This is a genomic window from Planococcus sp. S3-L1 (genome assembly GCF_030063085.1).
Classification (GTDB): Bacteria; Bacillota; Bacilli; order Bacillales_A; family Planococcaceae; genus Planococcus; species Planococcus kocurii.
In genome coordinates this window covers 1-57,671 of record NZ_JASISN010000007.1, presented here as the reverse complement: position 1 = coordinate 57,671, position 57,671 = coordinate 1, and the positions used below count along the sequence as shown (strand labels likewise).

The following is a 57,671-nucleotide window of genomic DNA, read 5'->3' as shown; positions in this document are numbered from 1 at the left end:
GCAAGTGGCATCGATGCAAGCTGGAAACAGTGCTCCTACTCGTATTGCCACAGAATATATTTATGGAAACGCGGAAACGGCGTTTTTTGATGTACTGGGTCCAATACTTGTTGGCTTTTTCGTTTTCTTTTTCGTCTTTTTGATTTCTGGGATCGGTTTGTTGAAAGAACGAGTATCGGGAACTTTGGAACGGTTACTGGCGACACCGATTCGCCGCTGGGAAATTGTTCTGGCGTACTTAACAGGCTTTGGTGTTTTTGCTGTAATCCAGACGATCATTGTGGTGTTTTACTCTATACAAGTATTGGATATGGTCATGGTCGGTCAGGTGTGGCACGTGATTGTTGTTAACTTGCTACTCGCTTTAGTGGCGCTGACGCTCGGCATTTTGCTGTCGACTTTCGCGTCGTCGGAATTTCAAATGGTTCAGTTTATTCCGATTGTCGTCATTCCACAAATCTTCTTTGCGGGTATTATTCCACTGGAAGGAATGGCTGATTGGCTGCAAAATCTCAGTCGCATCATGCCTTTGTATTACGCGGCTGATGCGTTAAAAGCCATTATGTACAGAGGTGAAGGATTGGCTGATGTGGCTAGTAACCTGCTGGCGCTCGCTGTCTTTGCGGTAGTTTTCATCTTCCTGAACATTTTTGCTTTAAAGCGTTACCGAAAATTATAAAATCAACAAGAGCTGTCTGTTTTCGTGGACAGAACTTTTGTGTAGAAACAGCTGGCTCATGTAACAAGCACAAAAGTTCATGTAGAAATCGTGATGCGTGTAGAAAGTAGAAAAATACGTCTAGCAGGTTCAAAAGTACGTGTAAAGAATCAGAACGCGCATGTCGCAACTCATGCGCCAGCAAACTCACAGACTGAAAACAAATTTTCCGCGCTCCGACTACCTCTATCGTGTGACATTTGATAAAATCAATGTGTAGGTGAGTGTAAGTCAAACACAGCATCTGAAGGAGAGAACATAATGAAATACTTTTTAATTGGAACAGTCATTGCCTTGGTTGGCGTGCTGGTTGCTTATGCAACGATGGATTGGTCACTAGTTTCGATTATTAGCGGCATCGCTGCCGGCATTGCGTTGATTTGGGGCGTCTTGGCGCTAGGAGCTGGCAAAAATAAATCAACAAGAACAACAAGTTCTGAAAAACGTCGAGAAAAACAACAGCGCGTAACGAAAATGAAAAATGCAGTTATGATTGCTGTGCCGAATATGGTTGCAGTTATCGTGAACTTAATCATGATTTCATAATGCAGATGGGGTGAAGCGGTGTTAGGGTATTACAGCAGTTTGTCAGCGGAAGTTTACGATCTCGATAAGCCAATCGGCAGTTCGTTTGGAGACATTGAGTATTACTTAGAGCGGCTCGCTTCATGTAAAGGCCGCATACTAGAACCGGCAGTTGGTACAGGCCGCATGCTTGTGCCGTTATTGGAAAATGGATTTCAGGTTGATGGTTTTGACGTGTCTGAAGAAATGCTGCAAGTGTGTCGTGCCAATTGCAAAGAACGTGGATTATCGCCGGAGTTGTTCAATGCAAAAATGGAGTCGTTTTCAATTGATGCAAAATATGCGGCAATTGTTATACCGACAGGGACGTTCTTATTGCTCTATGAACGTGAAAAATCGCTGCAAGCTTTGCAGAATTTTTACAGCCATTTAGAAACAGGGGGCAGGTTGATTGTCGATCTACATGTGCCATCGGGCATTGAACTCGAGAAAACTTCCACACGTAAGTGGCAAGCTACTAATGGCGACACGTTGACAGTAGAAAGTAAGAAGGTCGAAGTAGACTGGATTCAACAACATTTCGTCTCGCAAGGACGCTATGAACGCTGGCATGAGGGACGGTTGGTTGAAACGGAGCTCGAACGCTATCCTATGCGTTGGTACGGGGTTGAAGAATTCACAGCGATTCTCGAAGCGATTGGTTTTACTGACGTTACAATTACAACAGACTATCAGTTTGGCAACTACCCAAAAAATGCAGACGCTATCATCACTTTTGAAGCGACGAAATAAGAAAACCGAGGCAGAAGTTCTGTCTCGGTTTTTTAATGGATAAGCCCAATGATTTTTGCGCTTTTGTCATCTCCTATTTAACTCTACTGCATCCCAAATCAGCAGCTTCAACTCATCAGCTCGAATGTCATCGGTTCGGTTTAGTCGTACATGGCGCATTTTATTGCCGTCACCTTGCAATAAATTGGATTCGTCACGAAGCTCGGCACCGCGGTAAAATCCGAAATTAACATGGCCTTTGGCAGTTTGCATATAGCAGACGAGGCCTTCTTTCGCGTAACTGGGATTAGACCATTTAAAGCCTTCGTCCATTTCTGGGTAGGCTTCGAACACCAATGTGCGAAGCTCTGAGACGATTTTTTGTTCTGGATTTTCCAGTCTGTCGATAAATTCATCTACTTGCGGATCTTTGATTGGATGCATAGACGGATTCTCCTTAATTCGTTTTGGATGATACTAGTAAAAATCGCACATCTCGATCTGTTAAGTTGAACCAGTAATGCTTTTTACGCGCATCAAACAAGATCGATTGATGCTCAGTTAACTCGGTGCGTGCGTCGTCCACTTCGACGGTCAGCACGCCTTCCACGACAAACAAAAACTCATAGCCGCTATGGGCAAATGGATTGCCTTCTGATTCAGCTGGCTTCATCGTCACGAGCATCGGTACTAAATTCGTTGCTTGAACACCGTGTGACAAATCTTGGTAATGAAATCCTTCAAGACGCGTCGCCCAACCAGTTTTTTCGGTTTCATTTGCGAAAAAAAGACTGGGATCGACATTTAAAGCGTCTGCTATTTTCCGCAAAGATTCCAGTGTCACACTCGATTTTCCACGCTCGACTTGCGACAAGAAACTAATGGAGACATCGGTTTGCTCCGCTAGCTCTTTCAACGTCATGTTTCGCTCTTTGCGAAGATTTTTTAAGGTAACCCCAATTGTTCCATGTGACATGTAGAAACCTCACTTTACTAAATGTTCTGTTCTCATCATAACGTACATCGAATGAAAATAAAATTTATATAGGGCATTGACAGAATATTGCTAACTGACTAAACTGTTGGAAAGGGTAGTTAAAGTGTCACTTCAATTTATTTCGAGGGGGAAATAAGATGGATAAAAAGCAAACACGCAAAGTATTAACCGCAAGTCTTGTCGGCAGTTCGATTGAATGGTTTGATTATTTTTTATACGGCACGATGGCAGCATTGGTTTTCAATCAAATCTTTTTCGTCAATGAAGACCCAACTGTTGGACTTATGCTCGCATATGCATCGTTCGCATTATCATTTTTTATTCGTCCATTTGGCGGCATCATCTTTAGTCATATTGGTGACCGCATTGGCCGCAAAAAAACATTGGTCATCACATTAAGTATGATGGGCTTTGCGACATTCGCCATGGGCTTATTGCCAACCTATCAAGCAATTGGCGTGGCAGCACCGATTTTGTTAATCACATTACGATTGATTCAAGGACTTGGCATCGGCGGCGAATGGGGCGGAGCATTATTACTGGCAACCGAATATGCACCACCTGAAAAGCGCGGATTTTTTGGCAGTATCCCGCAAATGGGCGTAACCATCGGAATGATGATGGGAACGTTGGCTTTGTATATTATGACGTTATTGCCAGAAGCGGCGTTTATGAGTTGGGGCTGGCGCGTACCGTTCATTTTAAGTGCATTTCTTGTAGTGTTTGGCTTGTGGATTCGTAAAGGAATCGACGAAACGCCAGAATTTAAAGCAGTTCAAGCATCGGGAGAAATTCCGAAATTGCCGATTGTTGAGACGTTGAAATACCACTGGCGCGAAGTATTGATCGCCATTGGAGCAAAAGTTGTGGAAACAGCACCCTTTTACATTTTCGGAACGTTCGTCGTATCTTACGCAACCACAAATCTTGAGTTTTCAAGAACTGCTACACTCGCAGCAGTTATGATTGCAACGGTTATCACAACGATTTTAATCCCGATTATGGGAGCGTTATCTGACCGTGTTGGACGTAAGAAAATGTATGTGACGGGGGCAGTAGCGATGGGCTTGTTCGCTTTTCCCTACTTCTGGATGTTGCAGCAAGGCTCTGTTATTTTATTGATTATCGCAACAATCATCGGGCTCGGTGTTATTTGGGCGCCAATCACAGCGGTTCTTGGCACTATGTTCTCTGAGATTTTCGATGCGAAAGTACGTTATACAGGCGTTACATTAGGTTACCAAATTGGTGCAGCATTAGCAGGAGGAACAGCGCCTTTAGTCGCAACTTTCTTGCTCGCAACATTTGATAACTCATACGTACCGGTTGCACTTTACATCATGTTAACAGCAGTCATTTCATTGTTGTCCATTTGGGCAGTAAAAGATTTAAGCGGTACACAAAATCAAGCAAAAGCAGCAGCGTTAGTAGCAAAGGAAAGTCGCGCTTAGGCGCATATTTTTAGGAGGGACTTCATGCTTATCATCAACGAACAGCAGATTCAGCAACAATACGGAATGTGTGAGGCGATCCGTGACGTAACGGCCATGCTTCAAGCAAAAGAACGAGGCCAGATCAATAACCCACATCGCACCGTTCTTGGATTTCCAGAACGACAAGCGTCCGCGTTGTATATGCCAAGTGCGGACATGGTCAATAAAGTTTCAAGTGTGAAAGTGGTGACGATATTCCCGGAAAACCCAGCGCAAGGAAAGCCGACGACACAAGGTGTTATTTTGTTGTCAGACGGCGATAATGGCGAGCATGTGGCGATGATGACGGCTTCGTATTTAACGCGGTTGCGCACAGGTGCACTCAGTGGCATTGCGACGGATCTGCTGGCGCGACAAGAAAGCCACGTACTGACCGTAATCGGTACAGGCGGCATGGCGTTCGAGCAAGTACTTGGCGTAGTAGCAGTGAGACCCATTGAAAAAATTATTTTAGTAAACCGCACACCAGAAAAAGCACAGCGTTTTGGTGAACGGCTTGCGGCATTCGGTATTGATATTCCGTATACGGTCGAAACGAATGTGTCATCAGCAGTTCAGCAAGCTGATATCATTTGCTGCGCAACGCGTTCAACCGATCCGGTGTTTGACGGCGCTGATTTAAAACCAGGTACGCACATTAACGGCGTCGGTTCGTATTTGCCAAGCATGCGCGAAGTCGATGAAACGACGATTTTGCGCGCTGATAAAATTGTCGCTGACGACTTGCCAGGCGTTAAAGACGAAGCTGGCGAACTAATTCACACCGTTGAAACAGGCGCGTGGTCATTCGACCAACTTCATGCGGAACTAGGGCAAGTGGTTGTCGGAGAAGCGGCAGGACGGGAAGCAGAATCAGAAATCACGTTCTTCAAGTGTGTCGGTGCCGCGTATTTTGATCTAGCTGTTGCCAAAGGTGTTTACAGCAAAATCAAAGAAAACGGAACAGGTATGGAAGTCGAATTGTAAATAAAAAGAGTCCCACAAGTGGCAAGTTGTCGCTTGTGGGGTTTTTTATTGGGTGTGAAGCAATGTGTCGCGTTACCTAAAGTTTTGGAGTTTTGTCAGAGACTATCGAGGTTTATACAAGGACTAGTAGAGTCTATATCGGGAGATTCAAGATAGCCAGCTTCACATGAACTCCCAGCGTCTTGAGAAAATCCTAGAAAAGAATTCTCTCTTCTTAATGTTAATTGTCTAGTGATCGAAAGTGAAAAAGCAACACGCTGAAGCGCATTGCTCTTTATTCCTCAATCTGCTTGATGACTCTAGCAGGGTTACCACCAACGACTGAATTGGCAGGCACATCATGAGTGACGACGGCGCCGGACGCGATGATGGCATTGTCGCCGATTGTGATGCCCGGATTGATGATGGCGCGACCACCGATCCAGACATTATGGCCAATGGTAACCGGTTTGCCGAATTCTTCACCAGAAGTTCGAGAAGCTGCTTCAAGTGGGTGAGTCGCTGTGTAAATATGAACACCCGGTGCAATCATACAGTTATTGCCAATCCGAATTTCGCAAACATCCAGAAACACACAGTCGAAATTAGCATAGAAATTAGTACCAACGTGCATATTGAATCCATAATCACAGCGAATGTTCGGTTCAATATGGATGTTGTCACCCGTTGAACCAAATAGCTTTTTCAATAAGGCGGTCCGGTCTTGACCGTCCATTTCTGTCGTTTCGTTAAACAATCGACTAAGTCTACGAGCATTCATGCGGTTCTGGCGCAGTTCAGCATCTTGCGGATCGTACATTTCGCCAGCTAACATTTTGTCTTTTTCGCTCTTCATTTGTTAACCTCCTCTAAAGAATCTTGGTAAATCGATTGTATCATAGCTAATTTGGAAAATATTTAGTAAACTTATAGAATATTCTTTATAATAGAGAGAGACAGGAGTGGAATTTATGAAAGCAATCAACAACAAAGTCATAGGCTACAAAGGAATCGAGGTTCCTTACACGGTCATGCTAACGGAGGATTACACAAAAAAATTAGCTATTTTTTTACCAGGTGCGGGATATACGACAAAAAGTCCGCTTTTCCATTTCGCAGAAGAAATTTTCTTGAATGAAAACTATGATGTGCTGCGTATCAATTATCAATACACAGACAAAGCATACGATGAATTCACGATGAAAGAATTGAGCGAAGCGATCGTTCATGACGTTCGTTTAGTGATTAGTCAAGTGCTCAAAGGCAGAAACTATCAGGACTTTTACTTGGTCGGAAAATCACTTGGTACGATTGCGATGGCAACTGAAATGCTGCGTCCTGAATTCAGTGAAGCCAAAGCTGTATGGGTTACGCCGTTACTAAACCAAGAACAAGTTTTGAACACGATGGTCAACAGCAAAAATGCTGCGCTATGCTATATCGGCGACAAAGACCGTTATTACTCACCGGGTGCATTTGAGTTGCTAAAAGCAAACGCGAATTTAGAGTCGACGCTCTTACCAGACATCAATCACCGGTTGGATTGTGAAACCGACCCACTTAAATCCATTGATGCCTTAAAACAAATCATCGCTGGAATCAAAAACTTTTAATGTAGAGCTGCCGTTTATGTAGGCAGCTTTTTTTGATGGGGTTTTGGTAGGGGTGCAGCGTGCTCTTTATCACTTATTCAGTAAAAAGAAAAAGCTGCTGAGGATTTCTCAGCAGCTTTTATTAACGTATACGTAATTCTGATTCGCTATCGAAAAAGTGCGCTTTATTCATATCGAAGGCCATGTCGATCGTCGATTCTGCTTCAACATTAAAACGTGAATCGACACGTGCAACAAAATCTTGGTTATCGACTTTCGAGTAAAGGATAATTTCTGCGCCCATCAATTCTGCAACGTCAATGTACGCTGTCAGTTTGGTATGAGGTGAGTGCTCTAAAAAGAGCGGCTCGTCGTGAATATCTTCAGGACGTATGCCAAGAACGAGGTCTTTGTTGTCATAGCCACCGTCTTTCAAGGCAGCCAGTTTGCCGTCAGGGATGAGAATGTGAATGTCGCCCATGACGAAATGGCTGCCCACTAATTTGCCGTGCAAGAAGTTCATAGACGGCGAGCCGATAAATCCACCGACGAACATATTGTCCGGCAAATCATAAACTTCTTTTGGCGTACCCACTTGCTGAATAAAGCCGTCTTTCATAACGACTAAACGTGTCGCCATCGTCATCGCTTCTGTTTGATCGTGCGTTACATAAACAGTCGTCGTCTGCAAGCGACGGTGCAATTTTTGGATTTCTGCGCGCATTTGCACACGTAATTTCGCATCTAAATTTGATAAAGGCTCATCCATCAAGAAAACTTTCGCGTCACGAACGATGGCACGTCCTAGAGCGACACGCTGACGTTGTCCACCCGATAGCGCTTTTGGTTTACGGTTTAAGTAATCATCCAGCCCTAAGATTTTGGAAGCATTGGCAACGCGTGCTTTGATTTCGTCTTTTTTCATTTTGCGCAGTTTCAAACTAAACGCCATGTTTTCATAGACGGTCATATGCGGGTACAATGCGTAGTTTTGGAAAACCATCGCGATGTCACGATCTTTTGGTGACACGTCGTTTACGCGTTTGTCGCCGATAAACAAATCACCATCTGTAATATCCTCAAGCCCTGCGATCATACGAAGTGTTGTGGATTTTCCGCAACCGGAAGGTCCAACTAGTACTAAAAACTCTTTATCGCGAATTTCTAAGTTAAAGTCTTGTACCGAAACTACACCTTTTTCGTATTCTTTTTTGATATTAACTAATGTTAAGCCCGTCATTTGGTTTCCCCCAATAATCTCTTTGTCATTGGTAACAGCTTAACCGAAAGACGATTTTGAATAAATATCAAAATTGCCTAAAAAATCAAATCATTTTTTGTGCACATTTACTTTTGGATCAAAATCGCTAGATATACTGCCATGGCCTCATGGAATTTACGCACGTCAATGCCGGTGTTTTCATAAAAACGATCGAAACGATATTGCAAACTGTTGCGATGCATATGTAAGGCTTTAGCCGTTTCTGAAATATTTAAGTTATTTCGCACAAATACTTCAATCATTTTCATCGTTTCTTCATCACCTTGATAAACTTGCAAAACGGATTGTTTTATTTCATTTCGGAGTGGTTCTGGTGTTTGATCGAGCAATAAATACGGAATCGCATCGGTATAACTGATAACGGTTTTTTTCGAATACAGGCTAACGATTTTAGCACCATCCACCATTGCGCGGTAATGAGTGACAGCTCCGTGCAAACTTGCACGAAGTGGCCCAACAAAAAAATGGATGTTGATATACAAATCACTCATCAACACATCGATAATTTCATCGTAAGAAATCGGTCCGTCTTCTTTTGTTACGTATTCGACTAAAACACCTTGATGGTCGTTTTGCCACAAAATCGGCACGTGCTGCGCATAAAAATCTTGAACCGCTTGTTTAAACGCTGCAGGACTAATTTGTTTTTCTTGAATAGAAAAATGAACAAAGCGATAGGAAGAATTTAATGGAAACATCCTGTCATCGGAAAGCGCAGGATCAACCGCAGCCGACCACTTTTTTTCTTCGTCGGTCAGCATCGGAAATTTTGGATTATAAGGCGTCAAAAATGTCGCGAGTAAAGACAAATCTCTTGGAGCAAGTTCCCTTTCGTGAATGCCGATAGTCACGCCATCGGGACATGAAAACCATGTATAGGCTGAATCTGAAGCGAGCGTGTTTTGGTCGAGTAGTTGAAGCGAAGGGTAGAGTTTTTTTAATTGATTGATCATTGAATACCTCTTTTCGCAATTTTAACATTTTGAAGAGTTAGATAACTTATTCATTATACAATAAAATCATAGGTTAAATTAAGTAGTTGGCAAAACAGCGGATTCATGTATGATGGTTGAATAGTATTCACTTTATCAAGAAAGAGGGGATTTTATGGCCGACTGGTGGAAAAAATCGACTGTGTATCAAATTTATCCGCGAAGTTTTATGGATTCAAACGGCGATGGCATCGGGGATATTCGGGGCATTATCCAAAAACTCGATTACTTGCATGAACTCGGTGTAGATATTCTTTGGCTATCGCCTGTGTATGATTCACCGAACGACGATAACGGCTATGACATTCGTGATTATTATAAAATCATGAACGAGTTCGGCACGATGGCAGATTTTGATGAGCTACTTGAAAAAGTACACGCACGTGACATGAAATTGGTTATGGATCTCGTTGTCAATCATACGTCTGATGAGCATGCGTGGTTTAAAGACCATCCCAATTTTTACATATGGCGCGATCAGCCAACCAATTGGCGCTCGTTTTTTGGTGGATCGACGTGGCAGTATCAAAAAGAACGCAATCAGTACTACTTGCACTTGTTTTCCAAAAAGCAGCCAGACCTGAACTGGGAAAATCCAGAACTGCGAAACGCTGTTTACGAAATGATGCGTTGGTGGTTAGATAAAGGTGTAGATGGTTTCCGAATGGACGTTATTAACATGATTTCAAAAAATCCGGATATGAAAGACGCACCAAATGGCGATGGCAGTAGTCAATTTATGAACGGACCAAACGTCCATACTTACCTAAAAGAAATGAACAAGCACGTGCTGTCTCAATACAATATTGTTACAGTCGGAGAATCGCCAGGCACAACGCCAAAAGAGGCGCGTGACTATACCGCCGCACAAAATCAAGAACTCAATATGATTTTCACATTCGAGCATATGGACCTCGACCAAGCATCGGGGGAGAAATGGGATTTAAAGCCGCTCGATTTGATCGATTTAAAAGAGAATCTGGAAAAATGGCAACACGGTTTACACAACGAAGGTTGGAATAGCCTATACTGGAACAACCACGATCAGCCACGTATTGTATCGCGGTTTGGAGATGATCAGGATTGGCGCGTCGAGTCCGCGAAAATGCTCGCTACGTGTCTGCATTTTATGCAAGGCACGCCTTATATTTACCAAGGCGAGGAACTCGGCATGACCAATGTACGTTTTGATTTGATTGAGGATTATCAAGACATTGAGACGGTGAACATGTATCAAGAAAAACGAGAAGCGGGCGTTTCGCACGACGACATCATGACGAAAATTTATGCGAAAGGTCGTGACAACGCGCGTACGCCGATGCAATGGTCCACCGAACCGAACGGTGGCTTTACAACGGGCACACCGTGGTTAAAAGTCAATCCGAACTACAAGGACATCAATGCCTTGCAGCATAAAGACTCAGATTCGATTTACCAATACTATAAAAAACTAATTGGTTTGCGTAAGAACATGGACATCATTACACATGGCGATTTTGAATTACTCCACCGGGAGGATCCAGATGTATTCGCCTATACACGCACATGGAACGATGAAAAACTAACGGTGTACTGCAATTTTTCCAGCCAACCGAAATCTGTGACACTGCCAGAAGGAAAAATACTGATTGGCAATTACGCACCGAATGACAGTAAAGGATGGCTTCAACCTTACGAAGCAATCGTTTATTATAAACAATAAAAACGAACACTACGAGGAGGCACTATGGAAAATGTATTAGGAGTCGACATTGGCGGCACAAAAATCCACCTAGGTATCATTAATGCTAGCGGTCAGATTTTATACGAAGAGAAAATTCCGACACAGATTCCACTTTATCCATATCTTGAGGAGAACATTTTGCGCATTTTAGCTGATCAACCTGATGTCAGCGCAATTGGAGTCGGCACGCACGGTTTTGTCGATCCAAAGCAAGGAAAAGTCATCTATTCTGCAGAAACTTTGCCAGGCTGGTCGAACACGCCGGTTAAAGAATGGCTGGAAAAAGCGACGGGTAAACGTGTTGAAGTAGAAAATGATGCCAATGTGGTCGCACTTGCGGAAGCAAAGTTTGGTGCGGCGCAAGGACTTAGTCGTGTGGTCGTTTTAACACTTGGTACCGGTCTTGGTGGCGGTGTTTTATGGGACGGCAAGTTGTTGAGCGGTGGTCCTTATGGCGGTGCGGCAGAATTTGGCCATATGATTCTTTATCCAAATGGCATAAAATGTGCTTGCGGTCGGTTAGGCTGTAGCGAAATGTACGTGTCCGGAACAGCGCTGCGCAATCGAATCGAAACGGCAGGCCTCACAATCACGCCCCCTGAGCTTTTTGAACATGCACAGAGCGATCCAAAAGCTAAGAAAGTCGTGGAAGAATTCACCGGCGATTTAGCGCTTGTTATTAGCAGTTTGCAGGCAGCGTTCGATATGGAAATGGTCATTATTGGCGGGGGTGTTTCAGAAGCAGCAGATCTTTGGATGGAGTCGCTGCAGCAGCAACTCCAACCGATGCTACTAAATCCGCTGGACATTGAAGTAGCACGTTTCGAAAACGACGCGGGTATTTTAGGAGCTGCATTATTGGTATTGGAAACTGAATAAATGAGTTTGAATAGGAGTGGCTAAGCGAGCTGCTCTTATTTTTTTATTTACTCCCAATTTGAAACTATATAAGTGGAATGAAGAAACCGACTTTTTTAAACCACTTTAGTTGCCCAGACCGTGGACGTGCCGGCGCTAAGCAACTGGTTGCGTAAGAAGGGAGTGTCTAGTTTGCTGTTATTACCTAGAAAATATGGGGAAAAGGAGACTCCGAGGGGGAAGTGCAGAACAAACTTGTGCGTCTATCTCAAGTTCATTCTGCGCAAGCCCTTGGCAACTGGCGCTGAGAGTTTCTTACGCGTCAGTTGCATGACCACACCCTGTGGACCCGAAAGTACAGCTGTTTTGCCGAAGATCAACAAATAGAATCATTCGTTCGAGCTACCATTAGTTAAAAAAAGAATTTTTTAAAAATTCCATCTTGTGCAAACGTTTTCATGGTGTTATGATACAGATAATTAATTTTCGGGAACACTCTCCAGTCCGTTTCCGCTTTTTATTTGTTCGTTTGTGCAAACGATTTCACAACAACTCAAAGGGGGATTTACTGATGAAGGAAGTAAGGTTTAGCAAAGGACTTGTAGCATCATTGATGTTGTCAGCTGCAGTGTTGGCAGGATGTAGTAGCGACGGGGAAAAGGACGGATCGAGCGCAGAAGGTGAAGAAGTAACGGTAGACATTTTCCAATTCAAAGTGGAATTCAAAGACCAGTTTGAAGACGTAGTGGCACTTTACGAAAAAGAAAACCCGAACGTGAACATTGAAATTACAACGGTTGGTGGCGGAGAAGATTACGGCGCAGCACTTCGTTCACGCTTTGCATCTGGTAACGAACCAGCAATCTTTAACATCGGTGGACCTCAAGACGTAGCGGACTGGAAAGACAATCTATCAGACTTAACGGACACAGCAGCTGCAGGAGCGGCACTTGACGGCACGCTTGACGGTGTAACCGTAGAATCTGAAGTGCTTGGACTTCCTTATAACCAAGAAGGTTACGGCTTTATCTACAATACGCGTCTATTTGAAGAAGCAGGAATCGATCCGGCATCCATCACGGATTTTGCATCACTCGAAGAAGCTGTGAAAACATTGGATTCGAAAAAAGACGAGCTTGGTCTTGAATCAGTCTTCGCTTTCCCAGGAAAAGAAACGTGGGTAACAGGACTTCACTTGTCAAACACCTTTCTTGCTCCAGAGTTCGACAACAACGTATTAACAGCATTTGATGCGAAAACAGTCGATTTTAAATACGCTGACGGTTTTAAGAAAATCGTTGATTTGCAAAATGAATACTCGAAACAACCAACTGTTAGTCTTGATTACTCTCAGCAAGTCGAAGAATTATTTTCACTTGAACGTGTAGCAATTATTCAACAAGGAAACTGGGCGTACGGTTCAATCGCAGGTATCGATCCAGAACTTGCAGACAACGGCATCGGTCTTATGCCAATTCCTGTTGAAGGCGTAGAAAACACAGGCTTACCCGTGGGCGTACCGATGTATTGGGGCGTAAACAAAAAAGCGGACGAAGCAGTTGTTAAAGAATCAAAAGAATTTTTGGATTGGTTGTACACATCTGATGTAGGTAAAACAGCTGTGGTAGAAGACTTCAAATTCATCCCGGCTTACGAAGGTTACGACACATCGAAAATCTCTGATCCCATGTCGAAAGCCATTTACGATGCATCTGAGTCAGGCAATACAATCGGCTGGGTTTTCATGGGCTATCCAACTGGATGGGGTGAAGATGTACTTGGTTCGAACATCCAGAAATACCTAAGCGATGAAGCAAGCTGGGACGAAGTGATCGATTCAGCAAAAGAAGCTTGGGAAGCAGATAGAGCTAAGTAATACAATTTCAAGTAAATTTTCACGATGAGCGTGTTAAACAAAGTAGCCTCTGTGCTACTTTGTTTTGTTGCTGGAGTAAATGACAAGGCTTCACTCGTGTAAACCGCACCGGTCGCTTTGGGCATGGCTCACACAATAAGCCGAGAAGAACACTCGTCTTATTGCTCCGCCTAGCCCGTGGACGCGCCGGCACTAAGAGACTTGCTAGCTACAACGTGAGAGCAGCTGTTTTGTTGCTGGGGTAAATGACAAGGGCTTCACTCTTATAAACCGCACCGGTCGCTTTGGGCATGGCTCACACAATAAGCCGAGAAGAACACTCGTCTTATTGCTCCGCCTAGCCCGTGGACGCGCCGGTGCTAGGAGATTTGCTAGCTACAAAGTGAGAGCAGCTGTTTTGTTGCTGGGGTAAATGACAAGGGCTTCACTCTTATAAACCGCACCGGTCGCTTTGGCCATGGCTCACACAATAAGCCGAGAAGAACACTCGTCTTATTGCTCCGCCTAGCCCGTGGACGCGCCGGTGCTAGGAGATTTGCTAGCTACAAAGTGAGAGTTGTTGGTATTGCTAGTCGAAAAATAAAAGATAGGCAGCAAAATAGCGGAGACGCCCGCGGCAAGCGTAGCTGTTTTGCGGACTATCGCTAACCCAATCTAAACTTAACCGACCAAATCAAGAAAGGAATGATGCCTGTATGCGTACAAAAGATTTATCTTATTGGTTGTTTCTAGCCCCTGTCTTATTGGCACTTACGCTAGTTGTCATTGTTCCAATGCTACTCGGCGTCTATTACTCCTTCACCACCTGGAACGGCATCGACACAGGAGAATTCGTCGGTTTCCAAAACTACATCGATTTGTTCAAAGACCAGCGTTTCCTTGATTCGTTATGGTTTACAACAAAATTCTCAATTGTTTCGGTTATCTTAATTAACGTCATTGGCTTATCACTAGCACTGCTCGTTACGGGACGTGTTCGCTCAAGCAAATTACTGCGTACGACGTTCTTCATGCCAAATTTAATAGGTGGATTGATCTTAGGATTTATCTGGCAGTTTATTTTCATCAAAGTGTTTGCAAGTGTTGGTGAGATTATTGGGATGGAAAGCTTACAAGGCTGGTTGTCTACAACGGATACGGGATTCTGGGGCTTGGTTATTTTGATGAGCTGGCAGATGGCTGGATACATTATGGTTATCTATATCGCTTATTTAGAAGGCATGCCAAAAGAGCTGCTAGAAGCCTCTGAAATTGACGGAGCTTCTTCGTTTCAACGTTTCCGTTATGTGGTTTTTCCACTTGTGGCACCGGCGTTTACTGTTAGTATGTTCCTGACACTTTCAAATACGTTCAAGCTGTATGACCAAAACTTGTCACTAACCGCTGGTGGGCCTTATAACTCTACTGAAATGGTCGCAATGGAAATTTTCAAAACAGCGTTTACGCAAAATGCTTTTGCGTATGCGCAGGCAAAAGCTGTTATTTTCTTCGTTATCGTCGCAATCATTGCCCTTGTCCAAGTGTATTTGAACAAACGCAAGGAGGTTGAAATGTAATGAAGAAAAAATGGAATTTGAAATTAGAAATTCTTGGCTTGGTGTTAGCACTTTTGTGGTTGGCTCCGTTTTACTTAATGTTCGTCAACTCATTCAAATCAAAAAAAGAAATTTTCATGGACACTATCAGTCCTCCCGAAAATTGGAGCTTTGATAATTACATTACGGCTTTTGAAGAACTGGATTTTTTGCAGACATTATTTAATTCGCTATTAATTACAGTTGTCAGCGTTGTGTTGATCATTGTTTTCTCAGCGATGGCGGCATATGCCTTATCGCGCGCGAAAAGTAAGCTCAGCACGGTATTGTTTTTCACTTTCGTTGCAGCCATGCTCATCCCGTTTCAGTCGGTGATGATTCCGCTCGTTACGGTATTCGGTAAGTTTGAACTGTTAAACCGGGGTGGCTTAATTTTTATGTATATTGGCTTTGGTGCGAGTCTTTCTATTTTCTTGTATCACGGTGCGCTAAACAATATCCCACGTTCACTGGATGAAGCGGCGACAATTGATGGAGCCAACCGCTGGCAAGTGTTTTGGCATATTATTTTCCCAATCTTAAAACCAATTACAGTAACGGTAGCCATTTTAAACATCATTTGGATTTGGAACGATTATTTATTGCCATCCCTGGTGATCAATACACCAGGAAGTGAAACGATTCCGTTGAAGATGTTCTTCTTCTTTGGTGAATACACGAAGCAGTGGCATTTGGCACTTGCGGGGTTAACACTCGCGATCGTTCCAGTCATCATCTTTTATTTCTTCGCACAACGCGAAATTATTAAAGGGGTATCGGATGGGGCAGTAAAATAGGAGGACGGTAAAATGGCAGTCACAATCAAAGACGTTGCGAAACAGGCAAATGTGTCGCCGGCCACTGTATCACGAGTGATCGCCGACAATCCACGAATCAGCGTCAAGACAAAAGTGAAAGTGCGGGAAGTCATGAAAGAACTGGGGTACTACCCAAATTTTCAAGCACGTAATTTAGTAGCGAAAAACAGTCGGACACTCGGTGTCATCATGGAAAATTCAGCCGCATTGGCCTTTCAAAATCCCTTTTTCCCTGAAGTGCTACGTGGCATTTCAACTAGGGCACATGAAAGCCAATACGGACTGTATTTGTCGACCGGTGCCACGCAAGAAGAAATTTACGAAGAAGTTATTGAAATGGTGCAAGGTCGACGAGTTGATGGGATTGTTCTTCTTTACTCAAAAATTGGAGATCCTGTTATGGAATACTTGTGCCAAAGCGGTTTGCCGTTTGCTGTAGTCGGCCGGCCGTACAAAAATCCGTGTTCGGTAACCTATGTCGATAACGACAATATCAATACCGCCAAGGAAACGGTGGAATACTTGATTGGACTGGGTCACAGGCAGATTGCATTTGTCGGGGGTGCGACAGATTTTGTCGTATCGCTCGACCGGTTAGAAGGATATAAGCAAGCGTTGAATAAACATGGCATTCTGTTTGATGTGGCTTATACAGTCAATCAAGAGTTTATGCAAGGCGATAAAAGTGAGGCAATTCGCCGATTAATGGCACTCGAATTACCGCCAACGGCCATTGTTACGCATGATGACATGGTCGCTTACGAAGTCATCGGCTACCTGGAAGACTTAAAAATCCAAGTACCAGAAGACGTTTCCATTATCGGTTTTAATAATCATATGATTTCGAAACATTTAAAACCGCCACTCAGCACAGTCGACATTTCAATTTATGACCTTGGTTTGCATGCAGCAGAGTTGGTAGTAGAGAAAATAACGGACGAGTCAGTGCCTCCCAAACAAGTCGTAGTGCCTTCTCGACTAATAGAAAGAGGTTCTTGCCGACGTCTTTGAGAGGGATCGGATATGAATAGAAAATGGTGGAAAGAAGCAGTCGTCTACCAAGTTTATCCGCGCAGTTTCATGGATTCTGACGGAAATGGTCTTGGTGATATTAATGGCATTACGAGCAAATTGGATTATTTAAAAGGCCTCGGCATTGACGTAATCTGGGTATGTCCGATGTACAAGTCACCCAATGATGATAACGGCTACGATATTAGCGATTACCAGGAAATTTTAGAGGATTTCGGCACGATGGAAGATTTCGATTTGCTGATGGAACAAGTCCATGCGCGCGACATGAAGTTGATCATTGATTTAGTCATTAACCATACGAGCGACGAGCATCCTTGGTTTTTGGAATCCAGCTCATCACGCGATCATCCGAAACGAGATTGGTATGTCTGGCGCGACGAACCGCTAAATTGGGAAAGTATATTTGGAGGACCAGCCTGGGAATACGATGAAAAGACCAAGCAATATTTTTTACATATCTTTTCAAAAAAGCAGCCCGATCTAAATTGGGAAAATCCCGAAGTCCGTAAAGAACTTTATAAAATGATCAATTGGTGGATTGCGAGAGGAATCGATGGGTTTCGCGTCGATGCCATCAGCCACATTAAAAAAGATTACACGAACACGGCCGATGCGGAAGGGCATGTATTCGTCCCTTCGTGGGAAAAAATAATGAACGTCGATGGTATTCAGCCGATGTTGCAAGAATTATACGATGAGACGTTTGGCAAACACGACATTATGACTGTTGGTGAAGCGAACGGCGTTTCCGCAGATGAAATTGACGAATGGGTAAGTGAAAAGACCGGGAAATTCAATATGATTTTCCAATTCGAAGACATCGATTTGTGGAATATTGAAGTGCGCAATGGCGTAAACGTACCAGAACTAAAACACGTACTTAGCAAATGGCAAAACAAAGTAAACGGTGTCGGCTGGAATGCGCTATTTATTGAAAATCACGACAGACCACGCGTCGTTTCCACTTGGGGAAATGATCAACAGTACTGGCGTGAAAGCGCAACGGCATTAGCGTGCATGTATTTCTTTATGCAAGGAACACCGTTCATTTACCAAGGCCAAGAAATCGGTATGACCAATGCGCCGTTTGAAGAGTTGGATCATTTCGATGATGTCCATACGCATAACTTATATTTTCATAAAAAAGAAACCGGCATGCAACACGAGGCCATTATGACTTTGCTGCGGGCGACGAGTCGTGATCATTCACGAACGCCGATGCAATGGGACAATACGTTACATGCTGGATTTTCAGATGCATCCCCGTGGATGGGCATTAACCCCAATTACCAGTGGCTGAACGTCAAAGCACAAGAAAACGATCCGCATTCGGTACTAGCCTTTTACAAACAGATGATCTGGCTCCGGAAGAATATGGACGTATTTGTATACGGAGAGTATAAGTTAATCGAAATGGGTCACGAAGCCGTATTCGCGTACACGCGAGAATACGGCGATGACAAAGTATTTATCGTCACAAACCTTGCGCAGCACGCATGTATGTGTGGCGTCAATCCTGAAAATTCAACGCTGTTGTTGGGAAATTACAGCAACAACGATTCAGCACAATTGCTTCCATATGAAGCACGTGTGTACAAAGTTCCAAAAGACGCAACTTTTGAATAAGCGACCGAGATCGAAAACCCCGGAGAAAGCATGTGCTTTCTCCGGGGTTTTTTAGGGGTACAAACGTTCTGTTTCGTGTATAATGAGGACAGCAAGTAGTGCAAGGAGTGAGCCCTAATGACAGAGCATAAAATCTACAAAATGACCGCCGCCAAAATTTACGATTGCTACGTCGCCAAAGCTGAGCGAAAAAATCGAACTAAAGCAGAAGTTGACGAAATCATTCGGTGGTTTACCGGATACAGCCAAGAACAACTAGAAGCCCAACTCGCACAACAAACCGCATTTGCTCCTTTCCTGCTAGAAGCACCGATGTTAAACCCTTCGCGCGAGTTAATTAAAGGGGTGGTTTGTGGCGTCCGCGTTGAAAACGTGGAAGAACCTACAATGCGAGAAATTCGCTATTTGGACAAGTTGATCGACGAGCTAGCCAAGGGCAAGTCTATGGACAAAATTTTACGGCAGTAAACAAGCTGAGCTGATTCCACGGAATCAGCTTTTTCTTATACTGTGCGAAATGGGTTTTTTTCTTAACCCGGGTGTTCGCAGTGTATATCCACCCCCTCTAATTTTGCTCTCAAAAAGATTATACAGCCTAATCTGGGGTATATTCTTAACAAAGTAGATGCGCAAAGGAGCGGATAACGATGGCGTTTGATTATGAGTTGGATTATGAAAATTTGGATTTACGCAAACATCCCGAGCTATACCGTGTTGGCAGAGGTGAGCAGGGCGTATTGATGGTGGAGCCGTATAAAGGAGAGATTTTGCCACATTGGCGATTTAAGACGCCAGACATTGCACAAGAGTCGTGCGATAAAATTTCGGAGATGTTCGAGGAGTATCGCAAACAAGATGATTTTGTCGGGATGGACATGGCACGTAAATTTATTCAAATGGGCTATACGCGCGCACGCCGTTATACCAATTACAAAGGCGGCCGCAAATACAATGAAGACGGCAGCATCAAAGAACGTGACATTGATCCGGTAAAAGCCGAGTCGGCGGCCATTTTCAAAAAGCGCTGGGACGAAATTAGAGAAGACGAAGATTACTTGAAACGCAAAAAAAAGCACCAGAAAGAATTCGGTTAATCCGTATCTTTTACGCGGTTAGGACGTCAAGTAGGATAAGAATATACAGAAAATAGGTGGCGAAATGAAAAAGATTGTATTGGCTGGAGGTACTGGATTTGTTGGGCAGTATTTAGAAAAGAAGTTTACAGAGCAAGGTTACCAAGTCATCATTATTTCACGACAACCCAGTCATTTGAATTGGACCAATCATACAGGGATCGTTAGCGCACTAGAAGGAGCGGAGATGGTCGTCAACTTGGCTGGGAAATCGGTGAATTGCCGGTATACCGAAGCCAATAAACGAGAAATTTTTGATTCGCGGATGGAAACGACAGAAGCGCTAGGCACAGCCATTTTAAGCTGTGATAACCCACCACCGCTATGGGTCAATTCCAGCACGTCGACGATTTACCGCCATGCGGAAGATCGACCCATGACAGAAGCGAACGGAGAATTCGGCAAAGGCTTTTCAGTGGAAGTGGGCAAGGCGTGGGAACAAGCACTATTTAGCTTTAACTTACCGAATACGCGACAAGTGGCGCTGCGCCTATCCATTGTCCTTGGCAAAGATGGCGGTGTCATGATTCCTTATGAAAACATGGTTCGCTTTGGACTTGGCGGCAAACAAGGCAATGGCAAACAAATGTTTAGCTGGATTCATATAGAAGACGTTTACCGCATTATTCTTTTCGTGCGTGACCACGATCACCTAAGCGGCGTTATCAACACCACATCCGCAGAACCTGTAACAAATCGTGAACTGATGAAGCAGTTGCGCATAGCAATGGACAAAAGGCTGGGTCTGCCGGCTACCAAGTGGATGTTGAATATCGGAGCAGTTGCGATTGGAACAGAACCTGAACTAATTTTAAAAAGTCGCTGGATTTTACCTGAGCGTTTGCAACAGGAAGGATTTCACTTTACTTATCCAACACTGGATAAAGCATTGAAAAATATCCTTCATAAGACATTGTAATAGTTCTATAGCATCAGAAAACTCTTCAAAAGGAAGTTTTTTCTGATGTTTTTTTATTTTTTGAATTAATTGTCTTTATTTCGAGATATTTTGGTTTGAGATAATCACATAAAGGAAATGCCTAAAGAGAGGGGGTGACAAATTGACCATAGACGAAAAATTGATGATTGGTATCCGCAATCGGGAAGAACAGGCATTAGTTGATTTGTACGACCGTTATCACCGAATCATATGGAATATTGCCCAGCAGGCCAATCCTGATCAATCTGTTTGTGAGCAATTTGTTACCCATGTATTCCGCACTGTCTGGACCAAGCCACAAGATTTTACGAAAAACCGGAAATTGCTTATGTTGTTAATAGACTGCTGTCGAGCTTACAGCGTTACAATGACCCAAAAAACTAAATCATAAACGACTTCCGTCAGAACACCGACAGAAGTCGTTTTTTAATGCCGCCAAAAATCCAATCTTTGAAAGTTGACGAATAGTCATAATCGGAGTAGCTTGAGAGCCATAGATTCAATAGTTCCGTTTGGAACGGTTCATAAAGGAAGGATGGTGTGGAAATGAACAATAAAATAGAAATAGACACGTATAGGCAATTGCTGCTGTCATTTGCGGATGTGCAAAAAAACATGGCGTGCTTTATTCAAAAGTCAGCAATGGAAAACGGCTTATCAGTGCCACAGTATTCCATTTTGATGACCATTATTTGTTGCCATGAGATGACGCAGAAGAATATCGGTGAGAAAACCTTTTTACCCAAAAGTACGTTGAGTCAGGCAGTAGATGGGTTAGTTAAAGAAGGGTATCTCGATCGTCGACAAGTAGAATGCAACCGGCGTGAAATCTTGCTGTCGCTCAGTGAAAAAGGGCAAGCATTAGTGAACCGTCTCTATTTCCAAGAAGATGGATTGCATCAAGTGTTCAAGGCGGCTAGTGAACAACTTACGGAGCAACAAATAGAAGAATTGATCGACTCACATCAAAAAATTTCAACGTATTTAACCGAAACTAAACGAGAGGTGACGACAAAATGATTAAGATTTTAAAAAATCTCAGTCCTTACAAATGGATTGTGCTAGGCGTAGTCGCTTTAGTTTTTGGTCAATCGATGGCAGAGCTGTTTTTGCCGACATTAATGGCTGACATCATCGATAATGGTGTTGTCAAAGGGAATATTCCATACATCTGGCAAATCGGTGGCTGGATGTTACTCGTATCCGCAGTCGGGGCAGTGGCCGCTGTTTTTGCCAGCTTTTACTCTTCTAAAGCAGCGATGGGAATGGGGCGCGACTTGCGGCAAAAAGTATTCAAGCATGTCGGCCAATTTTCGCTTCAAGAATTTGATGAAGTTGGCACCGCATCGTTAATTACGCGTACGACAAACGACATTACACAAGTGCAACAAGTCGTCATTATGATGCTGCGCATGGTAATTAGTGCACCGATTATGCTAGTTGGTGGGATTATTTTGGCGGTGTCAAAAGATGCAAAATTGTCGCTCGTTATTATTGGCGCGATGCCTGTACTGGTCGTTGCAATCTTACTAATATTGAAATACGGTATGCCTCTTTTCCAACAAGTTCAAAAGCGGATAGATAACCTGAATTTGGTCGTGCGCGAAAACCTGACGGGCATCCGCGTGATCCGTGCTTTTAATAGAGAAACAGAAGAAAAAGCACGTCTTCAAAAAGCCAATCGTGACTTGACCGACGTGTCGATTCAAGTCAACAAAGTCATGGCTTTCTTAATGCCAGTGATGATGCTCGTGATGAACCTGACTGTCGTGGCTGTTATTTGGTTTGGTGGCATTCGCATTAGTAACGGCGCTATGCAAATCGGTGACTTGATGGCATTTATTCAATACGTCATGATGATCATGTTTGCACTGGTTATGGCATCTTTTATGTTCGTCATGATTCCGCGTGCTGCAGTATCTGCTAAACGAATCAACGAAGTATTGGAAATGAAACGGGCCTTCGCAGACGACGGTACTGCTAAAGCTGACCGCGTACGCGGAACGCTAGCGTTTGAAAATGTTTCTTTCTACTATCCAGGAGCGGAAGAACCGGCGTTGTCGAACATTAGCTTTAGCGCAAAGTCCGGTGAAATCACAGCATTGATCGGCGGGACGGGTTCTGGTAAGTCGACGCTGGTTAACTTAATACCACGTTTTTACGATGTGACAAGTGGGACGATTCGTGTTAACGGCGTCGATATTCGTGAGGCCTCTCAACAAGAAGTTCGTTCAAAAATTGGGTTTGTGCCACAAAAAACGATGCTGTTCACCGGTACCATTGCGGACAATATTCGCTTTGGTAAACAAGATGCGAGTTATCAAGAAATGAAACAAGCGGCGAGTACGGCACAAGCAACAGAGTTTATCGATCAAATCGAAGGTGGCTTTGCGGCTGAAATTGAGCAAGGCGGCTCTAATTTATCAGGCGGTCAAAAACAGCGCTTGTCCATTGCACGTGCTTTGATTCGTAAGCCGGATTTGTATATCTTTGATGATAGCTTCTCAGCACTGGATTTTAAAACCGATGCAAAGTTGCGCAAAGCACTAAAAGATGAAACGAAACATGCTACGGTGCTGCTAGTTGCACAACGCGTGAGTACAGTTGTTGACGCTGACCGCATCATCGTTCTAGAAAAAGGCAAAATAGTGGGCATGGGAACACATAAAGAACTGTTAGAAACCAACGAAGTTTACCATGAAATTGCCTTATCCCAGTTGTCAGAGGAGGAAATTGCATGAGCCAGATGGGACCTCCTCGTGGCGGTGGGAATATGCCGCCAGAAAAAGCCAAAGATTTCAAAGGCACATTTAGACGTCTAGTGGCGTATTTAAAACCACGCCGAAAAAAACTAGCGGCGGTCTTTTTCGTCGCGATTCTCAGTACGGTGTTTTCCATCGTCGGACCAAAAATCATGGGGATGGCGATCACGGAATTGTTCGAAGGCGCGTATGGTCAGTTAAAAGGTGCGCCAGGTGGGGGGATTGACTTTGGCGTTATTGGTCAGATTCTCGCTATTCTTGCCGGCTTGTATTTGTTTAGTAGTGCGTTTAGTTACATCCAGCAATACATGATGTCAACCGTGGCACAAGACACGGTTTATGATTTGCGCCAAGACGTCAATAAAAAACTAGAAAAATTGCCGCTCAAATATTTTGATGGACGGGCAAATGGCGAAACCTTAAGCCGTATGACCAATGACATCGACACGATCGGCAGCACCTTACAGCAAAGCTTGACGCAGTTTATTACGTCAATTGTTACGCTCGTCGGGATTATGATTATGATGCTGACCATCAGTCCGTTGCTGACGCTAATCGCGGTTGTTTCTTTGCCGCTATCGTTGTTCGTTATCGGACCCATTTTGAAAAAATCGCAGAAGTATTTTAAGAGCCAGCAAAAAAATCTGGGGCGTTTGAATGGTCACGTAGAAGAAATGTACACCGGCCATCAAGTCGTCAAAGCGTTTGGGCACGAAGCGAAATCCAATGAACAATTCGATGCCGTCAATGAAGAGCTATATGATGCAGGACGCAAAGCGCAGTTTATTTCCGGGATTATCATGCCGATGATGACTTTGATCGGCAACTTGAGTTATGTGTTGATTAGTGTTGTTGGGGGTATTTTGGTCACGCAGCGTGCAATTTCGATTGGGGACATTCAAGCGTTTATTACGTATTCCAAACAGTTTACGCAACCAATTACGCAGACGGCGAACATCGCCAACATTGTTCAGTCGACAATTGCTGCGGCTGAACGAGTTTTCGAATTGCTGGATGAAGAAGAAGAAGTGAAAGAAGTAACGACTGCTGTTCTTGAACGTGCAAAAGGCGCAGTTGCTTTTGAAGACGTCGATTTTGGTTACGGTGAAAAACGATTAATCGACAAGATGAACATTGATGTTTTACCAGGTCAAACGGTCGCGATTGTCGGACCAACGGGTGCTGGTAAAACGACTTTGATCAATTTATTGATGCGTTTTTACGAACTGGATGGCGGCCGGATTACCATTGATGGCCTGGATTCACGAGAGATGTCAAGACACGAATTGCGTCAGAACTTTGGAATGGTGTTGCAAGATACCTGGCTCTTTAACGGCACCATTCGTGACAATATTGGCTATGGCAAAACCGGAGCTACGGAAGAAGAAATTCGTGCGGCTGCAGAAGCGGCACACGCCGACCACTTTATCCGCACGCTGCCGGACGGTTATGACACCATTTTGAACCAAGAAGTATCAAATATTTCACAAGGACAAAAGCAATTATTGACCATTGCACGTGCCATTCTTGCCGATCCGCCAATGATGATCTTAGACGAAGCGACGTCGAGCGTTGATACACGGACGGAAATTTTTATCCAAAAAGCGATGAGTCAATTGATGGCCGGACGTACAAGTTTTGTGATAGCGCACCGGTTATCTACGATTAAAGACGCTAGCTTGATCTTAGTTATGGACCAAGGAAAAGTTATCGAACAAGGCACACATCAGCAATTGCTCGATAGAGACGGCTTTTATGCCGAACTATACCGCAGCCAATTTACCGCGAAAGTGGCTGTGTGAAACACAAAAGGTCTACCGCACAAGCGTTGTGCAGTGGACCTTTTGTGATTCTACGATACAAGTAAAAATCACTAGTTCAACCGGTATAGCTTACACGCGTGCGGGCGCAGGAAGTTTCAGTAACGGTTATTTTTCGACAGTGAGATGGAAACACGTTATGCTTACATTAGTTTACTTGACCGTCTTGGCGGCAGGACAAACGGGAGGATGATTCAAATGGCATTTCTAGACAAACTCAACCAATTCAAAGACAAGTCGATTGAAAAAGGCAAAACCCATTGGGAAGAAAACAAAGACGATTACAAAGAAAAAGCTGCTACCTATAAAGACAAAGCAATGGTCATGAAAGACGACGTGGCGAACAAAATCAAAGAAAAGACGAAAAAATAAGTGTTGGTGGAGTCAAGCGGATTGCGCTTGGCTCTTTTTTTATGAAATTTTAGCGTTTTGCACTAGTGAACGAGTGTGAAATAGCGGCAGAGTGAATTTGTTTGCAGGAATGAGTAGTTTGTTTGCGCAACTCGCTATGTTGTTTGCAGGAGCGAGCGTGTTGTTTGCGCTATTTATTGTGTTGTTTGCGGGATAGCCTGATTTGTTTGCAAATCGCCCAAAAAACGAGACTGTTCCAAGTGAATCAAGTGAATCAAATGGAACAAACGTATGCAGCCCGTCACACAAAGCGATAGCCAGTCAGTCACTAGTCATAGCCACTGTTCCAAATCATGTCGATATCATGTCGCTTACTCAAAAACATGTCTATTTCTGTCCGAAACCAGAACGTTAGACTGTATGCTTTTTATCGAAATGTGCTATTATTTTTTATTACTAAGAGAAATTGCTTTCGTGCAATGGATCAGACCGGAAGTTAACCACGTTAGGTTAATGTGAGTCAAATAAGGGGGTGTCTGCATTGGGAAGGACTTAATGAAAATCGGAGAGATTGCAAAATTGAGCGGGGTATCAACGAGAACCATCGATTATTATACGGTATCGGGATTGCTACAAAGTCAGCGAACTAAAACCAATTACCGGCTTTATCCAGCGTCTAGCCTGCAGACGCTCAAACGTATACAAGTTTTGAAAAAACAGCGCCTGTCGATTTCGGAAATTAAAGACGTGCTTGCTACACAAGAGACTTCAGAAACAACACTTCTTGTCGATGAAGTATATGAAGAATTCGAATGCCTGCAACGAAAAATTACGCGCTTGGAGGAGCAATTAAAAGATGCCCCAAGCCCCGTGAAGCTACACATCAGCAAAGCGCTTGAGCACCAGTTAGCAGCTATAACTGCTTTGATCGCGTTGCTGTAATTTACTTGGAGGTGAATCCCTTTTACAGGGAAGACACGTGGACATAGTAACCTTATTGAATTTAGTTTTATTAGTACTATTAATTGCCTTGACGGCATTTTTCGTTGGCTCGGAATTTGCGATTGTCAAAATTCGCATGTCGCGGCTCGATCAACTGATTGCAGAAGGCAATAAAAAAGCGGTAACTGCGAAAAAAGTAGCGAGCGACTTGGATTATTATTTATCTGCCTGTCAGCTCGGAATTACCGTCACAGCACTTGGACTGGGAGCGCTCGGGAAACCGACCATTGAACGATTAATGTACCCAATCTTTGAATTTTTTGCTGTGTCAGACGCAGTGGCCTCAACGGCTTCCTACGCCATCGCGTTTTTACTCGTGACTTATTTGCACGTCGTTGTCGGTGAAATGGCGCCAAAAACTTTGGCTATTCAATTTGCGGAAAAGATGTCGTTATTATTGGCACCCCCGCTTTATTGGTTCGGAAAGGTTATGAAACCTTTTATCTGGGCATTGAACGGGGCGGCTCGCGTGTTGCTGAGAATCTTCGGCGTTAAACCCGCAGGTCACGATCAAGCGTATTCAGAAGAAGAGTTGAAAATTGTTATGGTTCAGAGCTTTGAAGGCGGAGCGATCAATGAAACCGAACTTTCGTATATGGAAAATGTGTTTTCGTTTGATGAACGTGTGGCTAAAGACATTATGGTGCCGCGTACCGAACTCGTCACGCTAGATAAAGACATGCCGCTCGCTGAAATTATCGAGATTTTAGATGAAAACAATTACACACGTTACCCTGTAACCGAAGATGGCGACAAAGACAAAATTCTTGGATTTGTTAGTGCCAAGAAAATGCTGCCGCATATTGTCGCAGGACGTGAATGGCAGCTCGAGGATTTTGTCTTGGAACTGCCGACTGTGTTTGAAGCGACAGGCTTGCAAAACGCGTTATTGATTATGCAAAATGCGCGCGTTCATATTGCCCTCGTTGCGGACGAATACGGAGGTACGGCCGGTATGATTACTATGGAAGATATTTTAGAAGAAATCGTCGGTGAAATTCGAGATGAATTTGATGCGGACGAAGTGGCCGATATTAACAAAGTCAGTGACAATCAATACGTGATCAATGGTCGCGTGTTATTGAAAGACCTGGAAGAGCGTTTTGGCATAACCTTTGATGAAAGCGACGACATCGATACGATTGGTGGCTGGATTCATTTCAAGAGCCCGGGAGAAGTCAAAACCGGTGCTACTTTTACAGAGTCAACAAATTCGTGGACCATCGTAGAAATGGATCACCAGCAAATCAAGCAAGTGATGTTCCACAGTCATTCGAAAAAGTTGAATACGTAAGTTCCACTTAACAATTAATGGAGGTGAATCCCTCATTTGAGGGATACCAATTGGACGGACAAATAGGCATTAGCTTACTACTCATCGCGTTGCTAATTATCGCAACTGCATTTTTCGTCGGTGCCGAATTCGCTATTTTAAAAGTGCGAATGTCGAGAATCGACCAATTAATCGCTGAAGGCAATAAAAAAGCCGTACTGGCAAAAAAAGTAGCCAATAACTTGGATTATTATTTATCAGCCTGTCAGCTAGGAATTACCGTTACCGCTTTAGCCCTTGGTGCACTTGGAGAGCCTACCGTCGAACGGATGCTTCATCCGCTATTCGTTGCGTTTGATGTGCCATCCGCGTTATCGACCGTGTTGTCCTACGCTATTGCTCTTAGCATCGTGACATTTTTACACGTAGTTATCGGCGAACTAGCGCCAAAAACCTTAGCCATTCAATACGCTGAAAAAGTAACTTTGTTACTAGCGCCCCCGCTATACTGGTTTGGTAAAGTGATGAACCCATTCATCTGGATGATGAATGGGTCGGCGCGTTTGCTCCTGCGTTTATTCAACGTAAAACCAGCCGGTCACGAAGAAGCTCACTCGGAAGAAGAGTTAAAGCTGATCATGGCGGAAAGTTTCCAAAGCGGCGAAATCAACCAAACCGAGTTAACGTACTTAAAGAATATTTTCGCGTTTGATGACCGCATTGTTCGGAACATTATGATTCCAAAAGCAGAAATCGTGTCAGTCGATAGCCGTTTTACACAGGCAGAACTTTTTGCCGTGTTGGATAACCACCAATACACGCGTTACCCAGTTGCCGATCACAGCAAAGATGGCAAGTTGATTGGGTTTATCAACACGAAAGAGCTGTTGACCAGTATGGCAGCAGGAAGAAAGCAACATCCGGAGTCGTTTATCCACGAGATGTCGCGTTTTCCAGAAACGACACCAATTCAAAAAGTGTTGACTAAAATGCAACAAAATCGCACGCATATGGCCATCATCACCACAGCAGCTGGTGACATGTCCGGACTCGTAACAATGGAAGACATTTTAGAAGAAATCGTCGGTGAAATTAGCGACGATTCGTTCGAAACACAACCCATTTAATGTGCATGAAAGAAGAGAAGCCTCCAGGTTTCTCTTCTTTTTTTGGTGAATTATTGGTAAGGTGAAAAAACAGTTACAAGGAGGAGAGAGGTTTATGCAAGAGAGCCTAGTAAAAAATACGAAAGAATTCATTTTGTTTTTTGGTGCACTCATCTTTTTCGTCGTCGCGACATTTTTTAGTTTGTACGAAGGCAGTCGGTTAGACAACATCCCTTGGGAATGGCCATACTCTGCTATCTTTACTAATTGGCTAAGCGGCGGTGCTGAAACAGCAACTGATATTTTGACAATCGACTACTTAGTTTATGCCGCAAAATTCGCGCCGTTGTTTCCAATCATCATGTTTGTTGCTGCTTTCGTTTTGTTGTTGCAACTGGCTGCGTGGATTTTTAAGAGGAGTAAAATTGCGTTGAGTCTGTTTCACATAGCGTGTGCCGCCGGACTTTTCGTCATGAGTACGCTACTCATATCATCGCCAACACGAGGACTCGAACTTTTTTCGCGGCTTTTCTTCATTATGGGCTTTGTTTTGGTGATTTCAGGTGTGACTTCTTTGATTAAAGCAAGGAAACAGTAGCGATGAAGGCGTTGTTTGCAGAAACGCGTAGTTTGTTTGCGGGATCCGCCGCTTTGTTTGCAGAGGCGAGTGGTTCTTTTGCGGGACAACACCCGTTGTTTGCGTGATCGACAAGTTTGTTTGCATTACGCCCAAAACCAAGACCGAATTACCCAAAACCAGAAATCCCCGCTCAAAGCGCGTACGCTTTGAGCGGGGATTTCGATGAAAAGAGGAGAAGGCTAGGTATTTGGAAAGTTGGTTGTGTGATCGACAAGTTTGTTCGCAAAAGCTTAATTTCTCTTATTAAGACGAAGCTAATTTGCTAGCACGGGTGTGAATTCACTAGTTAAAGCTTGTTGTTTGCAGAAACGCGTAGTTTATTTGCGGGATCCGCCGCTTTGTTTGCAGCGGCGAGTGGTTTGTTTGCGGGATACCATCTGTTGTTTGCGTGATCGACAAGTTTGTTTGCATTACGCCCAAAACCAAGACCGAATTACCCAAAACAAGAAAAATGCGGATCAAGCGCTACTCGCTTGGTCCGCATTTTTCGATTTAATCAGTCGTCAGCTTTTCTCGTTGTGTATGCTCTAAAGAAACTTTGTCTCGCTGTAATTGAATGTCCGCTAGCTTGATCGCGGATTTTCGGTAAATATCGAAAGCAGCGAGAAGGATCAATCCGACAAAAACAATCGCAATCATTAAGTTGAAACCTATTTCCAAAATTATCACTCCTTTTATCCGTTCAAAATTTGTTCTGCAAAGTGTTTGTCTTTGATTTCTACATATAAATCATATTGTGCAGTATTCGTCATGGCGTCGCGCATATGTGAAGAACCCAAATGACCTTCAGTGCCGTGAACATTGGCATTTACTCGTAACACAGTGTCATAGTCGATACCCTGTACGCGAAGTTTATCCACCGCTTGATAATACATAGCATCACCAAAAGCAGTATAAGCTAGATGCTTCTTCTTAAAAAATATCCACCGAATCAGTCCCATATCGCAACACCTCCCATGTATTATACGCATAACCAGTCGAAATGTTTCATTCTAGAAAAAATGGAACCTAATTTCCAAAAGAGCGTATACTTAAGAAACACTTGGAACGAAGAGAGGAGCATTGCCATGCAAAGCTACACTTTGTTATTTTTCGTGGTCGGATTGATTGTCTTGGTTGCGATGATTGCCCCTTATTTTAAGTGGTGGATGAAAAGCATCATTGTCATTTATTACGGCAGCTTGTCTTTTGTATTTATCTACAAGCACACTGCTATCAATAGAACACACAAAGACATCACACCGGTCCCCGCTGCATACTGGGAAGAAAATTCGCAATGGGTGTGGACTGCATCGAATCTGATTTTTTGGCCGTTTGGCATCATGCTGTTGTATCTTTTCTTTCGGCTGTTTCAACGCGCTACATTGTTGTCGGCTAAAATTTTCATCGCTATTAGTTTGTTGCTAGCTATTATGCTCCTACTTTTCTTGAATTTCGTTTTTAATTTTGAGTATGGTTATCTTCCTTGAAAAAATATTTACTTTTTTTGAAACATTTAGTTAATTTATTCGTAATACTATTATAGGCGCAATTCCATCGTTCATTCAATAGGATGCGCCAATCAGCAAAAGGGAGTGGAGAAAACATGCAATCATTAGGAATTATTACAGTTATTATTGCGTTAGTCATCATCGCGGCAATTGCCGGCATCGGGTATTTCTTCTGGATGAAGGTCCGTTACCGCACCGCGAAATCCAATGAGGCGCTAATTATTACGGGACCCAAAATTGGAGATCCAGCAAAAGATACGAATATTTTTACAGATGACGAAGGTCGCTCGATGAAAATCATTCGGGGCGGCGGCTATCTGTTAAGACGTTTCCAAACGTCAACGCCGGTTAGCTTGACGTCATTTCAACTGAAACTTGCCACACCGCGTGTTTATACAAACGCTGGGGTGCCGATTGTTGCGGACGCTGTGGCCATGGTCAAAGTCGCCGACACGTTGAATGGCATTGCTAATTACGCCGAGCAGTTTCTTGGCAAAAAACAAGAAGAAATTGAGACGGAAATTATCGAAGTGCTTGGTAGTAATTTGCGTGCGATTCTTTCAAAAATGACAGTAGAAGACATCAATAGCGACCGCGAGAAATTCAATACGGATGTTCAAGATGTCGCTCAAAAACAGCTAGACTTGATGGGCTTTAAAATCACATCACTCGGCTTGACCGATTTGCGTGATGCTGATGAGAATAATGGCTACTTGGAAAACTTGGGTCGACCGCGTATCGCAGAAGTGCGCAAGCTTGCTGAAATTGCAGAAGCCAATACGGAGCGCGAAACACGCATTCACCGCGCGCAAACCGACCAAGAGGCAAAAGAAGAAGAATACAAACGCCAAATTTCTACCGCCGAATCGAAAAAAGAAAAAGACATAAAAGACGCAGCATTCAAAGAAGAAACTGAACGTGCGCGTGCCAAATCCGAGCAGTCTTATGAGCTGGAAAAAGCGAAGCTTGCGATGGAAATCCAGGACGAAGAACTCAATATGCAATTCGCAGCACGTGAACGCGCAGTTAAACTCGAAGAAGAAGAAAGCAAAGTGCGCAAAACAAAAGCCGATGCGACGTATTACGAAACAACACGTTCTGCAGAGGCCGATGCGCGCCGTGCGGTAATTGATGGGGAAGCAAAAGCCAAGATCAAACGTGATGAAGGTGCCGCAGAAGCAGAAGTTATTCGCGAGCGCGGTAAAGCAGAAGCCGAGTCTCGTAAACTACTCGCTGAAGCCATGGAAGAACACGGCGACGTGATCATCACCGAAAAACTGATCGACATGCTGCCCGTATTTGCAGAGAAAGTGGCCTTGCCACTGAGCAATATCGAATCGGTGAAAATCATTGATTCCGGCAACGGCCAAGGCATCCCGTCTTTCGGCAGAAGCGTGACGAAAACCATGGTCGACATGCAAGAGCCACTGAAAGAAATGACCGGCATCGATATCGGAGAGTTGTTGAAATCTTACGTCAATCGCAACAATCAACCAGCAGCCCAAGCACCGGTTGCGACGATGCCGGTTATGCAAAAAGAAGAAATTGAAGATACAAATCAAAGCGATGAAGAATAGTGAAATGCAGAACCTCATTGTCAAATAGGCGGCTATTTATACAATTTGCTGTTTGACTTGATCTAGACAGAAGGGATAGAAGCTGTTAGACGCACAAATTAGTGGCACTATCGTCTTGAAAGAAAAAGGCGTGCTGATCTTAGCGAAGCTATAAATTGGTGAAAATAGAATAGATGAAACGAGCCCATGTTCTGTTGAGAACTGGGCTCGTTTCGTGCTTATAATCCCTGTGCAGCAATAAAAACGCGCTGGTCGCTTTGGGGATGACTCCCGCAAGAAGCCAGGAAAACCACCTGTCTTCTTGCTTCGTCTACCCCGTAGGCGCGTCACCGCTAGTGTCCGTGTTAAATGTGTAGAGTAAAGGATATCAAGATTACTTTTCGCAAGGAAAAAGACAAAAGAGACATGGGGAACGAACTTGTTCCCATGTCTCTTTTGTCGAACGCTTCCCCAAATACGTAGATGACTTCGTATGAATAATAGCAATTGGTCCTTGTCAGCTGCTTTCTCAATATAGCTCTATTGGTTATTCAAAGCATCGATAAATCGCTCAAATGCTGCACGGTCTTTTAACACGCCGGCGTCTTCTAACACGCGTACGAATTTTTTTCCGAGTTCTTCTTGCAATACGTTTTCGGCCTCTTCCGGTGTAACGAAAATGCCGTATTGCCCTTTTAACTGCTCAGCCCATTCGAGGTGGAAAGATGCCACTTGGTGTGGGTTGCCGAGTAAAAATGCCTCGATTTCAGCGAGTTCTTCTTTTAAACGCGGTGGTAAAACAGCAAGGCCCATCACTTCGATCAAGCCGATGTTTTCTTTTTTGATATGGTGGACATCTTCGTGCGGGTGGAAAATACCTGAAGGAAACTCTTCTGTTGTGCGGTTGTTGCGTAACACCAGATCGATTTCAAACAAGTCGTCGCGCTTTCGGGCAATTGGCGTAAGGGTGTTATGCGGTGTGTCACCAGTAAAAGCGACAACATTTACTGACTTGTCAGCGTAAGTTCTCCACGTCTGCAAAATGTCGTCCGCTGCATTTACCAAGCTACTGATTGCGGTGCCTTTTAACCGAATGACCGACATCGGCCAATGAATGACAGAAGCCGTGATTTCAGGGTAGGCAGTTAAAGCAAATCCAAAAGCATCTTCTGCTCGCGTCATAGCAAACTCATAGCGTCCGGCTTGGTAATGGTCGTGGCTTAAAATAGAACCGCCGACAATCGGCAAGTCGGCGTTGGAACCGATAAAGTAATGCGGAAAGCGTTCGGTAAATGTAAGTAGGCGTTCAAAACTGCTTCGATCAATTTTCATATCGCGATGTTCTTCAGAAAGTAAAATGCTGTGCTCGTCGTAGTAAACATACGGAGAATACTGCAAATACCAGTTTTCTCCTGTGAGCGGTACGTTGACGACACGATGATTGGCCCGCGCTGGGTAGCCAGTGCGCCCTGCGTAGCCTTCGTTTTCTTTGCACAACAAACATTTCGGGTAACGGAGCGTTTGTTTGTTTTCGCGCTCTCTTCTAATTTGCTCAGGATCTTTTTCAGGTTTTGATAAGTTAATGGTAATATCCATTTTTCCGTACGGCGTGTCTGTTTGATAGGAAATGTTTTTGCGGATCCGGTTCATTTGGATGTAGTTGCTGTTTTTACTTAACTCGTAAAAAAAGTCGGTTGCGACAATGGGGGATTCCGCGTATTTTTCGTTAAACAAAGCATTAATAGCAGAAGGTCGTGCGACAAAGCAATTCATTATGTTAGCCGACAGCATTTCCTTATCGTCAAAAACATCCGCAATCACGCCTTGTTCGACAGCGTACGAAACAAGTTGCTCCAATAAGTTTGGAATGGTATCTTCAAAAGGGTTTTCAATGCTTTCTGGAAAAGACTTGAGTCCGAGTAAGTCCATTGCTTGGTTGCGTGAATAGTCGATATCGTCTTGTTCGATTAGCTTTACTTGAAGCGCTTGTCGAATAAGCCCTGCGAGTTGTTGATAGACCATAAATACACTTCCTTTTTTAGATGCGTGATAGTTTCTAGTGTTTCCAAGGGGTCACTGGTCAAAAATCTTCTGTTAATTCTTTAGCACCATCCGAGATCTTTGCTTCGTAAAAAGAAGGGGAGAACCCGAATTTTGCGGTATAACTCTCTGTCAGTCGATTTTTAAACGGCTCGATTTGTGCACGCTCAACAAGGGCAATGGCACAGCCACCAAATCCAGCTCCCGTCATTCGTGCCCCAATGACACCGGGTAAACTCCAAGCTGTTTCAGCAATGTGATCCAACTCAGCACCCGTCACTTCATAATCATCGCGAAGTGAACTGTGAGAGGCGTTCATCAATTGACCAAAAGCCCGAATATTCCCCCGTTTAAGTTCCTCAAGTGCCAGCAGCGTTCGTTCGTTTTCATAAACAGCATGCTTGGCTCGTTTGCGGTTAATGTCGTCTTTGATCAACTGTTTGTGTTGTTCAAAGGTCTCGGAAGAAAGTTCGCCTAAGCTATCGATATCCAGTTTGGTGCGCAAATCAGCTAATGCCTTTTCACATTGCGCCCGGCGCTCATTGTATTTAGAACCAGCCAACGTCCGTTGTTTGTTGGAGTTGATAATCACAATGTCGTGATCTTCCAAATCGACCGGTGCGTAGGTAAATTGCAAAGTTTGGCAATCCAGTAACAGGGCAAAATCCTTTTTGCCTTTGCCGATTGCAAACTGATCCATAATGCCACTATTGACGCCGATATATTGATTTTCAACTTTTTGACCAAGTTGAATCATCAGCAATCGATCGATGTCCAAATCGAACAAGTCTTCCAGTACAACCCCTGTCGCCATCTCAATAGAAGCAGAAGAAGACAAGCCAGCGCCGTTTGGAATATCGCCGTAAAACAGAAGATCCATGCCGGTAGGAATCGAAAAACCGCTGCGAATAAAAAACTCGATCATGCCTTTTGGAAAGTTCGCCCAGTCATGATTTGCGTGATAAGACAAGTCGGCAAGGTCACATTCAATAATTCCTTGCTCTGGAAAATTGATCGAATAAAACCGCAGTTGTTGATCCGTACGCGGCCGGGCAACCGCGTAAGTGCCAAAGGAAATAGCGGCCGGAAACACATGACCGCCGTTGTAATCCGTATGTTCACCAATCAAATTGATGCGCCCAGGCGCAAAAAAGAAACGGGGAAGTTCTTGTGTGTTGAAAATTTCATTGAATGTTTGGGCCAATTCTCTGCGGTTCATCTAATTCCTCCAATACTTTGTAAATTAATTTAATTAACATAAGTATAGAGGATTTTGGTAAACTATACAATAACGAAACTGCACATAAAAAAAGTGGTTAACAATACGAAAAAACGGAGGAGAAACGGATGCGTCAAGGCACCTTTAAATGGATGAAATCAATGAACAAATCGATCATCCTCAACAAAATCAGAAAAGATGGACCGATATCCAGAGCACAAATTGCACGCGACACCAAGTTAACGCCGCCGACAGTCAGCAGCAATGTAAAAGAATTGCTCGAACAAAGTATCGTTGAAGAACAGGATTTGGGCGAGTCACTCGGTGGACGGAAACCGACCATGTTGGTGATCAATAACGAGGCATTTACCATTATTGGTGTGGATGCCGGACCGGAAAGCATTGAGTGCATCAGAGCAAATCTTGCCGGCAAAGTATTGAAAAGATCCGAAACAAAATTGCAGCTGCCGATAGACAACGACCAATTTATCGCGGCCTTGAAAAGCTGTATTGCAAGCTGTCTGGATTCCACAGATCAAGTTATCGGCATTGGCGTAGCTATGCACGGCGTGGTGGACAGAGCGACGGGAACGTCTTTGTATGCACCCAACTTAGGGTTAGCTAATATCCCGATTAAAGAACAGCTGGAAAAAGAATTCGGCTTAGAAGTCAAAGTGGAAAACGATGCGCGAGCGATGGCATTGGGTGAATATTGGTTTGGCAATCACGGCGAACTAGCGAGCATGCTAGCGGTGAACATCGGAAGCGGTGTTGGTGCCGGCTTCATTATTGACGGCAAACTGTACCACGGAGCCACCGACATTGCCGGAGAAGTTGGCCACATGACCATTGATTTACACGGCGAGATTTGTGAATGTGGCAACCAAGGCTGCTTGCAAACATTTGTCAGCGGACCAGCGATTGCTAGAAAAGCAACAGGACAGAATCTTACAGCTGAAAAAGTATTTGAACAAGCTGTCGCGGGCGACGAGTCGTCTATTGCCAACTTCAAGGCAGCAGGAAAAGCGCTCGGCGTGGGATTAACAAACCTCATCCATATCGTCAATCCGGGGAAAATTGTCTTAGGTGGCGGCGTGTCCAAAGCACAGCAATTTATCTTGCCGGAAGTTCGTCAAACCATTCAAGCATCAGCCTTGACGCCTGCAGCGAGTGCGACGCTAGTAGAAATCTCCAAGCTAGGAGACGATGCGACAGTAATCGGCGCCGTCACTTTACTGTTAGTGGACGTTTTTGAACTAACATAAAAGAGAGGATGAACAGAACATGGAGATTAGTCAAAAGCTGTTTGGTCATAAAAACAATCAACCGGTCACGTTGTATACCTTAAAAAACGATAGAGGTTTTCAAGTGTCTTGTATCGATTATGGTTGTGTTATTACGGAAATCATCACACCAGACCGCAACGGCAAATTTGAAAATGTCGTACTAGGCTTTGATACGTTTGAAGAGTATGACAGCAATCCTCATTTTTTCGGTGCATTGGTGGGTCGCTTTGCTGGTCGGATAAAAGACGGCGAATTCACGTTAGATGGAACGTCTTACCAAGTCGCCCAAAATGCCAATGGCCATCATTTGCATGGAGGTTCGGAAGGCTTACATGCAGTACTGTGGGAGTCTAGTGTCATCACAACTGACCAAGAAGCTATCGTTGAATTTACGTATGTCAGCCCAGACGGTGAAGAAGGTTTTCCAGGAGATGTGTCCATGACGGTTCGCTATTGCATCAACAACGACCGTAACCAGCTGGTTATTTCCTACCGAGCAGCTTCCGATAAAACGACATTGTTGAACGTGACCAATCATTCGTATTTTAATTTGAGCGGCAATCTCAAAAAGACCGTGCTGGACCATGAACTGACAATGGCCAGTGATTATTATTTAGACGTTGACGAAGAACTGCTACCGACTGGAAATTTGGTTTCGGTAACAGAAGACCCATTATTCGATTTTCGTCACGGCAAAACCATCAGACAAGCGACAACCGCTGAACACCCGCAAACGAAACTAGCAGGAAACGGATACGATCATCCGTTTTTATTGAATCGTGCAGAACAACCCGTCGTCCAACTAACAGATCCAGAAAGTGGTCGTACATTAGTGATCGAAACAACTGAACCGGCAGTGGTGTTTTATACCGGCAATCATATCGGAGGCCCTTACACAATCAGGGGGACAGCAGCACAAAACCAATTGGGCATGTGCTTTGAAACACAAGGTCCACCAGATTCGGCGCGTCATGCGCATTTTCCTTCTTCTGTGCTACGTGCAGGTGAAGAGTTCAAATCCCAAACGAGCTATACGTTTTTGTGAGTAAAGATTTTACGCCCTCACCTCGTCTCTTAGGATAAAGGAGACGAGGTGAGGGCTATTTAGATTTCAAGAAAAAGATTCCTCTTAATTTCTATTTCTTTATGCACGAAACAAGTGAAATAAGGTAGCATTAGAAACGAAGTGAAAATTTACATAAAAGGGGAGTCGGAAAATGAAAGGGATTACACGTTTTTCGAATAATTTGATGGAACGCTATTTACCCGATCCGTTTTTATTCGTAATCATCTTGACGGTCGTTGTGTTTGGTCTCGGCTTAGGCTTGACGGATTCGTCGCCTGTGCAGATGGTGGCGTTTTGGGGTGAAGGATTCTGGGCATTATTAGCGTTCTCGATGCAAATGGTGCTCGTACTCGTTACCGGATTTGTACTAGCGAGCAGTCCGATTTTCAAAAAGGGACTGGGCAAGCTAGCGAGTTTTGCAAAGTCACCAGGCAGTGCTATTTTGTGGGTGTCGGTTGTGTCACTCGCAGCAAGCTGGATCAACTGGGGCTTTGGGTTGGTGATTGGTGCGCTGTTTGCAAAAGAATTGGCAAAGCGCGTGGAAAATGTCGATTACCGCTTATTGATTGCCAGTGCGTATTCAGGTTTCCTAATTTGGCACGCAGGGTTCTCAGGTTCGATTCCGTTGTCGATTGCAACAGAAGGACATCCATTCGCTGATAAAATCGGTATTATTCCAACGTCGGAAACGATTTTTTCAAGTTATAACTTAATTATCGTTCTGGCATTAATCATCATTGTGCCGTTACTCAATCGCATGATGATGCCGAAAAAAGAAGAAACAGTTACAGTAGATCCAAAAGTGTTGGTCGAACCGGTTGCGGAAGACGTTCCGACAAAAGGCGATATGACACCAGCAGAACGCCTAGAAAACAGTTGGATCTTATCGATAGTTATAGGCGCTTTAGGTATTGCATTTATTGTTTATTATTTCTCGAACAACGGTTTTGCGTTAACGCTCGACTTGGTGAACTTTATGTTCTTATTCCTCGGGATTTTATTCCACGGAACACCGCGCAAATACTTGATCGCCGTTCAAGAAGCGGTCAAAGGAGCGGGTGCGATTATCGTGCAATTCCCGTTTTACGCAGGAATCATGGGCATGATGACAGCTTCTGGATTGGCAGCGGTCATTTCCGAAGCGTTCGTTAGCATTTCAACAGTCGATACGTTCCCACTTTTCGCATTTCTAAGTGCGGGACTCGTGAACTTTTTCGTTCCTTCAGGTGGCGGACAGTGGGCGGTGCAAGCACCGATTATGTTAGAAGCGGCGGAAATGCTTGGTAGCGACCCGGCAAAAGTCGCGATGGCAGTTGCATGGGGAGACGCCTGGACAAACATGATCCAGCCGTTCTGGGCTTTGCCAGCACTGGCAATCGCCGGATTAAAAGCAAAAGACATCATGGGCTTTTGTGTGATTGTGTTGGTTGTTAGTGGTGTAGTTATTGGATTAGGATTGTTGTTTTTGTAAAGTAGAGATGGAGAGTGGCCTTGCCTGTGTTTGGGTGAGGTCATTTTTGTTTAGAGATATTTGGTTGAATCAAAGCAGAGAAATTTAAAAATCGCTTCGGCCGCTTTGGGCATGGCTCTCGCAAGAAGCCAGGAAGAGCGCCTGTCTTCTTGCTTCGCCTAGCCCGTAGACGCGGCTGCGCTGAGAAAGAAATTGGAAAAGGAAATGAAAATCCGCCTCCAGACAAAAAATGGAAGCGGACAGGGTATTTGTATCAACCTAACTAAACATATTAATCGTCGTCAAAATAATCGGCATCGCAAACACGTCAATCAAGAACGCACCGACAATCGGAACAACCAAGTACGCTTTTTGTGAATGTCCGTATCTTGAAGTGATGGCGTCCATATTGGCCATGGCGTTTGGTGTAGCACCGAGACCGTGACCCGTGAAACCACCGACCATCACGGCAGCGTCGTAGTTTTTGCCGAGTAGGCGGAACAAGACAAACGTACCAAACAAAGCGATAAATGCGACTTGAACGAAGATGATCAAGAACAACGGAAGCGCAAGATCAGCGATTTCCCATAGCTTGATGCTCATCAACGCCATCGACAAGAAAATACTCAACGTAATGTCCCCGATAATGCCGATGGTTTTCATTTCAATGATTGAGTCGTTGAATTTGTCTAAGACGTTTCGGACGATCACAGCAACAAACATCGCGCTGACGTAGTTCGGTAAAGCAAAGTCTGTCACACCGGTAAACCATTCACCGAGGTACGAGCCGACTGCCATACAGAAACCAAGGACGAACAACTGCATCATAAAGACGCGAGACGTAATCGGTGCGGCAACGTGTGAGAAAGAACTTGTCGATTTGGAATCTGCCAACTCCAGCTCTTCATCGGATTTGAGGTTGTTTTTATTGATCAAGTATTTAACGATCGGCCCACCAATCAGCCCACCCGCGACGAGTCCTGCAGTTGCTGCAGCTAAACCGATAGATAAAGCACCTTCAACACCCATTGCTTCAATCGTGGTTCCGAATGCCGTAGCGGCTCCGTGGCCACCTTCCATGGACACGGCACCCATCATGACACCGATTAATGGATCCAAGTTTAACAAAGAAGCGAGCGAAATACCGATCGCACTTTGAACAAGTGCAAGAAATCCACAAGCTAGCCAATAAATTACGAGCAACCGGCCACCAATTTTGATAAGACCAAAGCTCGCGCCGAGTCCCACTGTTGTGAAGAACACCAACATGAACAAGCTTTGAAGAGAGGTGTCGAGGGTGACATTAACAACGTCAAAGCCTCTCAAAGTGGTTAAGATAAACGCCAGCAACAATCCACCGACGACTGGCGCAGGAATGCAGTATTTATCCAAAATTTTAATTTTTGAATTCAAATAAGAGCCGATTACGAATACCGCGATTGCTAGAAAAATTGTCGTTACTTGGTTGAGTTCTAAAGTCATCGTCTCACTCCTCTTCTCTATGCTTCATTGTAAAGCCGTCCATCACTTCAGCTACTAAGTAAGCAGCAAGTTTCACTGTTCGTTGTTGTTCATCTAATGACGGATTAACTTCCGAAATATCAAAGCTTTTCACGTTCTTCTTCGACATGATATACCGAAGCAGTTTGCAAACCATCAATGGATCTAAACCGAGTGGGGACGGAGCACTGACACCAGGTGCTGCAGCTGCATTGATCGAGTCTGTACAAAGTGTTACCAGCACGACATCGTATTGCGCACAAAATTCATCAATTGCCTTAGCAGCATTCGGCATATCAGACAAGGTCAGTTCGTCCGCCATCATGTATTTGCAACCTAGTAGCTCAGCCGTTTTAAACAAAGCAGGGGTATTGCCAAAAGTTTGCACGCCGAGACATAAGTAACCGGCATTGGTATCGCTTTCAAGAATTTGCCGAAACATCGTGCCAGACGAGGGGTGTTCCGCTTGGCGAAGATCAAAATGCGCATCAATATTAATCAAACCAATTTTAGCATCTTTTCCCGCAAATTCTCGAACCCCTAAATAATGGCCATACAAGGTTTCGTGTCCACCACCGAGAATAATTGGCGTAGCTGCTTGTTTGAGAAGCTTACAAACGGCAGTTCCTAATTCTTGTTGGGCGTGTTCTAACGCTTGGCCTTCACAAACAACATTGCCGACGTCAAAGGTTTTTTGGCAACTATCAAAATTATACGGGAGACTCGCAAGCTTGCTGCGAATTTGATCGGGTGCTGCGGCAGCGCCGAGACGTCCTTTGTTGCGTCGAACTCCTTCTTCGCATTCAAAACCAACAATCGCAAAAGCCTCTGGTTCAGCCTGCAAGCTAGTTAATGCTTGTGTTTGAACAGCTTGGTGAAAACGAAAGCTGTCTGGGTCCGTGCTGCTATCAATCCGTCCTTGCCAGTGTTCGCTAGTAGGTAATTTATACATATGGGCACTCCTTTATGAAAAAGATTATTATTTCAGAAATAACGGTATTCATATTGTAAGGACATTACTCTATAATTACTAATATCAATAATCTATATTTTCATAGTTTTTAACTATAGAAAGGGGGAGGCACAATGGACATACGCTTGCTTCGGTATTTTATCGCCATTGCAGAAAGCTCAACATTTACGAAAGCTGCAGCAAATCTGCACATCGCACAGCCATCACTCAGTATTGCCATTAAAAAATTGGAAACGGACATGGGGCTGATCTTACTAGACCGCAGCATGCGGGAAATTGCCTTGACGAAAGAAGGGCAAATTTTATACGAAGAAGCTAAAAAACTGGTGACGCATTTTGAATACGTCGAAAAAGAGTTGAAGCGACTAAAAGCACAAGGACCGATGGAGCTGTCAATCGGCATGATCGAGTCCGCCAAGTTCTGGATTCCGAAAGTATTAAAAAGCATCAAACAAGAGTTTCCAGAAGTTCACATCGAAATTATTGAAGTGCTAGGGCTAGAAGACATCAACCGTGCATTAAACAAATTCGACATCCATTTTGCCATCACCAATCAGCTGATTTCAAAAAGAGAAGTAAAAACCTTGCCGATCTACCGGGAGAAATTTGTCGTGCTGTTGCCACCGGGACATCCGCTAGAAGCACAGCCACAAATTAGCATCACCGATTTAAACGGCGAAGCCTTTATCATCTTCAAAGAAGGCTTCCAAACACGCGTGGATATTCTGAATGCGTTCCGGCAAGCTGGTACAAAACCCAACATCCAATTCGAAGTCGAGCGCTTTGAAACCGCCTGTAGTTTTGTCGAAGAAGGGCTAGGCGTTACGTTCGTTCCGGAAAACTATTTAAAAGTCTCTGCCACTTCCCGCTATACGATCAAGCCGTTAAAAGACCCCATCGCACCGCGTACCGTTTACTTGGCTTTTGACACAAGTCGGTATTTACCGCCGCTCGTGATGCGGTCGATGGAATTGATTCAGGAGTTTTTTGAGCGTGTGGAGGGTCTGGGGGAGTGAGCGAGAAAAGCGGTGTATGTAGAGTCCTATTATATATATCCGCCTAGCCCATGGGTATTGAATATAAATTAACTAAGCCTCATCTAGAATCTCTTACGGATTCTGGATGAGGCTTAGTTTGTCTGCTTTCATAGTCGACTGAAAGAATATCCACTGTCCCAATGGAATTTATGTGGTGGTGCTGCCTCATTTCTTGTAACAACAGGATCGATAAGAGAGCAACTGCTTAATAGGAAAAGACATGTCGGTAAGATGCTGAGACTACTTGTTTTCATCGTATTCACCTCTTGGTAGGTAGACGGACAGGGAAGAAGCAAGGTTACATAGAAATTTTGAACCAACAGAAAAATAGATTTTAAAGAGAATTTTAATAAAATTGTAAAAATATTTCGTTTATTCACCCGGTAACAGTTAAATAATGTTAATATATTTGTAATGTATATCCAATTAGAAAGAAAGACCTCAGAGGTTACCTATGATAAAAGCTGGTCAATGTTTATCAATCATGTTTTAGCACACCAGATTGTATTGACACACGATGCTAAACATATGCTTTGAATACCAACACCCGATTTATTCACATAGAGAGGCTGAAGCTTTATGGGCACGATTGAACTAAAGACATGGGACTTCAATAGAAACGCGCTGGATAGTATCAAAAAAGACGCTTACTTTGATTATCCAGTCGTTTACTTTTTGAACAATAACACCACTGTATACATTGGAGAAACAGTTGCTTTTAAAAATCGGATGAAATCTCACTTGAAAAATATCGAGAGAAAGAAATTAGAAAAAATGACGCTCATTATTCATGAAAAATTTCACCGATCAGCTACCTATAATATAGAAACCAAATTAATCAATTATTTTTTAGGCGATAATCGCTATAAGCTGCAAAACAAGAGTCAGACGGTGCAAAGTGTTATGCACAATTACCACGATAAAGAATTTTACGACATAAAAATTTTCAATGACATATGGACAGAACTGTTGAATAGGAACATGGTAAATAGCCCGGCTCATGTAATTGAAAATAGAGACATCTTTAAACTATCTCCTTTTAAAGAGCTAACAATGACACAACTTGAGCTTAAAACAAAAATTCTAGAAGTGTGTGAAGAACATATCGATGATGATGAAACGTTTGTCTTTATGGTTAAAGGTGAAGCGGGTGTTGGTAAAAGTGTGGTCTTAAGTTCCGTGTTCAACAGCATCCAGGAACGAGTGGCTGATAAAAATTCTAAACTCCATCAAACAAAGAATTACTTACTGGTCAATCATTCAGAAATGCTGAAAACGTATAAAAATATCGCGGCTAATGTGAAGTTTCTTAAAAAAAATAACTTTGATAAGCCGACAAGTTTCATTAACAAGCAAAAGAAAGCTGCAGAAAAAGCGGACATAGTTTTAGTCGATGAAGCACATTTATTGCTGAGCAGAGCGGATGCGTTCAATGGCTTTAATGAAAACAATCAATTAGAAGAAATCATTAAACACAGCAAAGTTGTCATCGTTGTTTACGACGAAAAACAAGTCTTAAAATTGAAAAGCTATTGGGACGAGGAGCGGCTCAAGAAAATAGTGTCAGGCTATCAAAGAGAAGAGCCTTACGTTTTAAGAGAACAATTCCGCATGAATGCGGGCGACGATGTGATCGATTGGATTGATAATTTTGTAGAGAAGCGAATTCGGGAGTTACCAAAAGATGAGCTGTATGACTTTAAAATATTTGACTCTGCCAAGGAAATGCATGATGCCATAGTGGAAAAGAATAAAAAACATGGTCTCTCCAGAATGGTTTCGACATTCGATTATGAACATAAAAAAGACGGCGAACAGTACTACATCAGAGAAGACAGTCTCGAAATCCCATGGAATTCCACCGATACCAAAACCACCTGGGCGGAAAAGCCGGAGACAATCAAAGAAGCGGGATCCATCTATACGATTCAAGGCTTCGATCTGAATTATGTAGGAGTGATATTGGGGCCATCCGTTACTTATGATGAGCAAAATGATTGCTTGAAGATCACTACTGAAAAGTATAGCGACACCGAGGCTTTCAGAGGAAAAGAAGGCATTGAGGATGTTGAAAGAGCGAAAGAACAGATCATCTTGAATTCTATTAATGTGTTGATGAAGAGGGGAATAAAGGGGCTTTATATTTTTGCGAGTGATGAGGGGTTGAGGGAACGGCTCTTGGGAATTTAACAGAGAAGTAATAGTCTCCCGTACAATACGCACCTAGATAAAGCATAGAATACTTATTTTTTATAAGGAAATGAAACCTCAATAGAATCCCCCTGGAAAATTCCGGGATATTTTGTCATATCTATTAGAAATCAAAATTGAACAGTGGATCGACATTATAGGAGATGATTTAACGTACAAACCAAAACACGATCGAGTGAAGTGAAACAAAAGAACTTAAAAGATAAAGGTTCCGGACCGCCTAAGCTTTAAAGGAAATATGAAAATGACATAATTGAATATGGGTGAGGAATATTTATAAAACAATGGCGTTTCGAGTAATGAAAAATACTTATATGTATTATATAGTTAATAGTTTTTAAAAAATTATTTGAAATTTACATATCATTAAAAATTTTTAGAGAGAAGGTAGCTTTCATGAGTAAGGCTCAATTAACTATTTATCGAATAAATCCACTTAATGACATGACTTTTCTTAACTTCAGCCAAAAGTTAATAAGCGAATTTAATGAAAGCTACGCTGGAGCAAGATTAAGGAAAAAATATCTTAAAAAACCTATAGCAAGACCTATTAACTTTACTAACCTCGATGAAATTTATTTTTATATAGGTGTTCAAGAAACTGAACCTTCATGGAAAGATTTTGTCGGGAGTTTAATGGGAAAAGATCAAAAGGTTATAAATAAGTCCTATTCCTGGATACTCTTTATGAAGAAAGAAAATATTTATTATAGTATTACATCTGGCAGTGCTCATAATTTAATTTCTGGATACATCGATATAATATTTGGTATTGAAATATTTTCGAAGATATCTGACCTTCATCAAAAGTCTATTAGAAGTGTTACTGATAAAACTCTGTACGGAAATAGGTTTAGTGGAACAAGCTACTTTTTAAAGGACATTGCATTATCTGATGAAAAGAGAATGAATGCTTATTTTAAAGAGGTTTCTTCTAGTGTACAGAATGAAGACGTATTAAGTTATTTAGGTTTAAGAGGTAGAAATGGAAATGATACAACTACTATAGTGGCTAAGGATTCTTTGAAAGTAAAAAAAGCGATAGATAGAAATGAATTGAATACATTGATTGGAAAATTAAGTGACTTGTTGAATCTTCCTGATTATGATTCTATAAATGATTTTTCAGTAGTTACAAGAAGGTCAATATTATTTCAAGAATTAAATGACAAATTATGGATTGGTTTTAATAATTGGGGTCAAGGGGATGAAGATGAAGATATAAGTATATCTCTACCTATAACTTTCTATCGTTGTGAAAAGATAAAAATAGTATTTGGAGGGCATATTTTAAAAGAGGAAATTACGATAGATGAAGTAGGTAGTTTTATTAGAGAGCACGCAAACTTAATTATACAAGAAATTGATGGCGATAAAATAATTGAATACTTTAAAAAAGTAAGCATCATAGCAATTGAAAATAATGAAGACATCGATAAAGTGATGTTAACTAGTATTTTAGATTATAAGGTGTTAATTAACAGAAAGTTTTTTTATTTTATGGAGGGTCAGTGGATACATTTTAAAGAGAACTTTGTCGATAGATTAAACAGAGTATTAAAAGAAAAAGTTGAAAGTATTGAAAATCAGAATACTGTAGAGATCCCTTTAAAAGACTGGGGGCATGTAAATGAGGGTGTATACAATTTAAATCATATAGGAATAAATAATGTAGCTGTCATGGATAAGGTCTTAGTAGATAACATTGAAATTTGTGATCTTTTATGGGTAGACAATAATGAAATCTATTTTATTCATGTTAAAGAAGGACTTGCTGGAAGCACAAGAATTCTATGTGAGCAAATAGAGGCTGCTGTTAGTGCAGTAATTAATAGCAAACTGGTTAGTGACTCTGATGTAATGGAAAGATATTATAATTCTGCAAAAGAAAAAATTAATACAAATACGATGAGTGCTCAGGGGCACAAGTTTGTGAATCTTTTTCCTGAATATGAAGTTTTTAAAGAAGCAATAGATAAAAAAAATTTGAACTTCGTTTTTGCATATAAAAATACCGTAAATATTTTAGAAACAGAAAATATACCATCGACACCCGCAAAGTTAGCTATTAATGGGTTATTAGATAATATAAAGAATTATCCAGTTAAATTAGTTTTTAAACAGATTGAAGAAGAATAACAAATAAAATGATATTCACTAAAACCCATTAAGAAGACTAGACATATTAACTTTGAAGAGCATATGATTCGAATTTTTGATAAACGATTTTCAACTCGTTTTTTGGGGGGCGACCAAAAAATTCTTAAAAATTTTGACAGGACACTAAAATTTACACGTTATACATTGTCGCGTTGGGGGCTTCTACACTTAAGGTATGTTTTTTTCTTTTTACTATTCCTTATAAATTGTTAGGGAACTGTATCTTTCCGTTGGGATCAAAAATTTAACTAATAGAATATAAATAAGCCTTCACCGCCACAGCGGTGTTTTTTTATATAAAAAAGCAGAAAAATATTGGAAATAATAAAGATCTTGCGATTTTCCTGCTTAATTTTTCCAGCTGTGAATAGTATAATAAGACCAATATGAAATGGGGGATTTACGAATGCAAACTAACACGAAAGCGACTACAGGATATCTGTTGGCCTTTTTCTTAGGTGGTGTAGGCGCACATCACTTCTATTATAAAAACTATATACGCGGAATTATTTATCTCTTGTTTTTCTGGACCGGGGTGCCTGCGATACTTGGGTGGATTGATATGTCCTTCGTCAACAAGTGGACTGTCAGACAAAATGGGCATGTGCAAGTGAGGAACTCGTCGACTCCGCGCGTGGAAAATAGATCCGAACGACTGATGGCGGAGTCGGGGGCTATTAGTACCAAAACACAAGAACCCGTCCGTGAATACATGACTCCTGCAAGAGCGAAAGAAGAAGCGCTTAAAGCGGTGCTTGCCAAGGTAGATGAAGAACCCCCAAAAACAGAACGCAGCAGTTCATCTCCTGAGGACGAGCTTATTGTGGAAAATCGATCGATTAATTCAATTGTTGCTCCTGCGTCGAAAACTGTCGTTGTTCACTCTGTTGTCGAATCACCTCCGATACGAACAATACCACCACCAACAAAACCGACAGATCCAGGGACAAAAACTGCTGCGGTTTCGATTGGACCCAACCCGACTGAAGCGGGACAAACACAAGAGAATGCGGCTATACAGAAAACCACGTCTTTCTTAAAAGACACCCTAGTCTTTTACCGCGTAAAAGATGTTGTCTTGCCTGAGTATGCTCATTTGAAAACACCAAAGAACATTAATGATGAATTGAATCGAATCAAAACACCAAAAAAAACAACCTCGCAACAGGACGGTTTTGTAATTGAATATAGTTATGGTCATTCCTATGAAGGTTTTGTAAAGGACTCGATGAATAATGCGGAGTCTAGGTGGGCAAAAACAAAAGAGATTCCGTTCCAATCATACTGGCCGACATTCGAGAATTTGGATAAACCAAAACTCCGTTGGTATTTGTACTGGCGTGAACAAGTGTTGAAGAACAATTATCTGGAAGTGGATTTAAGTTACATTTTCATATTTGTCTATGAATTAATGAATTATTCCTTTAATCGAAGTGCTGCGTTCAATGTTAGTATGATGGTGCGATTGCTCGACAATTACAAAGAGCAACATCCGAAACTGTCAAAATACCTTCACGAATGGTTGGCAGACATGCTGTATGAGCTCGACGAAAACGATTTGGCTGCAACATGGTCCAAAAAACAAGCGCAATCTCCGAAGTTGTACGGAATCATCGAAGAAGATGCAGAACAATTGAGTTCACTTCCAATAAGTGTATGGAAACCTTATATTCGCTCGCACCGAGAAACGGAATTTTATTTAAAACACAAAGCGAAGGTAAACAAGAAATTCAAACAATCTTTACCTTTAATTGAAAAAGCGTATGAACTAGAGGGTACGACTCTTTTAGAGAAATGGTTCGAAGTGGAAAAAGTGCGTACGATACGACACCTCTTTAATGGAGCGGTTGTGGGGAGAGCCTATGATCCAATTCATGTCCATGTTACGGAATTTCATCCAACACAAGAATTGAAAAACGTAGCTTACAATTTACTAAGGCTCTCAGAGAATGTTGTGCGTTTGGAATCTGGCGAGAAAAGACAAATCAAAGCCGACGAAGAGCTGTTGCCCGAGGGGGTGAAAGCAGAAATGATGCAATTGAGTGAACGATTTAAAAAAGTACAGGGAAAATCTGCAACGTCCAAAGGAAGCACAATCCCTGTTGCGCCGCCTAAGGAACGGGCAAAAGTAGTAGAGGTTGAAAAGACAACAACTGCCGAACCTGAAATTGAATTTGACTGGCAAGAAATCGAAGCAAAAAACAAAGCATTGCGTAAACTGCAGGAAAGAATCGATGACGGTGAAGAAGACCAGGATGGAAATACAAATAAAGATGCCAGTAATACAACCTCACCCACTAATACGAATCCTCAACCTTCTGCGGTTCCGAGTGAAAAATCACTTGAAGATGTAATTGGCGATGACACGGAAGATGTTGCTGAATTTGTCTCTTCTTTGTCGCCCGTCGAGAAAGAGTTCGTCGATCGGTTCGAAGATGGAGAAATGACCGAAGAACAGGCCAAGTCTTTCGCAAAAGATAACAGTATGATGCTTGGATTCTTCTTAACGAAGCTAAATGAAAAAGCGAATCAGCATTTAGGCGATACTCTGGTAGAAGAAACCGATGAGGGATATGAAATTATCGAAGATTACAAGGACGTGGTCCTTATAGTAAGGAGTGTTGGGATTGAGAATTAAAAAAAGGGAATCAACGGCCATTTTAAATTCATTGTCCGGCGGCGTGGTACCGAGTCGCGGGTTGCATCACATTATGGTGGGCCGAACGGATGAAGCGGAACAAATTTTGAAGGATTTGGAGAACGTAAAGAAAGGTTCGTCGCTGGTAAAGTTCTTTATAGGTTCTTTTGGGAGCGGGAAAAGTTTTGTTCAGGCACTGACTCAACAAATTGCATTTAAAGAAAACTTTGTGGTAGCCAAAGCTGACTTCACGCCAGAGCGCAGGTTGTACGGTAGCGAAGGCAAGGCCGTGGCGACATACAGCGAGTTGATGAAAAACATGGCAACAGCTACAAAGCCAGAAGGCAATGCACTGGGGAGTATTCTAGAAAAGTGGATTAGTGAAGTACAGATAAAGGTGATGCATGAAAAGGGCCATGGTTCTGTTGGGTTTGATGACCCTTCATTTGTTCGTGATGTAGAGCAAGAAATAGGAGAAGTCGTTGCGAACATGGACGATTTAACGGGGGGATTCGACTTTTCTCGCGTCTTAACGCTGTATTTCAGAGGTTTCATCGAAGACAACGGTGATTTGCAGCGAAATGCGTTGCGTTGGATGCGCGGAGAGTACCGAACACGGACGGAAGCACGGACGGATTTGGGTGTCCGCGGCATCATCGAAGATTATACGTATTATGACTACCTGAAAGTGTTTGCGAAGTTTGTTCAGCAAATTGGCTACGCAGGACTGGTTGTGAATTTTGATGAAGCGATTAACTTATACAAAATCACAAACCCGCATACTCGGGACAAAAACTATGAATCCATTTTAAAAATTTACAATGACGCCCTTCAAGGAAATGTGGAAGGCTTGTATATTACATTCGGCGGAACACCTGAATTCCTGGAAGATGAACGGCGGGGAATGTTCAGCTATGGTGCGTTGAAGAGAAGACTCGAAAGCAATCGTTTTGAAACGACAGAGTTTCGGGACTTGTCACAACCTGTTGTGAAGCTGACACCATTGAATCATAATGATATATTTTTGCTGTTAACGAAACTGCAGGATGTGCATGCAGTGCATCATGACTATGAAGTAAAGATTGTCCGAGACGAAATCGCATTCTTTCTTAAAACGGAATTTGCACGGCCAGGTGCGGCCGAAAACAATACTGTCGGCGATATCATCCGTAATTTCTTGGGCGCTATGAATATTATTCATCAAAATCCAACATTCAATCGCGAGGAAATCTTTGGCAACGCGGATAAAGCGATTGAAAAAGAGACAGAATCAACAGTGTCTTCACGGTTTGCAAGTTTGGAGGGATGAGGATTGAGCACATTTCATCTATTATCCGAGAAAATTCAAAAGAAAGTGTGGGGGATGAAGTGGGATGCCTTCACACCGATTCAAGACATGGCCATTCCAGCTATCATCGAATCAAAGAACGATGTAGTTTTGTCTTCAGGTACGGCTTCTGGTAAAACGGAAGCTGCCTTTTTACCGATTCTTTCAATGGTTGAAAAAGACGCAGAATCGAAACTGAAAGTCATTTATATTTCTCCTCTAAAGGCTCTTATAAATAACCAATTTATGCGTATTGAATCGCTGTGCGAATACACGGATATTCCCATACACCGATGGCATGGAGATGTCTCTCAATCCAAAAAGAAGACATTCTTAAAAGCGCCTGCGGGCATCCTACAAATCACGCCTGAGTCCATCGAAAGTCTTTTTGTCAATAGAACCGAGCAATTGCGGACAGTGTTTCAACATGTCGATTTTGTGGTTATTGATGAAATCCATTCGTTTCTGGACAATGAACGTGGGGTTCACTTGCGGTCATTACTATCCCGTATGAAACAACACACCGTCAATCGACCACGGATTATTGGACTATCCGCGACTATTGATAATTTTGAATTGGTTAAGAAATGGGTGAACCCTGATCAGCCGGAACACGTGGAAGTTATTGAAGCCCCAGGGAGTGATAAAGACCTACTCTATAGTCTGATGCACTTCCCATCCAACAAAGCTAGGCAGATTCCACTTGAACTTTATGAAGATATGCGTGAATTAACGAGATCCCAAAAAGCATTGATATTTTGTAACTCGCGTGGGGTTGTAGAAGAATCCACCGTGTTATTGAACCGCCTTGCGCTAAAGGACCAAGTTGGTGAAACGTACTATGCCCATCATTCTTCGATTGACAAGAAGGAACGGGAGTATGTGGAGAAAACAATGACAGAATCTGATTTCCCTAAAAGTGTAGTGGCCACGAGTTCGTTGGAACTTGGCATTGATGTCGGAAATATTGACCTCGTCGTTCAACTCGACAGCACCTACACGGTTTCCGCATTAAAGCAGCGACTCGGCAGATCGGGTCGAAAACAAGATTCAAGTCAAATGTTGCAACTTTATTCCACCACGGAGGATAGTATGCTACAATCGCTCGCGGTCATGGAGCTTGTTCGGGAGAAATGGGTGGAGCCTGCAAAGGGGTATGCGGTTCCATATGACATTTTGTTTCATCAAATCATTTCCATCTGCAAAGAAACAAATGGTCTACAACTCGAAAAGCTCCTGGAAGAGATTCGAAAAAATGAAATATTTTATCCATTGGAAAAAAGTAAGATTCAGTCCGTAATTGAAAATATGCTGATGCGGGAAGAATTAGAAGAAATTCAAGGAAGTCGTGAATTGATTGTCGGGCTTGAAGCAGAGCGACTCTTAAGAGGGAAAGATTTTTATGCGGTGTTTATGACTTCAGAAGAATACGAAGTGATGGCGGGAATGAAGCATATCGGAAAACTTGATAAAATCATGTTTTTAAATATTGGGGACAATATTATTCTGGCAGGAAAACTGTGGACGATACAGGAAATCGACAGTGAACGGAATAAGGTATATGTCAAGAAAGCGGCAGATGGAAAACCACCGAAATACACAAGTGGAGGAATCAAAATCCATAATCGCATTGGTGAAAAGATGATGGACATACTTTGTTCGGATGAAGCATTTACATATGTAAATGAAGAGGCGGGTTACACCCTGGAGGAAATCCGAAGACCTTATCGGCAGTACAGAATAAATAAAAAACAGCGTGTCATTTGGAAAGGCAAAGAAGATATGCTATTCGAAACGTTTACGGGGACAATCATTACACAGACGCTTGTCTGGATGTTCCGTTATTTTGGGATACAGGCAAAAGCTCCTGATGGACTTGGAAGAATCGAGTTACCAGGAGGTATTGAAGTTCAAGAACTTTTATCTAAAGTTCGAACTAAGACATGGATTTCGATAGAGATATTAGATCGAACGAAAGAAACCGAGTTGTTTTTGTCCAAATATAAACCGAATCTTCCTGAAGCGCTTCAAGGTGAATTACATATAGCTCATGAAGTAGATATTGAAGGGGCTTTAAAATATTTGGATGAATTCGAATTTGTAACTATCTAACTGCTGAGATAAGGGGGCTTATAACGAACTTTTTTTAAAAAATCTCGTCTCTGTGGTCAAGCCCCTGATTTTCGGACAGTTTAAAATGGTGTATTAGCTAGCGACATTGTGTAATTCCAGATAAGACTTCGGCGACAAATAACCCAGTCTTTTTTTGACTGCGGTTTTCGTTGAAATACATGATATATAAGAGAAGATCTTCTTTCACCTGAACAGCGGTATCAACGTCGTATAAATGCGGATACTCGGTCTTTAAATGTGAGAAAAAACTTTCAATGACCGCATTATCCCAACAGTTAGCTTTTCGAGAAATGCTTGGTTGAAAGTGCAGCTTTGTAGAAAGGTTGCTGTACCTAAAGGATTTGTACACGCTTCCTTGATCCGAATGGATGATCGTATTTCCTAAATCTTTTAGTTCCCGTGTTTCCAACGCCTGTAAAATCATGGCTTCAACTAATAAGGCATCGGGACTGTCGCTCACTTGAAAGGCGATGATTTCACGATTATAAAGATCCATGATGGCAGAGATAAAGAACTTTTCAGCTCGCACGGTAATCTCAGAAAGATCCGTCACCCATTTTCGATTGGGAAGGAAAGCAGTAAAGTCGCGTTTAAGAAGATTAGGATATACCCATCCGGCAAGATCGTCGTTCTTTCCTGCGTGAGCTCTCTTGCGACGGATTTTTGACTTGATGTTCAATTCGCCCATAACAAAACGCGTCCCTGTGAAAGAAACAATTCTAAACGATTCGGACAATACGCTACAATTTATAATCCATACATTTCCACACTCGATGCATCAACATTTCGAGTGTGGTTTTTCATTTTTATTCATTCGTATAAATTGTGTTTGAATTGTTTGCAACACAGGGAACAATTGGGAACTGTTGGAGGGGGGAGCTTCTCTTTCTAACTCTGATTTGTAAATATATTTAATGAATCGCGTCCCAGGGAAAGAAATAATTCTAAACGATTCGGAAAATACGCTACAATTTATATCATAAACATTGCTGTACCGGCTGCGTCTATTTTGAAGGTGCAGCTTTTTCATATTATTCATCTGTATAAATTGTTTGCAAATTATTCCGCTCCCTGGGACGAAATATATATACGAGCGCTTGATAACCTGCTCCTATATAATGGTGAAAAGTCTTTAGATAGGAGTGGAACTTCTTATGGAGATGATTCTTGCAATATGCATCGGACTGGCTTTAAGCGCAACAGTTGGGTTCCGGATTTTTACGCCTTTATTTATAACCGGTGTTTTTGAACGGGCAGATTGGATTACTGTGTCAGAAGGATTTAGCTGGCTCGGCAGCACCCCTGCATTAATTGCTTTCGGAGCGGCAATCGTATTTGAAATAGCGGTTAATTATATTCCGGTTGTCGGGTCAATGATGAAATTTATGGCCACACCGATCGCGGCACTTGCGGGTATCCTGCTGACAGCGTCATTCATCGGAGATATGAATCCGCTGCTTGAATGGAGCATCGCCATTATTGGTGGCGGTGGAGTTGCCACAGCATCACATACTGCGGTGACTGCTGTTAAAGGGGTAAGCGAAACGGCGCTGCTCAGTCCTGTTGTCGCTGTTGCGGAAGATGTAACTGCAACGACAGTACCGATTGCCATTTTCCTGATTCCGGTGCTGGCCATTATTTTTGTTGTGCTGATTCCACTGCTGATTTTCATTTATTACCCTAAGGGGAAACGGCGTAAAAAACGCGTCCCTCGGAGTTAAACTATTCCAAACGATTTTGACAAGAAACAAAAATTTATACTCCATACATAGCCACACCCGCAGCAAAAATACTACGGGTGTGGTTTTCTGTTTTATTCATTCATATAAATTGTGTCTGAATTATCTGCGACACAGGTAACATGTGTGCACTAATACAAGCAATCTCCGTCTATCAGGAGATTGCTTGTTTCATATTTCATTTTAGTTGAATTTTATGGAAGTTAAATATATGAATATTTCAGAATAAATGATACTATTTACTCATATCTATTTAAGGGTACATTTACTTGTAGTGAAAAAAGTATAGGGGGAACGGATATGCAGAAATCGACCGCTCGAGAAGAAATTCTTTCAGCAGTGAAAATCATTACTGAAGAACGGGATGAAGAGCACTTTAGTTTAAGTGAAGTACTGGAGTATATGGAAAGAAAAGAGACTACTTATAAAGTAAGTACCATTAGAACACATATTACTTCGAGGTGCTGCACTAATGCTCCTAATCATCATGGAACAGTATTTAATGATTATGAAAGAATCGGGAAAGGATTGTACCGCCTGATCCATTGAGTTATACCCATTATGAATTTTGAATCAAAATTTAATCTCCTTTCCTATCATATTTTATTCTGAAAGAAGTGGTGTCGATGATCAGTGAAATCAAAGGAAAGATTTCAAGTACTGGAAGTAATTTAAGCGATCGGCTCGAAGATAAATTAACTGGTGATTTTTTTGGAGCACTTCGCTATCTCCCTTTTGAGCAAGGGCTTAAAGGAATATTGGAACAAGCGGAAATTGCCGAATCAGAAGAAAGAACGGCTTGGATGAAGTTTTTGAATGAGGAGTCAGGGTTTAAGCACAGTTACAACTTCTGGCCGCAGCATTCGAAGGGAGAAATTGATTTATTAATCGAATTTGATGACACTCTGGTAGGTATTGAAGTGAAGTATAGGAGCGGAATTTCCTCGGAGGATGAAGGAGAGATTGTCAGTTACGATAAAAGTCTTCACCAGCTTTCAAGATACTCACATATGATAGAGGAACTGGCCAATCAGAAACAAGCTTTCTTGATTTTTTTGGCTCCGTTTTCAATTCAAAATAGTGTGCAACAGCAGGTAGGAATTGATTTTAATATATCTTCTTCAGTAGGACTCGGCTTTGTTAATTGGGAAGACATACATACTAAACTGGTACGAATGAGCAAAGTTGCCTTATCTGGAACCCAGGAATATATTCTTTCAGATGTTCAAGAATTATTAGAAGTAAAAGGGCTAAAAAGATTTAGTGGATTTGCAGACCTATTGGAAGAAGATCCAATTCTTTACACGCCCTATATATTTGATGATTTGAGTAATTCGGTGAAGACGTCATGGACTTGGCGGGACTTAAAAGTAGAGAAGGAGAATATAGCATATGTCTATTACAAAAAATAAAGGGGAAAGCATCATTCAGGCGACCCGACTGTTAAAAGAAACTTATAAGAATCTGAATATACTCTTCCAAGAACTTGACCGTGTGGGGGAAGAAGAAGGTTATGTAACAATTAACCCGAGGTATATGCGTTATAAATCAGATACCGATACCACAGGATGGCTTACGACTAATTTCATCAAGTTATATGTGGAATCTGAAAAAATCCCTGAAAGTATTGAGGATATAAGGGATTTGCCATGGTATGGAGTAATGGTCGATTTAACTGACGATGATGAAAACGAAATCCCTTTAGTATCTGTTATTCGTTATCAATTTGATCAATCGCATTGGCGTAGGTTACCGGTAGTATCTGACCACTGGACATTCTGGTCGCCATTTTATGGTGGGGATTATAACATTCTCCGAGAAAATAATGAGTGGCGAATTGATTCCAATGGTAAAGCTAAGAAAAAACATCACGCGTGTTGATTAACCAATAAATGACAGACTGCTCCTGCTGAGCGTAAAGTACTCGTAGAGAAACGTCGTCAGTGCATCCAGCCAAATCAGCGGTAAGGTGCCGGTCAATAGCGTTCGCTGAA

At 42.6% G+C, this 57,671-nt stretch carries 52 protein-coding genes (1 of these 52 running past the window's edge); 40 read left to right on the top strand and 12 right to left on the bottom strand.

What is annotated here, in order from left to right; translation table 11 throughout:
* The 3 genes from QMF37_RS08955 to QMF37_RS08945 all read left to right on the top strand — a co-directional run.
* Positions 1 to 679 carry the 3' portion of an ABC transporter permease gene (locus QMF37_RS08955; RefSeq protein WP_283477963.1) on the top strand. The gene continues 344 nt to the left of window position 1, outside the view, so the window shows 679 of its 1,023 coding nt (coding positions 345-1,023); its start codon lies beyond the left edge, outside the window; its stop codon occupies positions 677 to 679.
* Between the two features lie 300 nt (positions 680 to 979).
* Complete coding sequence (locus QMF37_RS08950; RefSeq protein ID WP_058386305.1) at positions 980 to 1,264, top strand: DUF5316 domain-containing protein; 285 nt, start codon at positions 980 to 982, stop codon at positions 1,262 to 1,264.
* An 18-nt stretch (positions 1,265 to 1,282) separates the two neighbouring features.
* Positions 1,283 to 2,035: a class I SAM-dependent methyltransferase gene (locus tag QMF37_RS08945; protein WP_058386304.1), complete on the top strand. Its 753-nt coding sequence runs from the start codon at positions 1,283 to 1,285 to the stop codon at positions 2,033 to 2,035.
* A gap of 66 nt (positions 2,036 to 2,101) precedes the next feature.
* Here the strand turns inward: QMF37_RS08945 and QMF37_RS08940 are convergent, their stop codons facing one another.
* Together QMF37_RS08940 and QMF37_RS08935 are read right to left on the bottom strand one after the other, a co-directional pair.
* Complete coding sequence (locus QMF37_RS08940) at positions 2,102 to 2,458, bottom strand: DUF1801 domain-containing protein (protein WP_071153978.1); 357 nt, start codon at positions 2,456 to 2,458, stop codon at positions 2,102 to 2,104.
* A 13-nt stretch (positions 2,459 to 2,471) separates the two neighbouring features.
* On the bottom strand, positions 2,472 to 2,990 hold the full coding sequence (locus QMF37_RS08935; protein WP_071153977.1) for a helix-turn-helix domain-containing protein: 519 nt from the start codon (positions 2,988 to 2,990) through the stop codon (positions 2,472 to 2,474).
* Positions 2,991 to 3,148: 158 nt separating this feature from the next.
* On the opposite strand from QMF37_RS08935, the gene QMF37_RS08930 reads away from it, so the two are divergent.
* Positions 3,149 to 4,462 carry an MFS transporter gene (locus QMF37_RS08930; RefSeq protein ID WP_071153976.1) on the top strand — a complete coding sequence of 438 codons (1,314 nt, stop codon included), beginning with the start codon at positions 3,149 to 3,151 and terminating at the stop codon, positions 4,460 to 4,462.
* Between the two features lie 24 nt (positions 4,463 to 4,486).
* On the top strand, positions 4,487 to 5,470 hold the full coding sequence (locus QMF37_RS08925; RefSeq protein ID WP_071153975.1) for an ornithine cyclodeaminase family protein: 984 nt from the start codon (positions 4,487 to 4,489) through the stop codon (positions 5,468 to 5,470).
* A 274-nt stretch (positions 5,471 to 5,744) separates the two neighbouring features.
* Here the strand turns inward: QMF37_RS08925 and QMF37_RS08920 are convergent, their stop codons facing one another.
* Positions 5,745 to 6,305, bottom strand: a complete 561-nt coding sequence (locus tag QMF37_RS08920) for a sugar O-acetyltransferase (RefSeq protein WP_071153974.1) — start codon at positions 6,303 to 6,305, stop codon at positions 5,745 to 5,747.
* Between the two features lie 115 nt (positions 6,306 to 6,420).
* On the opposite strand from QMF37_RS08920, the gene QMF37_RS08915 reads away from it, so the two are divergent.
* The gene (locus QMF37_RS08915) at positions 6,421 to 7,062 is read left to right on the top strand and encodes an alpha/beta family hydrolase (RefSeq protein WP_071153973.1); all 642 of its coding nucleotides are present in this window, start codon (positions 6,421 to 6,423) and stop codon (positions 7,060 to 7,062) included.
* 121 nt (positions 7,063 to 7,183) lie between these two features.
* Here the strand turns inward: QMF37_RS08915 and QMF37_RS08910 are convergent, their stop codons facing one another.
* Positions 7,184 to 8,281: an ABC transporter ATP-binding protein gene (locus QMF37_RS08910; RefSeq protein ID WP_283477956.1), complete on the bottom strand. Its 1,098-nt coding sequence runs from the start codon at positions 8,279 to 8,281 to the stop codon at positions 7,184 to 7,186.
* A gap of 107 nt (positions 8,282 to 8,388) precedes the next feature.
* Entirely contained in the window at positions 8,389 to 9,276 is an 888-nt protein-coding gene (locus tag QMF37_RS08905; protein ID WP_283477954.1) for a PucR family transcriptional regulator, read from the bottom strand.
* 154 nt (positions 9,277 to 9,430) lie between these two features.
* Between QMF37_RS08905 and QMF37_RS08900 the strand changes: the two genes are divergently transcribed.
* From QMF37_RS08900 to QMF37_RS08810, 19 genes are all read left to right on the top strand, one after another.
* A complete protein-coding gene (locus QMF37_RS08900) occupies positions 9,431 to 11,017 on the top strand; it encodes a glycoside hydrolase family 13 protein (RefSeq protein ID WP_283477951.1) in 1,587 nt (528 codons plus the stop codon).
* Between the two features lie 24 nt (positions 11,018 to 11,041).
* The gene (locus QMF37_RS08895; RefSeq protein WP_283477950.1) at positions 11,042 to 11,917 is read left to right on the top strand and encodes an ROK family protein; all 876 of its coding nucleotides are present in this window, start codon (positions 11,042 to 11,044) and stop codon (positions 11,915 to 11,917) included.
* A 550-nt stretch (positions 11,918 to 12,467) separates the two neighbouring features.
* On the top strand, positions 12,468 to 13,772 hold the full coding sequence (locus QMF37_RS08890; RefSeq protein WP_071153969.1) for an ABC transporter substrate-binding protein: 1,305 nt from the start codon (positions 12,468 to 12,470) through the stop codon (positions 13,770 to 13,772).
* 695 nt (positions 13,773 to 14,467) lie between these two features.
* The gene (locus QMF37_RS08885; RefSeq protein ID WP_071153968.1) at positions 14,468 to 15,328 is read left to right on the top strand and encodes a carbohydrate ABC transporter permease; all 861 of its coding nucleotides are present in this window, start codon (positions 14,468 to 14,470) and stop codon (positions 15,326 to 15,328) included.
* Positions 15,328 to 16,143, top strand: a complete 816-nt coding sequence (locus QMF37_RS08880) for a carbohydrate ABC transporter permease (protein WP_071153967.1) — start codon at positions 15,328 to 15,330, stop codon at positions 16,141 to 16,143. The genes QMF37_RS08885 and QMF37_RS08880 overlap by 1 nt, the downstream gene beginning before the upstream one ends.
* Positions 16,144 to 16,155: 12 nt before the next feature.
* Positions 16,156 to 17,175 carry a LacI family DNA-binding transcriptional regulator gene (locus tag QMF37_RS08875; protein ID WP_149457058.1) on the top strand — a complete coding sequence of 340 codons (1,020 nt, stop codon included), beginning with the start codon at positions 16,156 to 16,158 and terminating at the stop codon, positions 17,173 to 17,175.
* 12 nt (positions 17,176 to 17,187) lie between these two features.
* Positions 17,188 to 18,825 (top strand): glycoside hydrolase family 13 protein, encoded by a 1,638-nt coding sequence (locus QMF37_RS08870; RefSeq protein WP_283477944.1) that lies wholly within the window; start codon positions 17,188 to 17,190, stop codon positions 18,823 to 18,825.
* 117 nt (positions 18,826 to 18,942) lie between these two features.
* The gene (locus tag QMF37_RS08865; RefSeq protein ID WP_071153964.1) at positions 18,943 to 19,293 is read left to right on the top strand and encodes a DUF2200 domain-containing protein; all 351 of its coding nucleotides are present in this window, start codon (positions 18,943 to 18,945) and stop codon (positions 19,291 to 19,293) included.
* A gap of 179 nt (positions 19,294 to 19,472) precedes the next feature.
* Complete coding sequence (locus QMF37_RS08860) at positions 19,473 to 19,919, top strand: DUF4385 domain-containing protein (protein WP_071153963.1); 447 nt, start codon at positions 19,473 to 19,475, stop codon at positions 19,917 to 19,919.
* Positions 19,920 to 19,983: 64 nt separating this feature from the next.
* A complete protein-coding gene (locus tag QMF37_RS08855; protein ID WP_071153962.1) occupies positions 19,984 to 20,877 on the top strand; it encodes a TIGR01777 family oxidoreductase in 894 nt (297 codons plus the stop codon).
* Positions 20,878 to 21,019: 142 nt separating this feature from the next.
* Complete coding sequence (locus tag QMF37_RS08850; RefSeq protein ID WP_071153961.1) at positions 21,020 to 21,289, top strand: hypothetical protein; 270 nt, start codon at positions 21,020 to 21,022, stop codon at positions 21,287 to 21,289.
* Between the two features lie 155 nt (positions 21,290 to 21,444).
* Positions 21,445 to 21,918, top strand: coding sequence for a MarR family winged helix-turn-helix transcriptional regulator (locus QMF37_RS08845; RefSeq protein ID WP_071154005.1), 474 nt, complete (start codon positions 21,445 to 21,447; stop codon positions 21,916 to 21,918).
* Positions 21,915 to 23,639: an ABC transporter ATP-binding protein gene (locus tag QMF37_RS08840; RefSeq protein WP_071153960.1), complete on the top strand. Its 1,725-nt coding sequence runs from the start codon at positions 21,915 to 21,917 to the stop codon at positions 23,637 to 23,639. Before QMF37_RS08845 ends, QMF37_RS08840 begins: the two co-directional genes overlap by 4 nt.
* On the top strand, positions 23,636 to 25,462 hold the full coding sequence (locus QMF37_RS08835; RefSeq protein ID WP_078080148.1) for an ABC transporter ATP-binding protein: 1,827 nt from the start codon (positions 23,636 to 23,638) through the stop codon (positions 25,460 to 25,462). Before QMF37_RS08840 ends, QMF37_RS08835 begins: the two co-directional genes overlap by 4 nt.
* Before the next feature lie 216 nt (positions 25,463 to 25,678).
* Complete coding sequence (locus QMF37_RS08830) at positions 25,679 to 25,852, top strand: hypothetical protein (protein ID WP_169793163.1); 174 nt, start codon at positions 25,679 to 25,681, stop codon at positions 25,850 to 25,852.
* A gap of 534 nt (positions 25,853 to 26,386) precedes the next feature.
* Positions 26,387 to 26,773 carry a MerR family transcriptional regulator gene (locus QMF37_RS08825; RefSeq protein WP_058386280.1) on the top strand — a complete coding sequence of 129 codons (387 nt, stop codon included), beginning with the start codon at positions 26,387 to 26,389 and terminating at the stop codon, positions 26,771 to 26,773.
* A 37-nt stretch (positions 26,774 to 26,810) separates the two neighbouring features.
* Positions 26,811 to 28,127 carry a hemolysin family protein gene (locus QMF37_RS08820; protein WP_071153958.1) on the top strand — a complete coding sequence of 439 codons (1,317 nt, stop codon included), beginning with the start codon at positions 26,811 to 26,813 and terminating at the stop codon, positions 28,125 to 28,127.
* A gap of 50 nt (positions 28,128 to 28,177) precedes the next feature.
* A complete protein-coding gene (locus QMF37_RS08815; RefSeq protein WP_071153957.1) occupies positions 28,178 to 29,233 on the top strand; it encodes a hemolysin family protein in 1,056 nt (351 codons plus the stop codon).
* A gap of 94 nt (positions 29,234 to 29,327) precedes the next feature.
* Positions 29,328 to 29,810, top strand: a complete 483-nt coding sequence (locus QMF37_RS08810) for a DUF4306 domain-containing protein (RefSeq protein WP_283477934.1) — start codon at positions 29,328 to 29,330, stop codon at positions 29,808 to 29,810.
* Positions 29,811 to 30,344: 534 nt separating this feature from the next.
* On the opposite strand, the gene QMF37_RS08805 is transcribed toward QMF37_RS08810, so the two are convergent.
* Both QMF37_RS08805 and QMF37_RS08800 read right to left on the bottom strand, forming a co-directional pair.
* Complete coding sequence (locus QMF37_RS08805; protein ID WP_169835257.1) at positions 30,345 to 30,512, bottom strand: hypothetical protein; 168 nt, start codon at positions 30,510 to 30,512, stop codon at positions 30,345 to 30,347.
* Positions 30,513 to 30,526: 14 nt separating this feature from the next.
* A complete protein-coding gene (locus QMF37_RS08800; protein ID WP_283477932.1) occupies positions 30,527 to 30,793 on the bottom strand; it encodes a hypothetical protein in 267 nt (88 codons plus the stop codon).
* A 126-nt stretch (positions 30,794 to 30,919) separates the two neighbouring features.
* On the opposite strand from QMF37_RS08800, the gene QMF37_RS08795 reads away from it, so the two are divergent.
* Together QMF37_RS08795 and QMF37_RS08790 are read left to right on the top strand one after the other, a co-directional pair.
* Positions 30,920 to 31,321 (top strand): hypothetical protein, encoded by a 402-nt coding sequence (locus QMF37_RS08795; protein ID WP_283477930.1) that lies wholly within the window; start codon positions 30,920 to 30,922, stop codon positions 31,319 to 31,321.
* Between the two features lie 116 nt (positions 31,322 to 31,437).
* Positions 31,438 to 32,919 carry a flotillin family protein gene (locus QMF37_RS08790; protein ID WP_283477928.1) on the top strand — a complete coding sequence of 494 codons (1,482 nt, stop codon included), beginning with the start codon at positions 31,438 to 31,440 and terminating at the stop codon, positions 32,917 to 32,919.
* Between the two features lie 519 nt (positions 32,920 to 33,438).
* Here the strand turns inward: QMF37_RS08790 and QMF37_RS08785 are convergent.
* Positions 33,439 to 34,920 (bottom strand): UDP-glucose--hexose-1-phosphate uridylyltransferase, encoded by a 1,482-nt coding sequence (locus QMF37_RS08785; protein ID WP_283477926.1) that lies wholly within the window; start codon positions 34,918 to 34,920, stop codon positions 33,439 to 33,441.
* Positions 34,921 to 34,978: 58 nt separating this feature from the next.
* Positions 34,979 to 36,157 (bottom strand): galactokinase, encoded by a 1,179-nt coding sequence (locus QMF37_RS08780; RefSeq protein WP_283477923.1) that lies wholly within the window; start codon positions 36,155 to 36,157, stop codon positions 34,979 to 34,981.
* Between the two features lie 128 nt (positions 36,158 to 36,285).
* Between QMF37_RS08780 and QMF37_RS08775 the strand changes: the two genes are divergently transcribed.
* The 3 genes from QMF37_RS08775 (at position 36,286) to QMF37_RS08765 (ending at position 39,980) form a co-directional block, all read left to right on the top strand.
* Positions 36,286 to 37,422: an ROK family transcriptional regulator gene (locus tag QMF37_RS08775; protein WP_283477921.1), complete on the top strand. Its 1,137-nt coding sequence runs from the start codon at positions 36,286 to 36,288 to the stop codon at positions 37,420 to 37,422.
* A 19-nt stretch (positions 37,423 to 37,441) separates the two neighbouring features.
* Positions 37,442 to 38,488: an aldose epimerase family protein gene (locus QMF37_RS08770; RefSeq protein WP_283477920.1), complete on the top strand. Its 1,047-nt coding sequence runs from the start codon at positions 37,442 to 37,444 to the stop codon at positions 38,486 to 38,488.
* 172 nt (positions 38,489 to 38,660) lie between these two features.
* Positions 38,661 to 39,980 carry a short-chain fatty acid transporter gene (locus QMF37_RS08765; RefSeq protein ID WP_283477917.1) on the top strand — a complete coding sequence of 440 codons (1,320 nt, stop codon included), beginning with the start codon at positions 38,661 to 38,663 and terminating at the stop codon, positions 39,978 to 39,980.
* 258 nt (positions 39,981 to 40,238) lie between these two features.
* On the opposite strand, the gene gltS is transcribed toward QMF37_RS08765, so the two are convergent.
* Together gltS and hutG are read right to left on the bottom strand one after the other, a co-directional pair.
* Positions 40,239 to 41,441, bottom strand: coding sequence for a sodium/glutamate symporter (gltS, locus tag QMF37_RS08760; RefSeq protein ID WP_078080153.1), 1,203 nt, complete (start codon positions 41,439 to 41,441; stop codon positions 40,239 to 40,241).
* Between the two features lie 4 nt (positions 41,442 to 41,445).
* Complete coding sequence (gene hutG, locus QMF37_RS08755; protein ID WP_283477913.1) at positions 41,446 to 42,411, bottom strand: formimidoylglutamase; 966 nt, start codon at positions 42,409 to 42,411, stop codon at positions 41,446 to 41,448.
* 134 nt (positions 42,412 to 42,545) lie between these two features.
* Between hutG and QMF37_RS08750 the strand changes: the two genes are divergently transcribed.
* The 6 genes from QMF37_RS08750 to QMF37_RS08725 all read left to right on the top strand — a co-directional run bounded on the left by QMF37_RS08750 (position 42,546) and on the right by QMF37_RS08725 (position 53,917).
* Positions 42,546 to 43,448 carry a LysR family transcriptional regulator gene (locus tag QMF37_RS08750; protein ID WP_058386262.1) on the top strand — a complete coding sequence of 301 codons (903 nt, stop codon included), beginning with the start codon at positions 42,546 to 42,548 and terminating at the stop codon, positions 43,446 to 43,448.
* 1,074 nt (positions 43,449 to 44,522) lie between these two features.
* Complete coding sequence (locus tag QMF37_RS08745) at positions 44,523 to 45,659, top strand: DUF2075 domain-containing protein (protein ID WP_349307301.1); 1,137 nt, start codon at positions 44,523 to 44,525, stop codon at positions 45,657 to 45,659.
* Positions 45,660 to 46,076: 417 nt separating this feature from the next.
* Positions 46,077 to 47,819: a DUF6119 family protein gene (locus QMF37_RS08740; protein WP_283477909.1), complete on the top strand. Its 1,743-nt coding sequence runs from the start codon at positions 46,077 to 46,079 to the stop codon at positions 47,817 to 47,819.
* Positions 47,820 to 48,246: 427 nt separating this feature from the next.
* Positions 48,247 to 50,478: a TerB N-terminal domain-containing protein gene (locus QMF37_RS08735; protein WP_283477907.1), complete on the top strand. Its 2,232-nt coding sequence runs from the start codon at positions 48,247 to 48,249 to the stop codon at positions 50,476 to 50,478.
* Positions 50,468 to 51,787: an ATP-binding protein gene (locus QMF37_RS08730; protein ID WP_283477905.1), complete on the top strand. Its 1,320-nt coding sequence runs from the start codon at positions 50,468 to 50,470 to the stop codon at positions 51,785 to 51,787. Before QMF37_RS08735 ends, QMF37_RS08730 begins: the two co-directional genes overlap by 11 nt.
* Before the next feature lie 3 nt (positions 51,788 to 51,790).
* Positions 51,791 to 53,917: a DEAD/DEAH box helicase gene (locus tag QMF37_RS08725; protein WP_283477904.1), complete on the top strand. Its 2,127-nt coding sequence runs from the start codon at positions 51,791 to 51,793 to the stop codon at positions 53,915 to 53,917.
* A 97-nt stretch (positions 53,918 to 54,014) separates the two neighbouring features.
* On the opposite strand, the gene QMF37_RS08720 is transcribed toward QMF37_RS08725, so the two are convergent.
* Complete coding sequence (locus QMF37_RS08720; protein ID WP_283477902.1) at positions 54,015 to 54,626, bottom strand: IS3 family transposase; 612 nt, start codon at positions 54,624 to 54,626, stop codon at positions 54,015 to 54,017.
* A 466-nt stretch (positions 54,627 to 55,092) separates the two neighbouring features.
* On the opposite strand from QMF37_RS08720, the gene QMF37_RS08715 reads away from it, so the two are divergent.
* The 4 genes from QMF37_RS08715 (at position 55,093) to QMF37_RS08700 (ending at position 57,558) form a co-directional block, all read left to right on the top strand.
* Positions 55,093 to 55,659: a DUF4126 domain-containing protein gene (locus QMF37_RS08715; RefSeq protein ID WP_283477900.1), complete on the top strand. Its 567-nt coding sequence runs from the start codon at positions 55,093 to 55,095 to the stop codon at positions 55,657 to 55,659.
* Positions 55,660 to 55,977: 318 nt separating this feature from the next.
* Positions 55,978 to 56,226, top strand: a complete 249-nt coding sequence (locus QMF37_RS08710) for a DUF7669 domain-containing protein (RefSeq protein WP_283477897.1) — start codon at positions 55,978 to 55,980, stop codon at positions 56,224 to 56,226.
* A gap of 77 nt (positions 56,227 to 56,303) precedes the next feature.
* Positions 56,304 to 57,089 (top strand): hypothetical protein, encoded by a 786-nt coding sequence (locus QMF37_RS08705; protein WP_283477895.1) that lies wholly within the window; start codon positions 56,304 to 56,306, stop codon positions 57,087 to 57,089.
* Positions 57,070 to 57,558, top strand: a complete 489-nt coding sequence (locus tag QMF37_RS08700; RefSeq protein ID WP_283477893.1) for a hypothetical protein — start codon at positions 57,070 to 57,072, stop codon at positions 57,556 to 57,558. Before QMF37_RS08705 ends, QMF37_RS08700 begins: the two co-directional genes overlap by 20 nt.
* The last annotated feature ends 113 nt before the right edge of the window (positions 57,559 to 57,671 follow it).

Bases quoted from the DNA above. Each gene is read 5' to 3' on its own strand.
- QMF37_RS08715 (WP_283477900.1), top strand. From the start codon at position 55,093: ATGGAGATGATTCTTGCAATATGCATCGGACTGGCTTTAAGCGCAACA.
- QMF37_RS08720 (WP_283477902.1), bottom strand. From the start codon at position 54,626: ATGGGCGAATTGAACATCAAGTCAAAAATCCGTCGCAAGAGAGCTCAC.
- gltS (WP_078080153.1), bottom strand. From the start codon at position 41,441: ATGACTTTAGAACTCAACCAAGTAACGACAATTTTTCTAGCAATCGCG.
- QMF37_RS08920 (WP_071153974.1), bottom strand. From the start codon at position 6,305: ATGAAGAGCGAAAAAGACAAAATGTTAGCTGGCGAAATGTACGATCCG.
- QMF37_RS08780 (WP_283477923.1), bottom strand. From the start codon at position 36,157: ATGAACCGCAGAGAATTGGCCCAAACATTCAATGAAATTTTCAACACA.
- QMF37_RS08710 (WP_283477897.1), top strand. From the start codon at position 55,978: ATGCAGAAATCGACCGCTCGAGAAGAAATTCTTTCAGCAGTGAAAATC.
- QMF37_RS08910 (WP_283477956.1), bottom strand. From the start codon at position 8,281: ATGACGGGCTTAACATTAGTTAATATCAAAAAAGAATACGAAAAAGGT.
- QMF37_RS08890 (WP_071153969.1), top strand. From the start codon at position 12,468: ATGAAGGAAGTAAGGTTTAGCAAAGGACTTGTAGCATCATTGATGTTG.
- QMF37_RS08700 (WP_283477893.1), top strand. From the start codon at position 57,070: ATGTCTATTACAAAAAATAAAGGGGAAAGCATCATTCAGGCGACCCGA.
- QMF37_RS08885 (WP_071153968.1), top strand. From the start codon at position 14,468: ATGCGTACAAAAGATTTATCTTATTGGTTGTTTCTAGCCCCTGTCTTA.
- QMF37_RS08735 (WP_283477907.1), top strand. From the start codon at position 48,247: ATGCAAACTAACACGAAAGCGACTACAGGATATCTGTTGGCCTTTTTC.
- QMF37_RS08855 (WP_071153962.1), top strand. From the start codon at position 19,984: ATGAAAAAGATTGTATTGGCTGGAGGTACTGGATTTGTTGGGCAGTAT.
- QMF37_RS08925 (WP_071153975.1), top strand. From the start codon at position 4,487: ATGCTTATCATCAACGAACAGCAGATTCAGCAACAATACGGAATGTGT.
- QMF37_RS08790 (WP_283477928.1), top strand. From the start codon at position 31,438: ATGCAATCATTAGGAATTATTACAGTTATTATTGCGTTAGTCATCATC.
- QMF37_RS08860 (WP_071153963.1), top strand. From the start codon at position 19,473: ATGGCGTTTGATTATGAGTTGGATTATGAAAATTTGGATTTACGCAAA.
- QMF37_RS08770 (WP_283477920.1), top strand. From the start codon at position 37,442: ATGGAGATTAGTCAAAAGCTGTTTGGTCATAAAAACAATCAACCGGTC.
- QMF37_RS08875 (WP_149457058.1), top strand. From the start codon at position 16,156: ATGGCAGTCACAATCAAAGACGTTGCGAAACAGGCAAATGTGTCGCCG.
- QMF37_RS08915 (WP_071153973.1), top strand. From the start codon at position 6,421: ATGAAAGCAATCAACAACAAAGTCATAGGCTACAAAGGAATCGAGGTT.
- QMF37_RS08745 (WP_349307301.1), top strand. From the start codon at position 44,523: ATGACACAACTTGAGCTTAAAACAAAAATTCTAGAAGTGTGTGAAGAA.
- QMF37_RS08785 (WP_283477926.1), bottom strand. From the start codon at position 34,920: ATGGTCTATCAACAACTCGCAGGGCTTATTCGACAAGCGCTTCAAGTA.
- QMF37_RS08940 (WP_071153978.1), bottom strand. From the start codon at position 2,458: ATGCATCCAATCAAAGATCCGCAAGTAGATGAATTTATCGACAGACTG.
- QMF37_RS08795 (WP_283477930.1), top strand. From the start codon at position 30,920: ATGCAAAGCTACACTTTGTTATTTTTCGTGGTCGGATTGATTGTCTTG.
- QMF37_RS08845 (WP_071154005.1), top strand. From the start codon at position 21,445: ATGAACAATAAAATAGAAATAGACACGTATAGGCAATTGCTGCTGTCA.
- QMF37_RS08935 (WP_071153977.1), bottom strand. From the start codon at position 2,990: ATGTCACATGGAACAATTGGGGTTACCTTAAAAAATCTTCGCAAAGAG.
- QMF37_RS08765 (WP_283477917.1), top strand. From the start codon at position 38,661: ATGAAAGGGATTACACGTTTTTCGAATAATTTGATGGAACGCTATTTA.
- QMF37_RS08705 (WP_283477895.1), top strand. From the start codon at position 56,304: ATGATCAGTGAAATCAAAGGAAAGATTTCAAGTACTGGAAGTAATTTA.
- QMF37_RS08865 (WP_071153964.1), top strand. From the start codon at position 18,943: ATGACAGAGCATAAAATCTACAAAATGACCGCCGCCAAAATTTACGAT.
- QMF37_RS08775 (WP_283477921.1), top strand. From the start codon at position 36,286: ATGCGTCAAGGCACCTTTAAATGGATGAAATCAATGAACAAATCGATC.
- QMF37_RS08800 (WP_283477932.1), bottom strand. From the start codon at position 30,793: ATGGGACTGATTCGGTGGATATTTTTTAAGAAGAAGCATCTAGCTTAT.
- QMF37_RS08840 (WP_071153960.1), top strand. From the start codon at position 21,915: ATGATTAAGATTTTAAAAAATCTCAGTCCTTACAAATGGATTGTGCTA.
- QMF37_RS08740 (WP_283477909.1), top strand. From the start codon at position 46,077: ATGAGTAAGGCTCAATTAACTATTTATCGAATAAATCCACTTAATGAC.
- QMF37_RS08930 (WP_071153976.1), top strand. From the start codon at position 3,149: ATGGATAAAAAGCAAACACGCAAAGTATTAACCGCAAGTCTTGTCGGC.
- QMF37_RS08835 (WP_078080148.1), top strand. From the start codon at position 23,636: ATGAGCCAGATGGGACCTCCTCGTGGCGGTGGGAATATGCCGCCAGAA.
- QMF37_RS08950 (WP_058386305.1), top strand. From the start codon at position 980: ATGAAATACTTTTTAATTGGAACAGTCATTGCCTTGGTTGGCGTGCTG.
- QMF37_RS08870 (WP_283477944.1), top strand. From the start codon at position 17,188: ATGAATAGAAAATGGTGGAAAGAAGCAGTCGTCTACCAAGTTTATCCG.
- QMF37_RS08750 (WP_058386262.1), top strand. From the start codon at position 42,546: ATGGACATACGCTTGCTTCGGTATTTTATCGCCATTGCAGAAAGCTCA.
- QMF37_RS08830 (WP_169793163.1), top strand. From the start codon at position 25,679: ATGGCATTTCTAGACAAACTCAACCAATTCAAAGACAAGTCGATTGAA.
- QMF37_RS08900 (WP_283477951.1), top strand. From the start codon at position 9,431: ATGGCCGACTGGTGGAAAAAATCGACTGTGTATCAAATTTATCCGCGA.
- QMF37_RS08905 (WP_283477954.1), bottom strand. From the start codon at position 9,276: ATGATCAATCAATTAAAAAAACTCTACCCTTCGCTTCAACTACTCGAC.
- QMF37_RS08880 (WP_071153967.1), top strand. From the start codon at position 15,328: ATGAAGAAAAAATGGAATTTGAAATTAGAAATTCTTGGCTTGGTGTTA.
- QMF37_RS08810 (WP_283477934.1), top strand. From the start codon at position 29,328: ATGCAAGAGAGCCTAGTAAAAAATACGAAAGAATTCATTTTGTTTTTT.
- hutG (WP_283477913.1), bottom strand. From the start codon at position 42,411: ATGTATAAATTACCTACTAGCGAACACTGGCAAGGACGGATTGATAGC.
- QMF37_RS08895 (WP_283477950.1), top strand. From the start codon at position 11,042: ATGGAAAATGTATTAGGAGTCGACATTGGCGGCACAAAAATCCACCTA.
- QMF37_RS08825 (WP_058386280.1), top strand. From the start codon at position 26,387: ATGAAAATCGGAGAGATTGCAAAATTGAGCGGGGTATCAACGAGAACC.